We start from the raw sequence: 57,671 nt of genomic DNA on the forward strand, positions 1-57,671 counted from the left end.
CTTGGGTGCCGGCGCCTCGGGTGCGTTGTGGGGCGGGGCCGCGGGGGTATGTGCGTACTCGCTATCCCTGCGTCGCGCCTCAAGTCCAAAGACGCCACAGTGCGCTCGGTGCTCCGTTCGCACATACCCCCACGTCCCCTCCGGCGCGCTCGCGGCTGTCCGGCCGGTGGGGGCTTGGCTCCTGTGTCCGGGCGCTCGCGGTCGGTCCTGGAAGGGGGAGGGTAGGTTTTCCGTATGGGGAAGTCGGTGCGCGGGGCGCATATCGTGTGGGACTGGAACGGGACGTTGCTGCATGACATCCATGCGGTGATCGAGGCGACGAACGCGTCCTTCGCCGAGCTCGGGCTCGAAGCGATCACGCTGGAGCGGTACCGCGACCTGTACTGCGTGCCGATTCCTCGGTTCTACGAGCGGCTGATGGGGCGGCTCCCCACCGATGCCGAGTGGCGGGTCATGGACGCCGTCTTCCACAAGCACTACTGGGCGCGGGCCGAGGCCTGCGGGCTGGCCGAAGGGGCCGCCGAGCTGCTCGCCGCGCGGCGGGACGAGGGGCGTACGCAGTCCTTGTTGTCGCTCGCCCCGCACGAGCGGCTGATCCCTTTCGTGCGCCGGCACGGGATTCACGAGTACTTCGTGCGCATCGACGGGCGGACCGACGAGTCGCACGACGGCAAGGCCGAGCGGATGGTGCGGCATCTCGATGCTCTTGAGCAGCGACTCGAAGTGGGTCGGGTCGTCGTCATCGGGGATGCCGTCGATGACGCCGTCGCCGCGGCCCATGTGGGGGCGCGGGCCGTGCTCTACACCGGTGGCTCGCACAGCCGGGCGAGTCTGGAGCTCGCCGGGGTGCCCGTCGTCGACAGTCTTGCGGAGGCTGTCGAGGAGGCGGAGCGGCTCGTCGCCTGAGGGCTGTTGCGGGGATTCCGTTCACGCTCCGCGTTGATCTGCGTACGCTGAGGTCCTCGGGACGACGTGGCGGGGGCGGTAACGCGATGGGTTTCGGCTTCGGGCAGCGGCGGGGCGGGCAACTGCCCGCCGAGTTGACCTCGTTCGTCGGGCGGGTGGACGAACTGGCGCAGGTGCGTGCGGCGTTCGCGTACGCGCGGCTCGTCACGCTGGTCGGGCCGGGGGGCGTCGGCAAGAGCCGCACCGCGCTGCGGGCCGCCGCCGGGCTCGGGGAGCGGTTTCCTGACGGGGTGTGGCTGGCCGAGCTCTCCGCCCTGCGGGACCCGGAGTTGATCCCCGCCACGTTGGCGGCGGTCCTCGAACTGCCGGAGCAGTCCGGGATGGAGCCGCTCGACGCGATCGTGGCGCATCTGCAGGGGCGGCGGCTGCTCATCGTCCTCGACACCTGCGAGCACCTCGTCGACGCGTGTGCGATGCTCTGCGACATTCTGCTGCGCGAGGCCGCGGACGTGTGTGTGCTCGCGACCAGCCGGCAGCCGCTGGACGTGCCGGGGGAGCACTGCTGTCCGGTGTCGCCGCTCGCGCCGGACGACGCGGTGGAGCTCTTCGCGCAGCGGGCCGCCGGGGTGGTGCCAGGGTTCCGGGTGAGCGACGCCGACCGGGAGCGGCTGGTGGCCCTGGTGCGCCGGCTCGACTGCATGCCGCTCGCTCTGGAGCTCGCGGCGGTGCGGTTGCGGGCCGTCTCGGTCGAGGAGCTCGTGGCGCGGCTCGACGACCGGTTCCACGTGCTCACCGGGGGGCGGCGCACCGCGCTGTCGCGGCACCAGACGTTGCGTACCGCCATCGACTGGTCCCATGAGCTGTGCACGTCCGACGAGCGGTTGCTGTGGGCGCGGCTGTCGGTCTTCGCCGGGTCCTTCGAGCTGGCGGCGGCCGAGCAGGTGTGCGGGGACGAGGCGCTGCCCGCCGGGGAGGTTCTCGGGCAGTTGATCGGGCTCGTCGACAAGTCGGTGGTGCAGCGGATCGGGGAGTCAGGGAACCGCTACCGGCTGCTCGACACCCTCCGGGAGTACGGGGCCGAGCGGCTCGGCGCGGTGGAGGGCGACGGGGGCGCGGCGCTGCGGGCGCGGCACTTCGCGTACTACCGGGACCTGGGGCGGCGCTTCGAGGAGGGGTTCCTGAGCGCCGCGCAGCCGGAGCTGCACCGGGCCGTCCGCGCCGAGTCCGCCGGGCTGCGGGCCGCCCTGGAGTACGCGTACGGGACGGCGGGGCGGGAGCGGGAGGGGCTGCGCCTCGCGGCGCGGCTGTGGCCGCACTGGCGGGCCTCCGGGACGCTCTCCGAAGGCGCGTACTGGATCGAGAAGGGGCTGGAGCGCGTCCCCGAGGACTGTTCGGCGCGGGCGTGGGGGCTGCTGGCGACCGGTGCCTTCGGCGTCTGGACCGCGGATCTCGCGACGGCCGTCGAGCGCATGGCGCTCGCGCGGGAGTGCGCGGAGCGGGCGGGCGACGAGGAGGTCGCGCAGTTCGCCGAGGCGTACGCCCACGGGCTCGCCGCGCTGTGCGGGGACGAGCCGGGCCTTGCGAGGCTCGCGGACGTGCGGCGGCGGATGTCCGAGAGCGGCAACCGGCTGGGTCTCGTCGTGATGAGTTACGAGGCCGGGCTGCTGCGGGCCGTCCTCGGGGACACGGAGGGCGCCCTGGAGCTCTGCGCGCAGGGCCTCGATCTGCTGGAGGGGGTCGGTGAGCGGCAGGTCTACGGGTCCACGCTGGCGGTGCAGGGGCTGGTGCGGTGGCTCGCCGGGGAGTGGGAGGCGGGGGTCTCCTCGATGTGCCGGGGGATGGAGGCGGCGGGCGAGGTCGACGAGGTCCTCGTCGCCGCGATGTGCTGTCACGGCCTCGCGTGGGCGGCGGCGCGGGAGGGGCGGCAGGTGCGGGCCGCCTGGCTGTTCGGATACGCGGAGAACGCGCGGCGGCTCGGGGGCGATCCGATCGCCATGCTGCCGTCGCTGCTGGAGCGGCAGGAGGCCGCGCGGAAGTCCGTGCGGGAGGCGTTGGGCGGCAAGCAGTTCGACCGGTGGCACGCGGTGGGGGCGCGGCTGTCCGGGCAGCAGGTCCTTGAGGCGGTGCGGGGTGACGCGGACGTGCCGGGGCGGGCGCCGGCTCCGCGGGAGGCCGGGCGGCGCGTGGGGGGCGACGTGCTGACGCGGCGGGAGCGGGAGGTCGCCGCGCTGGTCGCCCAGGGGCTGTCGAACCGGGAGATCGCCGAGCGGCTGGTCATCTCGAAGCGGACCGCGGACGCACACGTGGAGCACATTCTCGCGAAGTTGGGGGTGGGGTCCCGTACGGAGATCGCGGGGGCGGCCGAAGTCGGATAGTCCGGGGCGCCGCGCGTCCCTGGGGGGACGTCTGCCCTCGCCGACAAGGGCAGACGTCCGGCGGCCGGGCACGGGGCGTGGCGGTGCGGGTGATGCCTCGCCACGACAGCCGTGAGGGAGTTGACCAGGCACTGTCGGCATCCCCGCCCCGCGCGGCCCCGTGAGCGGCGCAGAAGTGAGTCTGTCGGGTGGGTGCGTCTCCCGGCATCGGTATGTCTGAGGATCCGCATACCGATGTACGGGGTTCCGTATACCTAGTGCGGGGTGTCGCTGTCCTGTGTCAGGTGACCGGTGCCTTCGCCCGGAGGACCGTGAGGAACTCCCGCATCCAGCCCGAGTGGTCCGGCCAGGCGCGGGACGAGACCAGCGTGCCGTCCACCACCACCTCCGAGTCCTGGTAGGTCGCCCCCGCCGCCTGCATGTCCAGCTCCAGCGCCGGGTACGCCGTGACCCTGCGGCCGCTCAGGCCGTCGATCGCGGCGGTGAGGAGCGGGCCGTGGCAGATCTGGGCCACCGGCTTGTCCGCGTCGAAGAAGGACTTGAGGATCTTGCGGAGCTCCGGGTCGTTGCGCAGGTACTCCGGGGCCCGGCCGCCCGGGATCACCAGGGCGGCGTACTGGCCGGGATCCACCTCGGAGAAGGCGAGGTCCGCGGGCCAGGTGTAGCCCGGCTTCTCCGTGTACGTGTCGAAGCCCGGCTCGAAATCGTGGACCACGAAGCGTAGCTTTTTGCGCGCGGGGGCGGCTATGTGGACGTCGTAGCCTTCCTCACGCAGCCGCTGGTAGGGGTAGAGGACTTCGAGTGACTCCGCCGCGTCACCGGTCACTATCAGGATCTTCGCTGCCATCTTGCCGCGCTCCCCTCGGACGGGCGCGGCCGTGGTCGGCCGGCCCCTCCCGCCAACGTGCCCGCACGGTGGCTGTTTGCCAAGAGGGGGTGGCAGCCGGGGTCACTGTGCAGAGTGTCAAAGTTCGCCCCCTGCTTTTGTACACATACGGCTCATGACGGGTTCCGGGTGGGGAGCGATAGCCTTGACCCGTGATCAGCGCGATATCCCGCGGGGGCATGGACGCCCCCGCCCTGCGCCCGGGTTACACGGTGGACAACCGTGCCCGGGGCCTCGCTGACGCTTCTTCGCGGTGCGGCCGGACCGGCCGGGCATGCCATCCGTCAGTGGAACCGCTGAAAATGGCGGAAAGCCGACCGCTCTTCCCGCACCGCGGCATAACGTCGATTCCGGCCGGAGACCCCGGGCCGCGGCGTCACGGCACATCACTTCCTTCTACGTCACGCAATGGCGCGCGACAGGAGTCAGAGGACAATGCAGACCAAGCTGGACGAAGCCAAGGCCGAGCTGCTCGCGAGGGCCGCCCGGGTCGCTGAGAACAGCCCGGTCGGAGGGCGCCTGCCGAGCGGTGCACCGACCGGGACGACGAGCGAGGCCACGCCGGACCAGGACACGGCTCTCGCGTTCCTCCAGCGCTATTACCTGCACACCGCCCCCGAGGACCTGGCCGACCGCGACCCGGTCGACGTCTTCGGTGCGGCCTTCTCCCACTACCGGCTCGCCGAGAACCGCCCCCAGGGGACGGCCAACGTGCGGGTCCACACCCCGACGGTCGAGGAGAACGGCTGGACCTGCAGCCACTCCGTCGTCGAGGTGGTCACCGACGACATGCCCTTCCTCGTCGACTCCGTCACCAACGAGCTGTCCCGGCAGGGGCGCGGCATCCACGTCGTGATCCACCCGCAGGTCGTCGTGCGGCGTGACGTGACCGGAAAGCTCCTTGAGGTGCTGACCGAGGGGGCCGGGAGCGAGCGGCCGCACGACGCGCTCGTCGAGTCGTGGATCCACGTCGAGATGGACCGCGAGACGGACCGTGCCGACCTGAAGCAGATCACCGCCGACCTGCTGCGGATCCTCAGCGACGTACGGGAGACCGTCGAGGACTGGGAGAAGATGCGCGACGCCGCGCTGCGCATCGCCGACGAGCTGCCCACCGAGCCGACCGCCGGGGACCTGCCCGACCAGGAGGTCGAGGAGGCCCGCGAGCTGCTGCGCTGGCTCGCCGACAACCACTTCACGTTCCTGGGCTTCCGTGAGTACGACCTCACGGACGACGACTCCCTCGCCGCCGTCCCCGGCACCGGCCTCGGCATCCTGCGCGCCGACCCGAAGCACGACAGCGACGACCACCACCCGGTGAGCCCGTCCTTCAACCGGCTGCCCGCCGACGCGCGCGCCAAGGCCCGCGAGCACCGGCTCCTCGTGCTGACGAAGGCCAACAGCCGCGCCACCGTCCACCGCCCGTCCTACCTCGACTACGTCGGCGTGAAGAAGTTCGACGCCGAGGGCAACGTCGTGGGGGAGCGGCGCTTCCTCGGACTCTTCTCGTCCGCTGCGTACACCGAGTCCGTGCGCCGCGTGCCGGTCATCCGCCGCAAGGTCGCCGAGGTGCTGAAGGGCGCCGGGTTCTCGGCCAACAGCCACGACGGGCGCGACCTGCTCCAGATCCTGGAGACGTACCCGCGCGACGAGCTCTTCCAGACCCCGGCGGACGAGCTGCGCTCCATCGTCACCAGCGTCCTCTACCTCCAGGAGCGGCGCCGGCTGCGGCTCTACCTGCGCAAGGACGAGTACGGGCGCTACTACTCCGCCCTCGTCTACCTGCCGCGCGACCGCTACACCACCGGCGTCCGGCTGCGGATCATCGACATCCTCAAGGAGGAGCTGAACGGCGCCAGCGTCGACTTCACCGCCTGGAACACCGAGTCGATCCTCTCCCGCATCCACTTCGTGGTCAGGGTGCCCAAGGGCGGTGAGGTCCCCGACCTCTCCGACGCCGACGTCGAGCGCATCGAGGCGCGGCTCGTCGACGCCGCCCGCTCCTGGGCCGACGGCTTCGCCGAGGCGCTGACCGCCGAGTGCGGCGAGGAGCGCGCCGCCGAGCTGCTCCGCCGGTACGGGAGCGCCTTCCCCGAGGGCTACAAGGCCGACCACACGCCGCGCGCCGCCGTCGCCGACCTCCAGCACCTGGAGCAGCTCGGCCACGACGACAAGGACTTCGCCCTCTCCCTGTACGAGCCGGTGGGCGCCGCCCCCGGCGAGCGCCGGTTCAAGATCTACCGCACCGGTGAGCAGGTCTCCCTCTCCGCCGTGCTGCCCGTGCTGCAGCGCCTCGGCGTCGAGGTCACCGACGAGCGTCCGTACGAGCTGCGCTGCGCGGACCGTACGCACGCGTGGATCTACGACTTCGGGCTCCGCATGCCCAAGTCCCCGAACGGCCAGGGCGACTACCTCGGCGACGACGGCCGCGAGCGCTTCCAGGAGGCCTTCGCCGCCGCCTGGACCGGTGCCGCCGAGGTCGACGGGTTCAACTCGCTGGTGCTTCGGGCCGGGCTCAACTGGCGTCAGGCGATGGTTCTCCGGGCCTACGCGAAGTACCTGCGCCAGGCCGGTTCGACGTTCAGCCAGGACTACATGGAGGACACCCTCCGCAACAACGTCCACACGACCCGGCTGCTCGTCTCGCTCTTCGAGGCGCGCATGTCGCCGGACCGCCAGCGCGCCGGGACCGAGCTGACCGACGGGCTCCTGGAGGAGCTGGACGGGGCGCTCGACCAGGTCGCCTCGCTGGACGAGGACCGGATCCTGCGGTCCTTCCTCACCGTCATCAAGGCGACGCTGCGGACCAACTTCTTCCAGGAGAGCGAGGGCGGGAAGCCGCACAACTACGTCTCCATGAAGTTCGACCCGCAGGCCATCCCCGACCTGCCGGCGCCCCGTCCCGCGTACGAGATCTGGGTGTACTCGCCCCGCGTCGAGGGCGTCCACCTGCGGTTCGGCAAGGTGGCGCGCGGCGGTCTGCGCTGGTCCGACCGGAAGGAAGACTTCCGGACCGAGATCCTGGGTCTCGTCAAGGCGCAGATGGTGAAGAACACCGTCATCGTGCCCGTCGGCGCCAAGGGCGGCTTCGTCGCCAAGCAGCTGCCCGACCCCTCGGTGGACCGGGACGCGTGGCTGGCGGAGGGCGTCGCCTGCTACAAGACGTTCATCTCGGCGCTGCTCGACATCACCGACAACCTGGTCGCGGGCGAAGTCGTGCCTCCGGCGGACGTCGTCCGGCACGACGAGGACGACACCTATCTGGTGGTCGCCGCCGACAAGGGCACCGCGACGTTCTCGGACATCGCCAACCAGGTCGCCGAGTCGTACAACTTCTGGCTGGGCGACGCCTTCGCCTCCGGCGGCAGCGCGGGCTACGACCACAAGGGCATGGGCATCACCGCCCGCGGCGCCTGGGAGTCCGTCAAGCGGCACTTCCGGGAGCTGGGCTGCGACACCCAGTCCGAGGACTTCACGGTCGTGGGCGTCGGCGACATGTCCGGTGACGTGTTCGGCAACGGCATGCTGCTCTCCGAGCACATCCGGCTCGTCGCCGCATTCGACCACCGGCACATCTTCATCGACCCGAAGCCGGACGCCGCGACCTCGTACGCCGAGCGCCGCCGCCTCTTCGAGCTGCCGCGCTCGTCCTGGGCGGACTACAGCAAGGACCTGCTCTCCGCGGGCGGCGGCATCTTCCCGCGCAGCGCCAAGGCGATCCAGCTCAACGCCCACATCCGCGAGGCCCTCGGCATCGAGGGCAAGATCGCCAAGATGACCCCGGCCGACCTGATGAAGGCCATCCTCCAGGCGCCGGTCGACCTGCTGTGGAACGGCGGCATCGGTACGTACGTGAAGTCGTCGGCCGAGTCCAACGCCGACGTCGGCGACAAGGCCAACGACGCGATCCGCGTGGACGGCCAGGACCTGCGCGTCAAGGTCGTCGGCGAGGGCGGCAACCTCGGGCTCACCCAGCTGGGCCGCATCGAGTTCGCGCGCGCCGGCGGACGCATCAACACCGACGCCATCGACAACAGCGCGGGCGTGGACACCTCCGACCACGAGGTGAACATCAAGATCCTGCTCAACGCGGTGGTGGCCAACGGCGACATGACGGTCAAGCAGCGCAACAAGCTGCTCGCCGAAATGACCGACGAGGTCGGTCAGTTGGTGCTCCGCAACAACTACGCGCAGAACACCGCGCTGGCCAACGCCGTCGCCCAGTCGTCGTCCCTGCTCCACGCCCACCAGCGCTTCATGCGCAGGCTCGGCAAGCAGGGCCACCTCGACCGGGGCCTGGAGTTCCTGCCCAACGACCGGCAGATCCGCGAGCTGCTCAACTCCGGCCGGGGCCTCTCCCAGCCCGAGCTCGCCGTGCTCCTCGCCTACACGAAGATCACGGCCGCGGACGAGCTGATCCAGACGACGCTGCCCGACGACGACTACCTGCGGCGGCTGCTGCACGCGTACTTCCCGAAGGCCCTGCACGAGAAGTTCCCCGAGCAGGTCGACGGGCACGCGCTGCGCCGCGAGATCATCACGACCGTGCTGGTCAACGACACGGTGAACACCGGTGGTTCGACCTTCCTGCACCGGCTGCGGGAGGAGACGGGCGCCTCACTGGAGGAGATCGTGCGGGCGCAGCTCGCCGCCCGCGAGATCTTCGGCCTGAGCGAGGTGTGGGACGCGGTCGAGGCGCTCGACAACGTCGTGGCCGCCGACGTCCAGACCCGGATCCGGCTGCACTCGCGGCGCCTCGTCGAGCGCGGCTCGCGCTGGCTGCTCAACAACCGGCCGCAGCCGCTGCAGCTCGCCGAGACGATCGACTTCTTCAGCAAGGGCGTCGCCGAGGTCTGGGCCGATCTTCCGCAGCTCCTGCGCGGCTCCGACCTGGAGTGGTACCAGGGCATCCGCGACGAGCTGACCGCCGCGGGCGTCCCCGCCGAACTCGCCCGGCGCGTCGCCGGTTTCTCGTCCGCCTTCCCGGCGCTCGACATCGTCGCCGTCGCCGAGCGGACGGGCAAGGAGCCGATGGCCGTCGCCGAGGTCTACTACGACCTCGCCGACCGGCTCCGCATCACCCAGCTCATGGACCGCATCATCGAGCTGCCGCGGGCCGACCGCTGGCAGTCCATGGCGCGCGCCTCCATCCGCGAGGACCTGTACGCCGCGCACGCCGCGCTGACGTCGGACGTCCTCGCCGTGGGCAACGGCACGTCGACGCCGGAGGAGCGCTTCAAGGCGTGGGAGGAGAAGAACGCCCCGATCCTGAGCCGGGCGCGGACGACGCTGGAGGAGATCCAGAGCTCGGACGCGTTCGACCTGGCGAACCTGTCGGTGGCGATGCGGACGATGCGGACGTTGCTGCGCACGCATTCGTGATCTCTGGTAGGTGACGAAGGGGGGCGCCCCGGGCCTTGCGGCTCGGGGCGCCCCCCTTTGCGTACCCCCTGCGTACCGCGGAGTGCGGTGGGGGCGGCTTGGTTGCTTCCGTGGCGCGGAATGGGTGATGAGATTCGCCATACCCATTCAATTCAGACATTTGGTCTAAGGTGGGTGAGATTGTCTGATGGCCGCCCCTTGGCCATCCCTTGGCCGTCCGACGGCATCTCCGACCATGGAAGGGCTTGAGCAGTGACTGTGAACCTCCCCCGGGACATGTCGGAGAGCCTCTCCGAAAGCCTCGCCGCCCGGCTGCCCGAGGCGTGGGCCGCGACACCGCTGACCGTCGTCATGCCGACGTACAACGAAGCGGGGAACCTGCCCGGCATGGCCGAGGCCCTGATGGCGCTCCCGCTGCCCGGCCTGCGCCTCCTCGTCGTCGACGACTCCAGCCCGGACGGCACCGGCGACATCGCCGAACGCTTCGCCGAGCGGTACGGCAGCGCCCGCATGAGCGTCCTGCACCGCACCGAGAAGGACGGCCTCGGCCGCGCCTACGCGGCGGGCATGGCGCGGGCCGTCGCCGAGGGCGCCCACTACGTCCTCCAGATGGACGCCGACGGCAGCCACCCCGTGGACAAGGCCGCCGAACTGCTCGGCGTCGCCCTCGCCACGGACGCGGGCGTCGTCATCGGCAGCCGGTACGTCCAGGGCGGCACGCTCTCCGACGCGTGGGGCGCCCACCGCAAGCTGCTCTCCCGCTGGGCCAACGCGTACGCGGGCACCATCCTCGGCACCCGCGTCCGCGACATCACCGGCGGCTTCAACCTGTGGCGCGCCGACGCCCTGCGCGCCATCGACCTCGCCTCCGTGAACAGCGCGGGCTACAGCTTCCAGGTCGAGATGAAGTACCGGGCGCTGCGCCGCGGCTTCGGCGTCATGGAGGTGCCGATCCACTTCGAGGACCGCACGGTCGGCGAGTCGAAGATGAACCTGATGGTGCAGCTGGAGTCGGTCGTCATGCCGTGGAGGCTGCGGCTGGACGGGAGAGCGGGGGCGCGGGGCGCGGGGGTACGGAACCCGGAGGTACGGGGATGAGTGTGCCCACCCTGCACGAGGCGCCGGCGCCCGCGGTGCCCGCGCGGAGTCCCGCGCCGCCTGCCCCGGCCCCCGCCCCTCGGCTCTCCCTCGCCCGGCTGCGCAGGCTGTTCCTGGAGCTCGTGAAGTTCGGCCTGGTCGGCGGCAGCGGTGTCGCCGTGAACCTCGTCGTCTTCAACCTGCTTCTGCACGGCTTCGCCGCCTCGGGCCCGATGACGGCGACGGTGCTGGCCAGCTGCGTCGCCATGGGCACGAACTACCTCGGCTTCCGCTTCTTCGCCTACCGCGACCGTGCCTCGCGCACCAAGCGGCAGATCGCGCTCTTCTTCGCGTTCAGCGGGATCGGCGTGGCGATGGAGAGCGTCCTGTTCTACGCGGCGTACCACGGGGCGGGGATGAGCGGGCCGCTCGGCTCGAACATCGCCAAGGCCCTGTCGATCGTCCTCGCCTCGGCGTTCCGCTTCCTGGTCTACCGGACGTGGGTCTTCCAGCACGATGCGCGTCGCGACTAAAGGAGTCATACGGCGGGTCGTCCGGATGCCGGCGGCCCTCCTCCTCGCCCTGATCCTCCTCGCCCTGCTCCTCCTCGTGATCGTGCGCCTGCCCTGGGCGGGCGATCTGGGCATCCACGCGGCGACCGTCGAACGCCTGCGCCACGACCTGACCGACCCCGGCAACCCCCTGGTCGACGCCGACACCCCGAGCCCGTACTACTCGCCCTGGATGCTGCTGCTCGGCTGCCTGGCCAAGGCGACGGGACTCGGCACGTTCGTGGTGCTGCGGGTGGCCGCGCTGGTGGGCCTGGGCCTGCTGGCCACGGGGATCCGGCACTTCGTCCGCACACTGAGCACCCGGCGCGCCGCGCCGCCGCTGGCCCTGCTCTGCCTGCTCCTGCTCTGGGGCCCCGGACTCTTCAACTGGAGCGGGTTCCTCGGCCTCAACTCCCTGGCCCTGACGGTCTCTTACCCGAGCACGTTCGCGCTCGGGCTCTCCTTCCACTTGTGGGCGCTGCTGCGGAAGGCCTTGCGCGGGGACGGGGCGGGGTGGTCGGCTTTTCTGAGCCTCGGGGTGCTGTGGGCGGTGACGTTGCTGAGTCACCAGTTCACGGGTGTGGTCGCGTCGTTCGGGGCGCTGGCGATGGTGCTCGGCGCGCGGCCGTGGCCGACGCGGGCGGTGCTGACGCGGCTGGCGGGTGGCCTGGGCGTGGGGCTCGTGGTCCTCGCGGCCTGGCCCTACTACTCCTTCTTCGACCTCTTCACAGTGGGCGGCCTGGAGGAGATCCACCGCTCGCTCTACCGGGAGCTGCTGCCGCACTTCGGTCTTGCCCTGCCGGGCGTGGCGGCGCTGGCGCTGCGTTGGCGGCGGGACCACCGTGACCCGCTGGTCCTGTTCTTCCTCCTCGGCGCCGCGATGTTCACGGTGGGCGGCCTGACCGGCCACTACTCGTGGGGCAGGGTGCTGCCGGCGGCCCTGATCCCGGCGCAGGTGGCGGCGGCGCTGGAGGTCTTCGAGGCGGGCGGGATGGTTGTGCGGCGCGTTTTTACGGGTGTGCTGGGCGCGGCGCTCCTCCTGGGCGCGTGGACGCAGGCGGGGACGCTGGGATACGTGGTGCCGAAGGGCGCCCTGCCCGGCCCGGTGGCCGCCAAGTACAAGGCTCCGTGGACGGGTTACGACTGGCTGGCGCCACAGGTGAAGTACGGCGACGTGGTCCTGGCCAAGACCTTCCCGTCCCGCCAGATCCCGGCGTACGGCCCCTACACGGTCGCGCCCGGCTACCCGGACTTCTTCCTGCCGGACCAGAAGGAGCGGGTGGACGCGGTGCGGGACTATTTCGCACCGGGGACGACGCGGGCGGAGCGGCTGGAGGTCCTGCGGCGGTATGGGGTGCGATGGGTCGTGGAGTATCCGGGGGATGGGGGGCTGGGGGCGGGTGATCCCGTGCTGCGGCGGGCGGGGACTGGTCCTAAGGGGCAGGTGCTGTACGAAGTGCGGGGAGCGCGGGGCGCGTCACGGGTCAGCTCGGGGTGAACTCGTACCGCAGCTCGTAGAGGTGGCCCGCCTTCACCATGACGGTGGCTTCGATGGGGCGGTCGGCGTCGCTGTGGACGACGCGCAGGGTGCGGAGGACGGGCAGGTCGCTGGGGAGGCGCAGGGCTTGGTACTGCTCCTGGGTGGGCACTCTGGCGGAGACGCGGTCCACGCTCAGGCGTGGCGGGAAGCCGAGTTCGGCCAGCAGGGCCGGGGTGCCGCCCTTGATCTTTCTCCTGCTCGTGATGGCGGTGCCTTCGGCGATCTCCAACGGGTAGTACGACTTGACCAGTTCGACCGGCTCGTCGTCGATGGTGAGAAGCTGTTGGCGGAGTACCGCTGTTCCGCCCTCGGGGAGGTTCAGGGCGGCTGAGACATCGGCGGGAGGCTGGACCTCTCCGACGTCCAGCAGGACGCTGTGGGCCGTCGTGCCGTGCTTCGTCGCCTCGGTGAGCCAGCGGTAAGGCTTCCCCGGCGGGGCCGGGGCCATGTAGGAGGCGGGGCGCATGGTCCGCTGGCGATGCTCGCGGACCGTGACCGAGGCTCCCGCCCGCCCGACGACGAGACGTTCGTCCTTGAGTACCTGGAGCGCCTTCTGGATGGTCGCGTTGGAGGCGTCGAAACGGGTCTTGAGCTGAGCGGTCGATGGCAGGGCGGCGCCTGGGGGCAGGTCGCCGCTCATGATTTCGTCGCGGAGATCGGCGGCGATGCGCTCGTGCAGGGAACGCCGGTCTGCGGAGCTGTCGTCGGTGTGGGCCACTGTCATCCGATCCTGATCTCGTAGCGCAACTGCTGCCGGTGTGCGGGCATGAGCATCGTGTCGGCCTGGATCGGGCTGCCTTCGGCGTCCAGCGTCACCCTGTTCAGCCGGAGGACCGGTTCGTCCGGGCCCAGGCGCAGGGCTTCCCGTTCGTCGGCGTCGGGCATCCGGGCTGTCACGTCTTCACGGACGCGTACGCCGGTGTGGCCGAGGCCGGCGAGGAGCGTCACGGCCCCGCCGCGGATCTTGCCCGTCTCGGCGAGGGGCGTGCCGCGGGCGATGGCGACGGGGTAGTAGGTGTCCGTCAGTTCGCAGGGTTCGCCGTCGAGTTCGATGACGCGGCGACGGACGACGACCGGGTCTCCGGGGGCGAGGTCGAGCAGGGCTGCGACGTCGTCCGGTGCCGGGACCTCGCCTGCGTGTGCGATGCGCTGGGTGCCCTTGCCTCCGCGGGCGGCGGCCTCCGCTCCCCAGGCGTCGGGCTGCCCCTCCCCGCGGGGCTTCAGGTATGGCATCGAGGTACTGACCCACGTGCTTTCGCAGTCGCTCACATTGTCCTCCTGCGTGGCCGGTGAGAGGTGACCTTGCCGCCTTACACGTTAAGCGAAGCACACGCCGCGGCAGCCATGGCCCTACCTTGCTGCTTTTTGCGAATAGCGGTACGTTTCGCGCGATCGTAGCAGCCTAGGATCAAGGCGGTGGTTCACCGTGCACCTGTCACGGCAACGACGATTTCCCCGCGCCCACGAATCGGTGCGTGCCGCGCGGGCCTTCGCCGTCGAGACCCTCACGGAGTGGGGAATCGCTGATCGGCTGGACGACATACGGGTCTGCGTTTCGGAACTCGCCACGAATGCTGTGCTGCACGGCGTTCCGCCGGGACGGGAATTCAGTCTGCGGATGGTCCGCGATGGCGCTCTCGTCCGGATCGAGGTTCGTGACAGTGGCAGTGGATGCCCGGAGATGTCGTGTCCTGATGCCGATGCCGATGCGGAGGGCGGTCGGGGGCTGCTCCTCGCTAGGGCTTTGGGGGACGACTTCGGTGTCGTCCCGCACGTTCCCGGCAAGACGGTGTGGCTGGTCTTCAAGACGGGCTGCGGGATCGAAGGGGTGGGGTAGGCAGGCGACGGGATGGGGGTGATGGGGTGGGGTGCCTGGCGCGGCGAGGGGGTCCCGCCCCGCTACAGGGTGGCGGGGAGGTGGGGAGGGGGCGGTGTCTGGACGGGTGGCGGGGAGGTGGCTCGGTGAGGGGGGAGCCGGGCCATCCCCCCCGGGGCCCGGGGCTCAGCGGGTCAGGGTGGAGGCCAGGTGGGCTGCCTTGCGGAGGCGGGGGCCTGCCTTTGTGCCCGCCTTGCGGGCCAGGGGGCGTATGACCCGGGAGGTGAGGCCCACCGGGGTCCAGCGGAGTTGGAGGCGGCCCGAGGCGCGGCCTTCCGGTTCCACCGTGACCTCGTGGGGGAGCGCGCCGCCCCGGTAGTCCACGCGGGCCCTGAGGGTGGGGAAGGTGAGGGGGGCCAGGAGGAGGGAGGTGTTGCGGAGTGGGCCGGAGGTGAGCTGCAGGACCGGGTGGCGTGTGCCCTCGAAGCCGTTGAGGGGGAGCGGGGCCGCCGCCAGGTCAAGACGCACCGTGCCCTCGAAGACGCCGGGGCGGACCGGGTCCAGGCGGAACGGCGTCTTCATGCGGCGGCGGCCGGGGGCCAGGAGGAGCGTCGCCACCTGGGGGCCGACCGGGAGGCGCAGGCCCGGGTCGTAGGTGCGGACGGCGAGGGTGACGGTGGCGGCCGGACCGCGCTCCACCCGCGTGATCTCGTGGCGGAACTGCGCGCTCGGGAAGGGCCGGGAGTCCAGGCCCTGGTCCGTCAGGTCGAGTTCGGTGCGGGAGCGCTCCGACTCGGGGATGTACGGGCCCCAGTAGACGCGGCCCGAGGAGTCGACGGCCGTCTCGCGGGGTGCGACGCCGTGGCCCAGGCCGCGCGCCGCCAGCTGGGCCTCCGCGAGATGGTTGTCGCGGACCAGTTGGAGTACGACGCGTTCGGCGCGGGGGAGGCGGGCGTACGCGCCCGGAGACAGTTCCGCCAGGTACGGGTTCACGATGTCCGCGAAGCCCGTCAGCCACTCCTCGTCGCGGAACGGCAGGTCACCCGCGTACATCCGGAAGTCGTGCTTGAGGAACTTGTAGTCCTTGGCCTCGCGGAGGGTACCCGTGCGGCCGCCCATGTGGCCGCTCGTCTCCATGAAGTCGTCGATGAGGCGCTGGACGTGCACGCGGTCGCGTACGTTCGTCAGCTTGTGGCGCTGGTTGGAGATCGACGCGGACTCCGCCGCCTCGTAGGGCGCTATGTACCAGCGGTAGACGGGGTCCGGGATGACCGTGAAGGACTTCGCGAGGCAGTACGCCTGCGCCGAGAACAGCTGGTCCTCGTAGTGGATGCCCTCCGGGAAGCGCAGCCCGTTCCGGTCCAGGAACTCGCGGCGGTACATCTTGCTCGTGGACAAGTGCTCGAAGAAGAGGGCCGGTTCCGCCTCGATGCCCTCCACCGTGCGGCGCTCCGCCACCAGATGCGCCATCCATGTGGAGGTGCGGCCCGTGTCGACACGGACCCGCTCCACCGCCCCCATCACGAAGTCCACTTCCCGGTCGCGGTGCGCCGCCAGCAGCAACTCGACCGCCCGCTCCGGTAGTTCGTCGTCGCTGTCCAGGAACATCAGGAACGGGGCGCGCGCGATGTCGAGGGCGCGGTTGCGTGGTGCGCTGCAGCCACCGCTGTTCTCGGGCAGGCGGAGGTACGTGATCCTGTCGTCCTCCGCCGCCAGCCGGCGGGCGACCTCCGGCGTGTCGTCCGTCGAGTGGTCGTCGCTGATGACGATCTCGATGTTCGCGTGCGTCTGGCGGCGCAGCGAGGCGACCGCGCGCGGGAGGCGTTCCGCGTCGTTGTAAACGATCACTGTGACCGTCACATCGGGAGTGTGCGTCATCGCTGCGTCGCCTCCTCGGGCGTCGGGGCGGGGGTGCGCTCGTCGACCGGGGTGACGGGCGGCAGGGAGTCCTCGCTCTCGCCGAGGAAGACGCGGCGTACGACGCGTTCGGCCGCGCGCCCGTCGTCGTACTCGCAGAAGCGGAGGCGGAAGGCGCGCCGCGCCTTGGTGGCCTCCTCGTCGCGCCAGGCGTCGGAGGTGAGGAGCGCCGTCAGCTCCTCCTGGGTGCGTGCCACCTTGCCGGGGGCCTCCGCCATCAGGTCGAAGTAGACGCCGCGCGTCGTCGCGTACGTTTCCCAGTCGTCGGCGTAGATGACGATGGGGCGGTCGAGGTTGGCGTAGTCGAACATGATCGACGAGTAGTCCGTGATCAGCGCGTCCGCCGCGAGCGCCAGCTCCTCCACCGGGTCGTACGACGACACGTCGATGACCCGGCCGCTCTTGCGCAGGCCCGCCAGCGGGGACGCCGCGCCGCCGTAGAAGTAGTGGCCGCGGACCAGGAGGACCGTGTCCTCGCCGAGGTGGTCGGCGAGGGTGGCCAGGTCGAGGCGGGGGGTCCAGGCCGCCTCGTAGTCGCGGTGGGTGGGCGCGTAGAGGATCGCCCGCTTGCCGGGGGCGATGCCGAGCCGCTCCCTGATCGCGCGGACGTCGGCGGCCGTCGCGCTGTAGAAGACGTCGTTGCGCGGGTAACCGTAGTCCAGCGACGTGTAGTTGGAGGGGTAGGCGCGCTCCCACATCTCGGTGGAGTGGCCGTTCGCGGAGACGCTGTAGTCCCACTTGTCGACGCGGGCGAGCAGGCTGTGGAAGTTGAGGCCCTTGGACGCCGCCGGATAGTCGAGCTGGTCCAGGCCCATGCGCTTGAGGGGCGTGCCGTGGTGGGTCTGGAGGTGGATGGCGTCGGGGCGCTTCACGATCGCGTTGGGGAAGTTGACGTTGTTCACCAGGTACTTGGCGCGCGCCATCACCTCCCAGTAGCGGGGCGTGCCGGGCACGATGTGGTCGGTGCCGGGCGGCAGCAGCGGCACGTTGGCCGCCGAGACGACCCACACCGGGTGGATGTGCGGGGCGAGTTCGGCGAGCTTCGCGGCGATCGCGGCCGGGTTGCAGGCCACGCCGCGGTCCCAGTAGGCCGTGAAGACGGCGAGGTCGGGGTCGACGGGGCGGTCGAGGGCCCTGCGGTAGCGCAGGTCGCGGACCTTGAGGCCCACCTTGTGCTTGCGCGAGACGACCGCGGACCTGAGCTTGCGCCGCTGCTGGTTCGCCGTCTGGAACGTGCGGTATTTGGTGTACGCGTCCTCTTCGAGGAGGCGGCGCCGCACCCCCTCCAGGCCGCCCGGGTGCTGATGGCCCGCGGGCCGCCCGGCGACCGCTGCCTTCGCCGCGCGGTGGAAGAACTCCCTGCGCACCGGGTCGGGCAGGTTCTCGCGGGCGATGATCCGCAGGCAGTCGCCGACCATCACGTCGTAGAGCGCGGCGCGGGGGGCGGCCGGCAGGCCGAGGCCGGCGGCGAGCCGCAGCAGCGCCTCGTAGCGGTCGATGACGCCGTAGCGCTCCTCGGGCCGACCCTTGGGCAGGCTCTCCGTGCGCAACTCCCGTACGTTGAGCGCCACTTGGTCGAGCGCCGCGACCCGCCCTGCGAGGAGCAGCGCGGCGTACGCGGCGAACGTCTCGTCGTCGACGGCCAGTTGGTCGACGTGCGCCCGCCAGAAGCCGGCCCGCAGCACGCGGGTGCCGAGCAGCGGCGTGACCTTCAGGAGGTTCGGGCAGTCGCGGAGCTGCAGATCGCGGCGGCCCAGCTTGGCGAGATGCTTGCCGTCGGGGCTCGGCATGCCCTGGTGGCGCCACGTCGAGCGGACGTGGTCGACGACCAGGACGTCCACGCCGTCCGCGCCGTCCGCGCCGTCCGGCAGGTCGGCCGTGCGGTCGGCGACCGCACGTGGGGCGCCCGTCGGCACGCTGTCCTTGCTGTGCACGAAGTGCAGCCACCGGCCCGCCGCCCGCTCGGCGCCCGCGGCGCGGGCCGCGCCGTCGCCCGTGCCCTCGGGCAGCGGTACGACGGTGACGCCGGCCCGGCCCGCCGCGGCGGCCTGCGCGGAGGCGCCCACCGCGGCGACGATCACCTCGACGCCGGGCGACACCTGCGCGGTCAGACCGTCGAGGCAGGCGCCGAGGTGGCCCTGTACGTTGCGGCCGTGGACGATGACGCTCAGCTGCGGCGAGTCCGGCATCGCGGGGTCCTCCTCCTGTGTGCTCATGCGGTGGCCGTCCCTCGGTGGGCGAGCATCCGGTCGACGACGCGGCGCGCGGCCCCGCCGTCGTCCAGGTCGCAGAACTCGGCACGGAAGTCGTCGTACGCCTTCTCGTGACGGCTGCTCGTCGCGTCGAGGTCCCGCAGCGCGGCGATCAGCTCGTCGGAGGTGGGCAGCAGCGGTCCCGGCGCGCGCTTCTCGAAATCGAAGTAGAAGCCGCGCAGCCGGTCGCGGTAATGCTCCAGGTCGTACGTGAAGAACAGCATCGGACGGCCCGTCACGGCGAAGTCGAACATCACCGAGGAGTAGTCGGTGACGAGGACGTCCGCGATCAGGAGCAGGTCCATGATGTCCGGGTAGCTCGCGACGTCCCACACGAAGCCGTCGCCCGCGCCCGGCACCGGCTCCACGATGTGCGCGTGCGGGCGGACGAGCAGGACGTGGTCGTCGCCCAGCTCGCGCCGCGCCTTCGCCAGGTCGATGCGCAGGTCGAGCAGGAAGCCGCCGCGGTGGCGCTGCTTGTCCTCGCGCCACGTCGGCGCGTACAGGACGACCTTCTTGCCCTCGGGCAGGCCGAGGACGCGGCGCACCTTCTCGGCGCGCTCGGCGCGGTCGGGGGCGAGCAGCACGTCGTTGCGCGGGTAGCCCGTCTCCAGGAGCTCGCCGTCGACGTCGCCGCCGAACCGGAAGGCGCTGCGCATGATCGGGGTGCTGAACCGGTTGGGGGAGAGCAGCATCGTCCACTGGTGGCGCTCGCGGTCCAGGTCCGTGAGGTACTGGGTGCTCGCGAAGTGGTCGTTGTCGAAGTCGAAGCCGATCCGCTTCAGCGGGGTGCCGTGCCAGGTCTGGACGATCTGCTGGCCCTCGCGGCGCTCCAGCCAGCGCGGGAAGTGCGTGTTGCCGACGAGGTAGCGGGAGCGGGCCATCGCCTCGTAGTACTCGGGGCTGTGCACGCGGACCGCCTTCGCGGTGGCCGGGACCTCGCACTGGCCGTCCTTGACGACCCACAGGTGCTCGACCGGCAGGCCGCGGCGGACCATCTCCTCGTGGATGGCGCGCGGCGAGTCGCCGTACATGCGGCCGCCGAACACGTCGTACAGGACGGCCTCGCGCAGCGGCTCGTGGCGGGCGGCCGGGTAGGCCTCGGTGCGCAGCCGGGTCTGGCGGTGGCGGCTGCGCTCGTCGGGGCGCAGCTCGGAGTGGGCCATCAGGGCGAGCTGGTCGTACTGGCGGGCCTGGAGCTCGACGCGCTTGCCGTGCGCCGTCACCTCCAGGGGGAGGTCCGCGTGGACGGGCGGGGCGAGCTGGACGGCGGTGCGGGAGCCGTCCGGCTTCTGCACGGACGGCCACCAGAAGCCCGCTCGGAGCGGGGTCTCTCCTGCGTAGCGGTGGGTGGGGGCCGGTACGAAGTGGGCCTCGAACCGGCCGTCCGTCGCCTTCGCCGGGAAGGTGTACTCGTGGCCCGACCAGGTCTGGCGGAGGACGAGGGTGAGGTCGTGGGTGCCGTGGGCGGGGTAGCTGCCGGTGAGGGTGACGGTGCCGTCGGGCTGTACGGAGACTCGGTCGACCAGGGGCTGGACGGGCTGGTCGCAGAGCTGGAGGTAGCCTCCCGGGCTGCGCCTCGCGTAGACCGTTCTACCGGTGTCCCCCTGCGCGAACTGGGCGCCCGAGAAGCCCTCGCGGTCGTCCAGAATCAGCGCCAGCCGGGTGGACTTGGTGGGTGCCTCGGTTTCCTTGCCCGGCACCGTGGGCTGTGCCCACCCGTCCCGCCGTGCGGGACGCCTGCCCACAGCAGCAGCGGTCTGGCCGTCCGCGGCGGGAGCGGTCTGGCCACCCACAGCGGGAGTGGCGTGGCTGCTCGCAGCGGAAGCGGCTGCCGACGGGTCGCCCGCCGCAGGCGTGACGATCTCCACCGACATGTCCCAGCGGGCGATCGAGCGTTCTGCCTGGGTGGGGCGGAGGCGTTCGTGGTTCTCGCGGACGTCCGTGAGGGAGGCCGTGTTCACGCGGGCCGTGAACGGGACGCGGCCGTCGCGCGGGGCGTCGAGGTCCAGCGGGGCGGTCAGGATCGTGCCGGACTCGCGGTGGCGCATGCGGAGGCGGGGCTCGCCGGCGGGGGCGGTGCGCAGGATGCCGCGTACGACGAGGTCGGCGCCCTCGGCGCGGACTTCGAGGGCGCGGGCGTGCGCTGTCTCCACCCGGATGGCGAGCTCGCCGTCCTGGATCTGCGGGGCGACGCGGACGTCCTCGGTGACCCAGTGCGCGGGCGGCGTCTGGCCGGACCCCGTGCCCGCGCCGTAGAGAGGACCGCGCCGCGGTGTCGAGCCCGTGCCGGCCACGGCGATCCGCACGTACCAGAGCCCGTCGACCCACTTGCCGCGGTGCCGCAGCCGCGCCGGGTTCACGAGCGCGCCGAAGCCCGCCCAGTCGGCGTGCCGGAACTCGGCGCCGGACGCCACCGTCGCCTCCGGGTCGAGGTGGCTGCGCGCGGGCACGAGCACCGTGCGGCGGCTGCCCTTCTCCTTCAGGATGAGGGACTTGAGCGCCTTGCCGCGCGACTCGGCGCCGAGCTGGCGCGGGAACGCCCAGCCGGACAGCCACAGCTTGCCGTCGTGCCAGGCGGCCTCGTCGAGACGGCTGCGCAGCCGCAGCTCCGGGTCGAGGCGCAGGACGGCGTCCGGGACGGGGGAGGCCGGGTCGAGGAAGGGGTAGTCGGCCTTCGGGTGCAGCGTCCCGGTGACGGGGATCGAGCCGGGGTGCTCCTTCTCGAACTCCAGCTGCGCGATCAGCTCGTCGAGGCGCCGGTGCACGGTCAGGTACAGCTTCAGCTTGTGCGGGACGTGCAGCGCGCGCACCGCGTCCTGGCCGATCTCGCGGACCAGGCGGCCCACGTGCTCCAGGAACGCCTCCTGGTAGGCGGCGTCGGAGCCGGGGAGTACCCGCCAGAAGAGGGGGATCTCCTCGGCGAGCGCGTTGTTGTCGTAGACCCGCAGGTGCTCCGCGTACATCGGGTCCTCGCCGACGCGCGCGAGCATGAACTCGCGGACCATGCGGATCGACTTCACGCGGTCGACGAGGCCCTGCGGGTTGGTGCGGTTCTGCGTGATGGAGCGCTCGCCGATCTCGCGCTCGCGCCAGTTGTAGATCGGCTCGCTGAGCACGTCCACGGATTCGGCGAGGTAGTGCGCGGGGACGCTTACGGGCGCGTCCTCGTAGAGCATGGCCTCCGGGTACGCGAGCCCGTGCCGCTCCCAGAAGGAGCGGCGGTAGACCTTGTTCCACGCGGTGCGGTCGGTGAGCAGCGGGCGGAACTTCGACACGTGCGTGCGCAGCCGGGTCGCCGCGAAGGGCACACGGTGCACGGGCGACTGGACGTGTCCGGCGGAGCGGAAGCGGGTCACGTTGCCCGCGGCGAAGTCGGAGCCGGTCTCGTCGAGCGTCTCGATCATCAGTGCGTACGCCGTGGGGGGCAGGGTGTCGTCACTGTCCACGAACGCGAGGTACTCGCTGTGGGGGGACATCTCCCGCACACCCGTGTTGCGCGCCGCGCCCAGGCCCTTGTTCTCCTGGGATATCAGCCGGAACCGCGGATCGGCCGCCGCGAAGGCCTTCGCGATCACCGCGCTGTCGTCCGTCGATCCGTCGTCGACCATGATCACTTCGAAGTCCGTGAACGTCTGTGCGGCCAGGGACTCCAGGCACTCGTCGAGGTAGAGCTCGACGTTGTAGACGGGGACGACAACACTCAGCCGTGGCTGCACGCGCACTCCTTCTGTTGCTAAACGCTCCCTAAGTGTAAGGATGGGCGTATTGATGCGACAAAAGGGATACGGCCCAGGGCTCGCCCAGGGCCCCGGAGGTCACCCCTTGCCGGAGCCCTTGCCGCCGCCCGTGAACCGCTCGTACTCCTTCATCACGTCCTCCGTGGGACCGTCCATCCGCAGCTCGCCGCGCTCCAGCCACAGCACGCGGTCGCAGGTGTCGCGGATCGACTTGTTGTTGTGGCTGACCAGGAAGACCGTGCCCGCGCGCTTGCGCAGCTCGCGGATGCGGGCCTCGGAGCGCTTCTGGAAGGAGCGGTCACCGGTGGCGAGGGCCTCGTCGATCAGGAGAACGTCATGGTCCTTGGCGGAGCCGATGGAGAACCGCAGCCGGGCGGCCATGCCTGACGAATACGTCCGCATGGGCAGGGTGATGAAGTCGCCCTTCTCGTTGATCCCGGAGAAGTCGACGATCTCCTGGTAGCGCTCCTTGACCTGCTCGCGGGACATGCCCATCGCGAGGCCCCCGAGGTGGACGTTGCGCTCGCCGGTCAGGTCGTTCATCAGGGCGGCGTTGACGCCGAGCAGCGAGGGCTGGCCGTCGGTGAAGATGCGCCCGCGCTCGACGGGAAGCAGCCCCGCGACGGCCTTGAGCAGCGTGGACTTGCCCGACCCGTTCGTGCCGATGAGGCCGATGGCCTCGCCCTTGTACGCGGTGAACGACACGTTCCTGACGGCGTGCACCGTGCGTACGCCGCCGGAGCCGCCCCGCTTCAGGATGCGCCCGAGCGCGGCGGTCGCGGCCCCGCGCCCGGCCGTGCCACCCGCGCCGTGCACGCGGTAGACGATGTCGACGGCGTCGACGATCACGGTGGGGGCGCCGGCGCCCCCGGTTCCTGTCTCAGCCACGGCCGTACGTCTCCTCTGCCTTCCAGAAGTAGATGAACCCGCCGACCCCGGCGAGCAGCGCCCACCCCAGGGCCCACGCCCAGACGTGGTGCGGGAGCTGGTCCGCGTGGAAGGAGTCGATGAGCGCGAACCGCATCAGGTCGATGTAGACGGCGGCCGGATTGGCCTCCAGGACGGTCTGCACGACGCGCGGCAGGTCCCGGTCCTTGAGGACGGCGTCGATGCTCCACATCACCCCGGACGCGTACATCCAGGTGCGCAGCACGAACGGCATCAGCTGCGCGATGTCCGGCGTCCTGCTGCCGAGCCGCGCCATGACGAGCGCCAGGCCGGTGTTGAACGTGAACTGCAGTGCGAGCACCGGCACCACGAGCAGCCAGGACGCGGTGGGCGGGACGCCGAAGCAGAGCAGGATCACGAGCAGCGCGCCCATGGAGAACAGCAACTGCTGGAGCTGTTGCAGGCAGTACGAGATGGGCAGCGAGGCGCGCGGGAAGTGCAGGGCGCGGACGAGGCCGAGGCTGCCGGAGATCGCGCGGGTGCCCGCCATCACCGACGCCTGCGTGAAGGTGAACACGAAGACCCCGGTGACGAGGAACGGCACGTAGTCCTCGACGTCGCGCTTGGTGTTCATCAGCACGCCGAAGATGAAGTAGTAGACCGCCGCGTTCAGGAGCGGGGTCATCACCTGCCAGAGCTGGCCGAGCTTGGCCTGGCTGTACTGGGCCGTCAGCTTGGCGGTCGCGAAGGCGGTGATGAAGTGCCGGCGCTGCCACAGCTGCCGGACGTAGGCGGGCAGGGAGGGCCGGGCGCCGCTGACGCTCAGGCCGTACCGGTCGGCCAGTTCGGCCGGGGAGAGGGGGGCCGCCGTGGCGGCCGGCGGGGGTGCGTCGAGGACCTGGCTCACGTCCGTCGCTTTCGCTCGGGGGAGGCTGGGGCGCGCGTCGGGTACGTCGGGACGGACCCGTATCGTCGCAACGTCGAGAGTAGGGCGGCGGGACGTCGGAACGCAACCGTATCGTCGTAACGCTCTATGCTTGCCGCATGACCACGAGCAGGCCACAGGGTGAACAGCCGCGCCGCAGGGCGCCCGCCGGGGCGGCCGTGCTCCGCGAGGACGTGACCGAGGCCATCCGGACGGCCGTCTTCGAGGAACTGGCCTCCGTCGGCTACGCCCGCATGTCGATCGAGGGCATCGCGCGCCGGGCGGGCGTCGGCAAGACCGCCGTCTACCGCCGCTGGCGCTCCAAGCTGCACCTGGTCCTCGACCTGGTGTCGGCCATAGCGGTACAGGGCCTGCCCGCCCCCGACACGGGCTCCCTGGAAGGCGACCTGCGACTCCTCTACGAGGTGACCTCGCGAGCCCTGCGCCACCCCGTCGCCTCGCAGATCATCCCCGACCTCCAGGCCGAGGCGGCCCGCAACCCGGACATCGCCGAGGCCTTGCAGAAGGCACTGCGAGAGGGTCAGCACGGCGTGGCGAGCGGCATCGTGCGGGCAGCCGTGGCCCGTGGCGAAATCCGCGGGACCGCCGACGAGGACCTGGCACTGGACCTGATCTCCGGCCCGCTCTACTGGCGTTCGGTGGTGGTCCGGGCAGACCTCCCCAAGGGCTACCTGGCGACCCTGGCGTCGGCTACGGCGGCGGGGCTGCGGGCGCTCTGAGGGTGCCCGCGAGGGGGACGGCCCCCGCCGGGGTGACTAGTTCCGCCCGGCCCCCGGATGCAGCCGTACCCACCCCTCCCAAGCCGACGCGACCATCTCGCGGACGTCGCGCTTCGCCGACCAGCCGAGTTCCGTGGCGATGCGGTGTGCGGAGGCGACCACCCGGGCCGGGTCGCCGGGGCGGCGGGAGGTCACCACAGCCGGGGTGTCGTACCCCGTGACCTCGTTGATCAGGTCCGTCATCTCGCGGACCGAGACACCCTCGCCGCGCCCGACATTCAGAACGAGGTCCGTGCCGGGCGCGGACGACGCGACCCTGCGAGCAGCCGCGACATGGGCCTCGGCGATGTCGACGACGTGGATGTAGTCGCGTACGCACGTGCCGTCGGGGGTGGGGTAGTCCGCCCCGAAGACGCGGGGCGCCTCGCCGTCGGTGAGCTTCTCGAAGACCATCGGGACGAGGTTGAAGACGCCGGTGTCGGCGAGCTCGGGAGCCGCCGCGCCCGCCACGTTGAAGTAGCGCAGGGACGCCGTCGCCAGGCCGTGCGCGCGACCCGCCGCGCGGACCAGCCACTCGCCCGCCAGCTTCGTCTCGCCGTACGGGCTCATCGGCAGGCACGGCGTCTCCTCGGTGACGAGGTCGACGTCGGGCATGCCGTACACCGAGGCGGAGGAGGAGAAGACGAAGTGGGCGACGCCCGACGCAACCGCCGCGTCCAGGAGGGCGCGCAGGCCCTCCACGTTCTCGCGGTAGTAGTGCAGCGGGCGCTCGACGGACTCGCCGACCTGCTTCTTGCCCGCCAGGTGCACAATGCCGGTGACCCCGTGCTCCGCGAAGGCGCGGGTGAGCAGCTCGCCGTCGAGGACCGAGCCGACCACCAGCGGCACCCCGTCGGGGACGCGCTCGGCGATGCCGGTGGACAGGTCGTCGTAGACCACGGCCCGCTCGCCCGCCTCCGTCATGGCGCGGACGACGTGCGCCCCGATGTATCCGGCGCCGCCGGTGATCAGCCAGGTCATGGTCGTCTTGTCCCGTCTTGTCGCGAGTGTGATGCGTGGAGGTGCAGTGTCGCAGAGGCGGTGTACGAGGCGTGTCAGCGGCCTCCGGAGCCCCTCAAGGAGCGCGCCAGCCGCCCCAGGCGCCGCTTCGCCACCCCCGCGACGCCCCGCACCCCGGGCGCGAGCCGCACCGACAGGTTCCCCGCCTGCGTGGCGTACGGCTGGACGAGCAGCACCCCGCGCCGCCGGCTCGGCACCACCGTGCGGCGCAGCAGTCCGGGCCCGGCGACGGCGTGCGCGGTCGTGTCGCGCGTCGTCCCGTCGTCGAAGTGGAGCCGCAGGCGCACGTCCCACACACCGTCGTCCAGCGAGCCGAGGTCCAGCAGGACCGTGGCGTCCCACGTCCCGTCGGGCCGCTCCTGACCGAACGCCGCCGTCCGGCGCAGCCCGGGCCGCCCGTCGTGCCGGTGGACCAGCTCGACGTCGACCGTGGCGGGACCCGCGCCGGCCACGCGCCCGTACAGCTCGTGCAGCCGCAGCGTGAGCCGTGACCCGCCCGCGCCGGGCCGCAGCTCGCCGTCGACCGCGACGGGCAGCAGGCGCAGGGGGCGTACGAGCAGGTGTTCCAGGGTGACCTGGGGCAGATCGGCCGCCCAGACCGGCGTGCCGTCGGCCGCCCTCGGGTACGGCGGCGCGAGCCGCGCCGGGCGCGCCGCCACCTGCTTGAGGCGGGTCAGGTCGCGCGGCTGTTCGGAGGCGAGGAGCACGCGGGCGATGACGCGGCCCGGCGCGGGCGCCGCTTCGAGGTCGGCGGCGTCGAACGTCGCCAGGTAGGCGCGCGTGAGGGTCCACCACTCGCGCTGGTACTCCGTGCCGCGCGCGGTGAGTTCACGCGTGTACATGCGCAGGCCGTGGTCGACGAACTTGGCGCGGGCCGCCCGCGCGAGCCGCTTGCCGCCGGTGCCGCGCGCGTCCCGCAGGATCTCCACGGACTGGCGGTGCGCCTCCATGCGGGCCTGCCAGTTGGCGATCCCGGAGCGGTCCAGGGAGATCGACAGCTTGGCGGCGGCGCGCCGCACGTGCCACACGTAGACCGTGTCGGGGACGAGCGCGATGCGCGGCGCGGCGGCGAGCATCCGTGCGGTGAAGACGAAGTCCTCGTAGATGAAGCGGCCTTCGGGGAAGCGGATGCCGTGCTCGCGCAGGAACGCGGTGCGGTAGAGCTTGTTGACGCAGAGCGTGTCGTGGACCAGGCGGGTGCGCAGCTCGGGGCGGGCGACGAGCCGGGCCCGGGTGTAGAGCTCGGGCTGCCAGGGGACCTCGCGCCCGGAGGGCAGCTCGCGGCGCACGCACAGCCCCGACGCGACCTCCGCGCCGTGCTTCAGCGAGGCGGCGAGCAGCGCGTCGGCCGCGCCGGGCGGCAGCACGTCGTCGCTGTCGAGGAACATCACGTAGGGCGCGGCGGCGGCGTCGATCCCGTCGTTGCGGGGGGTGCCGCAGCCGCCGCTGTTGGTCTCGCGGCGGACGACCCGCACGCGCCCGTCGGCGGCGGCGAGCGCGGCAAGGACCTCACCGCTGCCGTCCGTCGAGCAGTCGTCGACCGCGATCACCTCGCGGACGACGGGGCCCTGGGCCAGCGCGGAGCGCACCGCGTCCGCGACGTGGGCCGCGTCGTTGTAGCCGATCACGACGACCGAGACGAGGGAGGCGGAGGGGTTAGTGGCAGGGGTGTTCTGGGCAGTCGGGTGAGGCAGGATGCGGTCCACAGGGGAAATGTTAGGCGTTTCTCGTAATTATCCGATTAGGGGGCTATTCGCGGGTGCCGCGCCGCCCCGGGGTGATTGCCCCGCCCCGCCGACCCGCGCGAGCACCTCACCGGTGCGCGGACCCCAGCTGACCACCACCGCCTCGGGCGGCACGCGTTGGCCGGGCGAGAGCAGCAGCCACCGCACCTGGTAGCGGCGGACGATCGCGGTGCGCTCGGCGCGCGTGGACTCCGGGGACAGATAGGCGCGCACGGCCGCCAGGCGCCGGTTGCGCACGTCCTCGTCGAGTGAGGCGTCCGGCCAGGCGGGGGCGACGAGGTTGGCGCCGTAGCCGGGCACGGAGCGGGTGGGGCGGTAGCCGTCGGTCAGGACGACGTCGCCCTTGCGCAGGTGGCCGACCGCCCACCCGTAGCCGGGCCAGCGCGGCGGCTGGTCGAAGCCGACCGGGTCCAGGGCGCGCGGCACGACGGCGCCCGCCTGGATCTGGAAGAAGCCGACGCAGGCGCCGAGGGCCGCGGCCCCGACGAGCGCGCCGCGCCGCCACCCCCAGGGGCGGGGTGCCACGAGCTCGATGGCCAGGGCGAACTGGAGGGGCACCAGGGTCAGACCGAGGATGCGGCCGTACGTGTAGTGGCCGCTGATCCAGCCGTACGCGACGACCGCGCAGTCCAGGGCGAACATGAGGACCAGGGGGTCCCTGCGGTCCCTGCGGAAGCGGAGCCACAGGGCGGGCAGGCCGAGCAGCGCCAGCCAGAAGCGCTGGGGCATCTCCGTGTAGAGCTGGCGGTGGATCCAGTCGACGGACGCGTCGCCGACGAGGGAGAAGACGCTGTAGTACGGCCAGACCGCCGCGACGGCCGCCGCGGTCACGGCGGTCGCCGCCCAGCGCGACGCCCGGTGCCACACCGTGCGGCCCGACGCGGCGAACGCGGCGACGCCGATCACCGCCGCCACCGACGAGATGGGGTGGATGAGCAGGATCAGCCCGCACAGGACGCCGAGCCCCGCGTACGGCCACCAGGAGCGCCCCGCGCGGTGGACGAGGGTGCCCGCCCAGGCCCACGCCCAGAACGCCAGGCCGATCGCGAACGTCGACGGGTAGCCGAGGTTCCCCGTCATCGACATCAGGCCCAGATAGCCGCTCCACCACGCCATCCGCGTGCCCCACAGCAGCACCATCGCGAACAGCGCGAGAACCGGCGCCCACGGGCGGGGCGTCAGGACGCGGACGAAGCGGCCGATGCCGGTGAGCAGGACGAGGAGGTTCAGCGGGCCCGCGAGCTTGACGACCTCCCAGCCCGCGAGCCCGGTGGCCCTGGCGAACGCGCCCTGCGCGACGGCGTACGGCGAGTAGTACGCGCTGCCGCGGCCCGGCAGGTCCGCCATCGGGTGCGCCGGGTGCAGCAGGTTGTCCTTCAGGCGCTCGACGACGGCCGCGTGCTGCCCGAAGTCGCAGCACATCGGGACCCGCCAGAACGCCAGCGACATCACCAGCCAGAACAGCCCGCCGACGACGACATAGGGGCTGGGGCGACGGCGCCGGCCGCCGCCGAGCGCCGTCGCGCCGTGGCAGGCCCTGCGGGTCAGCAGCGCCCCGCTCACCGCATGAGCCTCTCCGCGACACGGGCCGCGGCCCGCCCGTCGTCCAGGTCGCAGTAGGCCTCGCGGAACGCCGCGTACGCCTCCGCGTGCCGGGCCGAGATCGCGTCCAGGTCGCGCAGCGCCTCGACGACCTCACCGGTGGAGGCGAGCAGCGGGCCCGGGGCGCTGGTCTCGAAGTCGAGGTAGAAGCCGCGCACCGTGTCGCGGTAGTGCTCCAGGTCGTACGCGTGGAACAGCATCGGGCGGCCGGTGTGCGCGAAGTCGAACATCAGTGAGGAGTAGTCCGTCACCAGCACGTCGGCGAGCAGCAGGAGTTCGGCGGCCCGCGGGTGCGCGGACACGTCGCGTACGAAGGGGGCGCGGGCGCCCGGCAGCCGGCCCGCCGTCAGCGGGTGCTTGCGGACGAGCAGGACGTGGTCGTCGCCGAGCACGGACTCGGCGGCGCGGAAGTCCAGGGCGGGCTCGTAGCGGAACCGGCCCGGGGAGTACGCGAGATGGTCCCGGTACGTCGGCGCGTACAGCACGACCCGCTTGTCCGGGGCGATGCCGAGCTCCCGGCGGACCCGCTCGGCGACCTTCCGCCGGTCGTCGTCGAACAGCACGTCGTTGCGGGGCGAGCCCGCCTCCAGGATCTCGCCGTCGTAGGCCAGGGCGCGGCCCAGGTGCGGGGTGGAGAACCGGTTCGGCGAGACGAGCACGTCCCACTGGCGGGACAGCTTCGGCAGGGCGTCGAGATGGCCGTGGTCGGCGTAGAGGGTGTCGGTCAGGTCGGTGCCGATGCGCTTGAGCGGGGCGCCGTTCCAGGTCTGGACGACGGTCTGGCCCTGCCGCCGCTCGAAGAAGTCCGGCAGGTGGCCCGCGGTGACGATGCGGCGGCAGCGGGCCAGCGCCTCGTACCAGTCGGCGCTGTGCTCCTCGACGCCCTTGGCGCCGGCCGGGACGCGGGTCTGCTGGTCGTGCGTGACCCACAGGTGCTCGACGTCGGCGCCGCGCCGCACCAGCTCCTCGTGGACGGCGCGCGGCGAGTCCCCGTCGAAGTACAGGACGGCGTCGGTGAGCGGCAGCCTGCGGCGGCTCGGGTAGTGGACGGTGCGGAGCCTGTGCCGCCGGTACGCGCCGCGTTCGGACCGTGAGAGGACCGAGCCCGCCTCGATGAGCAGCCGGTCGCCGAACCGCCGGTCGACGGTGAACTCCCGCCCCTGGGCGGTGTGGTGGAGGGGCAGCGTGACGCCCGCGGACGCGAGCAGCCGCACCGGCACCCCGTCCTCGGCCCCGGTGCCGGTTTCTGTGCCGTCGCGCAGGAACGCGTACCACCGGCCCTCGCGCAGCACCCCGCCGCCCGGCGCGACCACCGCACGGAAGCGGTCGCCGTCCAGCTCGGCCGGGACCGTCAGCTCCTCGTCGCGGCCGCTGTGCCGCAGGACCAGCTCGGGCTCGTGCCGGCCGCCCCCGGCCAGGGAGCCCTCCACGGTCAGCGTGTCGTCCGGGCCCCATGCGACGCGGTCGGCGATCGGCCGGCGCGTCAGTTCGACGACGAGGCGGCCCTGGTCGTTGGCGGTGGCGCACAGCTCGCGGCCCGCGGGGGAGGCGTACCGGCCGGGGGGCAGGTCGAGGGCGGCGGCCACGGGCTTCAGGGTGCCGTCGGGCAGGACGAGGCCCGCCTGCCAGCGCTCGCCGTGCGGCGGCTCGACCTCCTTGGGCGCCAGGTGCGGGGTGGGCGGCACGCCGTCCAGGTCGGCGAGCCGGACGCGCACTTCGAAGCGGTCGCCGGTGACGCGCACCGGACAGTCGAACTCCGTCTGCGTGTGCGCGTGGGTGAGGCGGAGCGAGGCGGGCCGCGCACCTTCCGGCAGGGTGCCCGTCAGGACCACGTCGTCCCCGTCGCGGCGGTGGGCGTCCACGCGCGCCGCGTACTCCTGGATCCGCAGCACGAGCCGGCCCTTGCTGAAGCCGAGGACGAGCCGCAGCCCGTCGCCGAGATCCCGCGCCAGGGACTGCGCGGACGCCCCGTCCGAGGACCGCACGGCCGCCCGCCGTACCGTGCCGTGGCCCGCGACGACCACGCCGAACAGCCAGTTCCCCGGCCGCCAGCGACCGCCGGTCCGCAGCTGTTCGGGGTCGACGGTCATCTCGAAGCCGGACAGGTCGTAGCAGTGCAGCCGCTGCCGGGACTTCTCGGTGGCCTCCGGCGCGGTGACCGTCCGCGTCGGCACGCGGCGGACCTGGCGCCTGCTGTGCGCGGACTTGAGCAGGCCCGCCTTCACGGAGTGCCCGGGACGGGTCGCCTCCAGGTTGCGGACGTACGCGTAGCCGCTGATCCGCAGCTTCCCCTCGGCGTCCCACCGCGCCTCGCTCACCCGGGCCACGACGGGGAGTTCGCCCCGGCCGAGGCGCGCCACCTTGTCGGGCAGCGGGCCGACCCCGGGGTACACGGCGCTGCGCCGCACCTTCCCGCGCACGTGGAAGGCCGAGCCGTTGGCCCGCTCGAAGGCGAGCAGCTCGATGAGCTCGGCGGTGCGCGCCTCGCGGACGAGCTGCCACTTGACGCGCAGGTCGACGGGGAGCCCGGCGAGCACGTCCGGGTCGGCGCGGCGCAGGAACGCGGCCGTGTCCGTGAGGAACGCCGAGCGGTACTCGGGGCCGCCCATCGGCAGCCCCTCCAGGAAGTACACGAAGTCGTCGCGCAGGCAGGACGCGTCGTACGTCTTCTTCATCTCCGGCGCGTGCCGGGCCAGGAACGCGCTGACGTGCGCGCACGCCGCGATCCGGTCGCGGACGCCCTTGACGTCGGTGCGGCGCCGGGTGATGGAGCCCTCGCGGACCCGCCAGTAGTAGACGTGGTCGCTGAGCACGTCCACGGATCCGGCGAGGAAGTGCGCCGGGATCATCACGGGGGTGTCCTCGTAGAGCTTGCCCTCGGGGAAGGTGAAGCGGTGCCGGTCCCAGAAAGCGCGGCGGAACACCTTGTTCCAGGCCACGCGGTCGGAGAGCAGGTCCAGGTCCTCGGAGATGTGGGTGCTCGCGCGCGCCTCGGTCAGCCACTTGTACTGCCAGGCCTGCGAGCGGCCGCGCTCGGTGAGCCGCCAGACGTTGCCGCTCGCGAAGTCGGAGCCGGTGGCGTCGAGGCTCGCGATCATCCGTCCGTACGCGTCGTGCGGCACGACGTCGTCACTGTCGACGAAGGTGAGGAACTCGGCCGTGGGGGACGCCTTGCGCACCCCGGTGTTGCGGGCGGCGCTCAGTCCCGCGTTGCGCTGGCGGACGTAGACGAAGCGGGGGTCCTTCGCGGCGAACTCGCGGGCGATGCGGGGGCTGCCGTCCGTCGAACCGTCGTCGACGAGGATGCACTCCAGACCGCCGCGCGCCTCGGGACCGCCCAGCAGGCCGGGGCCGTCCATGGTCTGCCCGGCGATCGACTCCAGGCACTCCTCCAGAAACTCCTCGACGTTGTAGATGGGTACGACGACGCTGAGACGGGGCTGCACGCGAACCGGCCTTTCGGTGGGGATAACGGCATATTCGTCCCCTTTGCCCGCTCGCGTCTCACGACGGTCAAGGTCTTTGCACTCGACCACCCCAACGAGTGACGCGCGGTCTTCGACAGGCGGTGCCCGGCTGACTACGGTCGGTGCCCATGACGCGCTTCTCGGTAGTCGTCCCCGTCCACCGCGTCCAGGGCTACCTGCGCGCGTGCCTGGAGTCGGTGCTCACCCAGTCCTTCGGCGACCTCGAACTGATCGTCGTCGACGACGCGTCCCCCGACGCCTCGGCCGCGATCGCCGCGGAGTACGCGGAGCGCGACCCGCGCACGCACGTCGTCCGCGTCCCCGACCGGACGGGCACGGGACCCGCCCGCAACACCGGCGCCGACCACGCCACCGGCGACCACCTCCTCTTCCTCGACGGCGACGACCTGCTGCTCTCCGGCGCCCTCGCGGCCGTCGACGCGGCACTCACCGCGGCCGGCGACCCCGACGTCCTGCTCTGCGCCCACGACCGCGTCGACTGGTGGGAGAACGTCCGCCCCGGCGGCGACGACCTCACGGGCGACCCCCTCGCCGTCACCCCCGCCGCCTGGAACCGTGTCTTCCGGCGCGACTTCTGGCGGGGACAGGAGCTCGCCTTCTCTTCCGGCGCGTACGAGGACGTGGTGCCGGTCCACACCGCGACCCTCCGCGCGGGCGACCGCGTCGCCGTGCTCGACCGGCCCTGCGTGCGCTGGCGCGAGCGGCGGGCGGGCAGCTTCACCAAGACGCCGGGCCGCGCGCACTTCGCCGTCGTCGGACGGTACGAGCAGCTGCTCGCGGCCGCCGGACCCGAGGAGCGCGCCCGGCTCCTGCCGCACGCCGCCGCACACCTGCTCGCCGTCCTCGACGACCCCGGCCGGATCCGGCAGGCCGACCGGCGCGACTTCTTCCGCGAGGCGTCCCGCGTCCACCGGACGTACGCGCCCGCGGGCACCGCACCCGGGACTCCCGAGGGCAAGGCCCTCGCCACCGCCTCCTTCGCCGCCTACGAAGGCCTGCGCAAGGCCGAGACGCGGCGGCTGCGCGTCACCCGCAGGCTGACGCGGCAGAAGAAGAAGCTGCGGGCCCGCGCCCTGCGCGCCGCCTACCGCGCCGATCTGCGCCGCCCCCTCGACCCGCACCTCGCGGTCTACGGCGCCTACTGGAACCGCGGCGTCTCCTGCAACCCGGCCGCGATCCACGCCAAGGCGCGTGAACTCGCCCCGCACGTCCGGGGCGTGTGGGTGGTGTCCAGCCGCAACAAGCACCGGGTGCCCCCGGGCGTCGAGTACGTCATCGAGGGCTCCCGGCGCTACTGGCAGGCGATGGCCACCGCGACGTACCTCGTCAACAACTCCAGCTTCCCCGGCGGCTTCACCAAACGCCCCGGCCAGGTCTACCTCCAGACCCACCACGGCACCCCGCTGAAGACGATGGGCCTCGACCAGCGCCGCTACCCGGCGGGCACGCACGGCATCAGCTTCCAGAAGGTCCTCGACCACACCGACCAGTGGGACTTCAGCCTCTCTTCGAACCCGCACTCCACGGAGGTCTGGGAGCGCGTCTACCCGTCCGTCGCCTACCAGCCCCTGGAGGCGGGCTATCCGCGCAACGACATCTACTTCACCGCGGGAGAAGACGAAGTGGGGCGCATCCGGGCGCAGTTGGGCGTCGACGACGGACGGACCGTGCTGCTGTACGCGCCCACCCACCGCGACTACCAGAAGGGCTTCCTGCCCCGCCTCGACCTGCGCCGCTTCGCCGAGACGCTCGGCCCGTCGTACGTCGTGCTCGTGCGCGCCCACTACTTCTACGGCGCCGACGCAGGCCTGGAGAGCCACCCGCAGCTCGGCGGCGTCGTCGATGTAACCGGGCACCCGCACGTCGAGGAGCTCTGCCTGGCCGCCGACGCCCTCGTCACCGACTACTCGTCGCTGATGTTCGACTACGCCTGCCTGGACCGCCCCATCGTCACCTACGCCCCCGACTGGCAGGCCTACCGCCTCGCCCGCGGCACCTACTTCGACCTGCTCTCCGGACGCCCCGGCGAGACACCGGGCGCCGTCGCCACCACCGAGGACGAGCTGGCCGGGCTGTTCCGGTACGGGGGCTGGGACACGGCGGAGACGACGGCCCTGCGGACGGCGTTCCGGGAACGCTTCTGCCCCTACGACGACGGAAAGGCCGCCGAACGCGTCGTCCGGCGGCTCTTCCTCGCCGCGCCTCAGAGCTCGTAGGGCGAGCGCACCGGGAAGTACGCCGTGAGGAACGACCGGATGGCGAGCGCCATCTCCTCGTCCGTCACCCCGCCGTCGGGGGACTCCCCGATGCAGAACGCGGTCCTGTCGCGGTTCTGGAGCAGCCGCCCCAGCCGCGCGTGGTCGGCACGGTCGCCGATGTCGACGAAGTCGTACGAGATGCCGCCGGGCACCGCACGCCCGGTGAGGTACGCGTAGTGGTGGTGCAGCGACGAGACGAGCGAGAAGTCGTCGCGGCAGCGGAACCGGCTGCGGGCCGTGGCCGCGAGCTGGTCCGGGAAGCGCTCGGTGATCTCCCGCAGCACGCTGCGGCGCAGCGCGTACGGCACGTGGAAGAAGGTGTGCGTCGTCGTCCTGCCGAACGCGCGGCGCAGCAGCTCGCGGTTGTTCTTCGCCGCCGCCAGATAGCCCTCGTCGGCCTCCGTGACCGGCAGTGCGGGCACCGACGCCGACGACCAGAAGAAGCGGGCGAGGCCGTTGCTGAGGAAGAAGGTGTCCGGGTTGGTGGGGCGGCCCAGGAACATGTCGTCGTTGAAGTAGAGGAAGTGCTCCGACAGGCCCTCGATGCGGTGCAGCTGTGACTCGATGGAGTGCGAGTTGAAGGTCGGCAGGCACGCCTCGGGGTCGGCGAACAGGTCGCGGTGGTCGACGACCGTCAGGCCCGGGTGGTCCCGGTCGAGCCACGGCGGGACCTGCCCGGCCGTGACGAGGTACACGTGCCGGATCCACGGCGCGTACATCGCGAGGGAGCGCAGGCTGAAGCGGAGCTCGTCGCGGTTGCGGAAGCGCACCGCGCCGTTGTCGGCCGACGTGCCGCCGCCGCCGAGCGTCGCGTCGCGCAGGGCACGCCACTCCGGATCCGAGTCGTCGACCCAGGTGTAGACCGCGTCGACGGGGAAGTCGACGTCCTTGACGAGGAGTTCGGTGAACACGTCCAGGGTCGGATACGCCCGGTCGGCCACGCGCAGCGTCGCCGTCGGCGTGAGCGAGGGCAGCTCGGCGCCCGCCAGCGTCGCACCGAAGGGGGCCCGGAAGAACCCTTCCGGCGTCCGCCTCCAGAAGCCCACCGTGCAGGCGAGGCCCGCGCCGTGGCGCAGCGACAGCGTGGTCGTGGTGACCGGCTTGAACAGCTTGACGCCCGCCAAGTCGCCGATGGTGTCGAGGCGTTCGGCGAGCACGGTGCCGGGCGCCGCGTCGCGCGGGTTGACCAGCTCGGCGTAGACGGGCTGCCCGCGCAGCGCCCCGGCGAGTGCCTTCAGCGCGCGGCCCCGGTCGTCCTCCGCCACGGCCAGGGTGTGGGCGGTGCCGTTGGTGGTGCGGACGACGACGTAGGGGACGTCCTGCGCCGCCAGGGCGTCCGCGGCGAGCTCCAGGTTCCAGTCGGCCATGCGGGGCGCGAGCACGTCGTCGCGCCGCTCGGCGAGGCGGCCCACCGAGCGGATGACGCGGCCCGTGCCGTCGGCGGCGCGGATCTCCTCCTCGCGGGCGTGCTCGTCGGCGGCGGCCGCGGCGTCGAAGGTGTGCGGGGCGGTGGGCCGGAAACCGCTGCCGCCGGACGCCACGCCGAGCGCCACCCGGTCCGCGCGCGTCCGCAGCCGCTCCGGCCGGTCGCGCCCCGCGACGAGCCGCGTGTACAGCTCCTCCCAGCGCGCGGTGACGTCCGCGGAGGAGAAGCGCGCGTAGACGCCTTCGCGGGCCGCCCGGGCGTACGCGCGCCTGGTCGCGTCGTCCACCATCAACTCGCCCATGGCGATGGCGAGTTCGTCGACCCGGCCGGGGGGCACGAGCAGCCCGTCGACACGGTGCCGCACGATCTCGGCGGGCCCCGTCAGCACGTCGTACGCGACCACGGGAACCCCGGCGGCCAGCGCTTCGAGGAGCACGAGCGGAAACGCCTCGTTGTGCCCCGCCGTCATCAGGCTCAGCCCCGCCTTGGCCCACTCGGCCGCCATGTCCCGGCTGGGCCCGAGCAGCTCCACCCGGTCCTGAAGCCCGAACCCGTCGACCAGCCGGCGCAGCTGCCGCTCGCGGTGGCCGCTGCCGAAGATCCGCAGCGTCCACTCCGGATGCGCGTCGGCGACCTGCGCGAACGCCCGGACGGCGTGGTCGACGCGCTTCTCGCCGGTCAGCCGCGCCGCCATCACGATGACCTTGCCCTCGCCGTCCGCGCGCGGCCGGAAGCCGTCGGGCACGGCGTTCGGGATGACGGCAAGCTCGGGAGCGGTGGCACCCAGGGACTCCGCGATCCAGTCGCGGGTGCGCCCGGTGAGCGTGACCAGGGCGTCCAGGCGCGGCGCGTGCAGCAGCAGCGGTTCGCCGGACGGGCCGCGGCGCTGGGTGGGGCGGTGCTCCTGGTGCACGGTGACGACCCGCGCGGGCACGAGCGCCACGGCGGCGGCGAGGAGCGCGGGCGTCGTGGTGACCAGCACATCCGTGTCGATCGCGCCGAGCGCCGCGGTCATCTCGACGTCGGACAGCCGGTCGAAGGCGCCCTCCCAGGCGGGCCTGATCAGCTCACTGGGCAGCGCGGCGAGCGTCCGGCACGCGGCATCGTCCAACTCGCTCTCCCGCAACGGGCGTTCGGGCGTCACGGTGCGGTCCACGAGGTGCCGCACGGGCAGCCCGCGCGCCTCGGCGAAGAACGGCTCGGCGCGGGTCCGGAAGACGGAGACGACCTCGACCTCGATGCCGGGACGCTCCGCGAGGTGCCGCGCCTGGGTGTACGTGGCGAGCTCGGTACCGCCCATCTCGTCTCCCCAGCCGAGCAGGTACGTGATCTTCATGAGGTCTCCTCCGCGAACGCGCGTGTGACGTCGGGCTCCGGTACGGCGGACTCCGTCGCGGCGATGGGCTCCGGTGCCCTGTCGGGCTTCCGGGTGGCCTCGGTGGTGATGTCCCAGCACGTCACCGCGAAGGCGCCGGTCCTGGTGAAGTGGGCGTGCGCCCGGACGAGCGCGCCGTCCGGCAGCGCGAAGACGCGGAAGGGGGTGGGGTAGGCGGTGGACGGGTCGCGCACGTCGGTCAGCCACCGGCCGAGGGGCAGCGGCCCCACCCGGAAGTCCCACACCCACTGCCCGCCGCCCGCCCCGGCCATCGCCCCGAACGGCACCCGCAGCGTGAAGGCGTCCCCGTGCCAGGCGACGTCGGCCGGCACGACGACACCGTCGCGCCGCCGCACAGCCACGGCTGCCATCTTCTCGGGCCGCCCGGGTCGCCTCCCCGAGACGAGCCTCCCGTGCACCGTGATCCCGTCCCCGGCCGGCACGAACCGCACCAACTCCGCCCGCGCCCGCGACCGCGTCGCCTGCAACACGGCCCGCCCACTCCGCGCCCTGACAATCCGAACGAGCGTGCCGGTCAGGGGGTCGGGGGCGTGGGGGGTGGTGGGTGTCGCGGGTGGTGGGGGCAGCGGTGGCGTGGGGGTGACCGGGGCGACGGGGGCGACGGGGGCGAGGCCGTGGTGTCGTACGCGGCCGTCGGCGTTCCGTGTCTCGACGGTGACCCGCCACACGCCGTCCCCCATCCCGCGAAGCGTCACCGTGGCCGTCAGCAGAGGAACGCCACCGAGCCGCGCCTCCCTGGCGAGCGGCACGACGACCCTGCGCGGTCCCCGCGCCAGCACAAGGCGCGCGCCGCCCGGCCCGCCGAGGACGCCCTCCGCGCGGAGCGCGAGGTTGAGGGTCCGGCTGTCCCGCAGGGAGAAATGCACAGGCACCAGCAGCGGCGCCCCGCCCCCACGACGGCCCGCACCCACCGCGGGGCCACGCTGCCGCCCCGCCGCGGCCCGCTCCAGGCGGAAGCGTGCGGTCCGTGCGGTGGCGCGCAGGCGTCGTACGACAGGAGGGAGCGGTCCGGGACGGAGGCGTCGGGGCGGCAGGCTCAAGTGGTACATCTGTCCACTCTGACCGCATATGTCCCGAAGCTCTCGCGCAGCTACGCCATTCTCGCGGAGGCCGGACGGGTCATGGTCATGCCCGGACGGGTCATGGTCGTACCCACGCCCGGGCCCGGCCCTCGCCCCCCTACTTCACCGCCCCCGCCATCACCCCGGAAACGAACTGCCGCTGGAACGCGAAGAAGACGGCCAGCGGAATCACCATCGAGATGAACGCGCCCGGCGCCAGGATCTGCACGTTGTCCCCGAAGAACCGCACCTGCTGCTGGAGCGCGACCGTGATCGGCGGGTTCTGCGAGTCCGCGAAGATCAACGCGATCAGCATGTCGTTCCAGACCCAGAGGAACTGGAAGATGCCGAGCGAGGCGATCGCGGGCGCCCCCAGCGGCATCACGACCCGCAGGAACAGCCGCATCTCACCCGCGCCGTCGAGCCGGGCCGCCTCCAAAAGTTCACGCGGGATCTCCGCGAAGAAGTTCCGCAGCAGGAAGATCGCGAACGGCAGGCCGAACGCGACGTGGAAGAGGATCACGCCGACCGTCGTCTCGAAGATGCCGATCTCACCGAACAGCTTGGACACCGGCAACAGCGCCACCTGCACCGGGACGACGAGCAGCCCCACCACGCCGATGAACCACCAGTCGCGGCCCGGGAAGTCCATCCACGCGAAGGCGTACCCGGCGAGCGCCCCGAGCACCACGACGAGCAGCGTCGCCGGCACGGTGATCATGACGCTGGCCAGGATCGAATCGGTGATCGTGTCGTCTTCGAGGAGGTTGGAGTAGTTGTCCAGCGTCATCTGCGACGGCGCGCCGAAGACCTTCCACCAGCCGCTCTCGCTCATGTCGGCGGGCGTCCGCAGCGAGCCGATCAGCAGCCCGACCGCCGGCACCAGCCAGAACAGGCCCACCAGTACGAGAAAGACGCGCAGCGCGGTGCCGCCCAGCGCCGAGGCGATGCGCGAACCCAGGGACTGCTTGGCCTTGACGGTCTCTATCTGCGTCACCGTTGCGCCTCCCGCCTCATCCGCCGGATGTTGAACAGCATCACCGGAATCACCAGCAGGAAGAGCAGGACGGCGATCGCGCTCGCCACGCCCGCGTCCCGGTCGCCGAAGGCCGAGTTGTACAGCTGGACCGCCAGCACGTTCGCCTCGTCCTTCGACGAGCCCGGCGGGATCACGAAGACCAGGTCGAAGATCTTCAGTACGTTGATCATGAGCGTGACCAGCACCACCGCGAGGACCGGGGCGAGCAGCGGCACCGTCACCCGGCGGAACACCTGCCACTCGTTGGCGCCGTCCACGCGCGCCGCCTCCAGGAGCTCGCGCGGCACGCTCGCCAGGCCCGCCGCGATCAGGACCATCGCGAAGCCCGCCCACATCCAGAGGTAGGAGCCGATGATCGCGGGCGTGATCAGACTCGGGCCGAGCCAGTCCACGCCGTTGTACGCCTCGCGGAAGTTCGACGCGGGATAGCGGAGTTGGGCCCCGTCGGCCTCCTTGGGGAGGGCGAAGGTGCCGTCCGCCGCCGCCTCCGTGGACGCCACGACCTTGCCGTCCTTGACGGCCTCGATCTTGATGCCCGCGTAGCCGAACTCCGAGGAGTCGGGGGCGTTCGGCTCGCCCCGGCCCTTGCCGCGCGTGAAGTCCTGCCAGGCCGTACCGGTGACCCGGCCCGGGTCGGCCCGCGCAGGCTCCGCGGCCTTCGCGTCGTCCGGCATCTCGTTCGGCGGCACGCCCGTCAGCGGCAGGGCCACCGGCTTGCCCGCCTCGACCGGCTCCTTCGTGACGAAGGCGCCGCCGCCCGCCGACTTGAGGGGCGAGTTCATGCTCGGATGCGCCTGCGGGAACGCCGACGCCTCCGCGAACGTGTCGTGCACGCTCACCGCCACCGCGTTGGCCACGCCCCGGTCGGGATCGGACTCGTACACCAGCCGGAAGATGATGCCCGCGGCCAGCATGGAGATCGCCATCGGCATGAAGATGACGAGCTTGAACGCCGTGCCCCAGCGGACCCGTTCGGTCAGCACGGCGAAGATCAGACCGAGCGCGGTCGCCACGGTCGGCGCCACCACCAGCCAGATCGCGTTGTTCTTGATGGCGGTCACGATGCTGTCGTCGGTGAACAGCGTCTCGTAGTTGCCGAACGCCGTGAAGTCGCCCGACTTGTCGAAGAAGCTGCGGAACAGCGAGTACCCGATGGGGTAGAGGACGAGCGCGCCGAGCAGCACCAGGGCGGGCAGCAGGAACAGCACCACCACGGTCCTGCGGGTGCCGGTCACGCTCTTGCGCGAGGTCGGGGCCGGGGCCGGGGGCACCACCTGCGGGGCGCCCCCGGCGTTCGCGGACGTCACCGCGTCAGTCCTTGTAGGCCTTGGCGGCGGCCGTCTCCAGGACCTTCTGCGTGCCGGCGACGTCCTTCGGGTTCTTCAGGAAGTCCTGCAGCGCCTTCCACTCGCCCTTGCCCGGCGTGCCGCCGAAGGACTGCGGGGCCTGGTCGGACATGTCGAAGCGGATGTCGTCACCGGCCTCGATCAGCGCCTCGGCGATGCCCCGCTGCACGTCGTTCGGATACGCCGACATGTCGAGGTTCTTGTTCGGCGAGATGAAGCCGCCCGCCTCCGCCCAGATCTTCGCCGCGTCGGGCGAGCCCAGGAACGTCAGCAACGCCTGCGCGCCCTTGCTGTCCTTCAGCGCGACCGCGGCGTCGCCGCCGACCACGGCGGGGGACTCGTCACCGACCGCGGGGAAGGGGAACACCTTGGCGTCCGTCCCCACCTTCGCCTTCGTCTCCGAGATGGCGAGGGACACCATGTCGCCCTCGAAGACCATGCCCGCCTTGGGCTGGTCGCCGCCCCGGAAGGTCTGCTTCACGGACGCCGGGAACTCGGTCTGCAGCGCGCCGTCCGCGCCGCCCGCCACGAAGCCCTTCTTCCCGAACAGCTCACCGAGCGTGGTCAGCGCGTCCTTGACGGACGGGTCCGTCCACTTGATCTCGTGCTGGGCGAGCTGGTCGTACTTCTCCGGACCCGCCTGCGAGAGGTAGATGTTCTCGAACCAGTCGGTGAGCGTCCACGCCTCGGCGCCCGCCACCGACACCGGCGGCACACCGGAGTCGTAGACGGTCTGGGAGACCTCCATGAACTCGTCCCAGGTCTTGGGCGCCTTGACGCCCGCGTTCTCGAAGACGAGCGTGTTGTACCAGATCAGCGACTTGTTGGCCGCCTTGAAGTACACGCCGTACTGCTTGCCGTCGACGGCTCCGAGATCCTGCCAGCCCTTGGCGTAGTTCTTGTCGAGCTGCTTCTGGGCCTCGGGCCCGACCGGCTTCGCCCACTTGTTCGCCACGGCCTGCTCGATCGCGCCGACCTGCGGCAGCATCGCGACGTCCGGCGGCGCCCCGCCCGCCACCTTCGACTCCAGGAAGCTGATGATGGGGTCCTGCGCCGGCACGAAGGAGACCTTGGCGCCCGTCCGCTTCTCGAACTCGTCCAGGACCTTCAGGAACACCTTGCGCTCCGCGCCGCCCCACACGGCGGCCACGGAGACGTTCTCCCCGTCCAGCTTCGGCAGTCGGAGCGCGCTCCCGGTGTCCTTGGCGCCGGGGTCCTTCTCACCGTCATCGCTGTCGTCACCGCCGCACGCGGTGACGGTGAGAGCGAGCGCGCTCGCGACGACGGCTGAGGCGATCTTGGCGGTGGTACGCCGATGTAGCGGTGCCCTGCGTGTACGAAGAGTGCTGCGCATCACTGCCCCGTTCTCTTCCCTGGCGAGTCCCGTGCGGTCTGGTCTACGCCCGCGCGGGGAGGGGCGGCAAGATGGCCTGCGCTGTCAACTCGTTGATCGTAATGGCCTTGTGACGTGGCGTCATGAGGTTTAGGAGGCGTCCAGGCTTCCCGCGTGCGCAGACGGGCCCGTCCCGTTGTGGGGTCTCACAGCAACGACGGCACCTGGTCCGCCGAGACGGACCGCGCGGCCCGCTCCAGCGCACTGGCCAGCAGGGCCAGATCCGTCGGCCCGTTCCCCAGCTCCCGCACGGGCCGCCGGGCCGGCGGGTCCCCCATCCGCTCCCACTCCAGCGGAACCACCGTGGGCCGCAACGTCGCCGTACGGGGAATCCGTCCCGTCACCCGACCCGCCTGGAAGGCCGTGGCCCGCCCGTCCGGGGAGCGCAGCTCACCCCGCCCCGGCGCGGGCTCCTCCGGGCCCGAGGCGACCGCGTCGAGGACCACCCGCAGCGACGCCCGCTGCCCCAGCTCCGTCTCCGGCATCCGCTCGCTGCGTCCCGTGGTCGCCACGAGATGCACCCCGAGCCGCTCCCCGTCCCGCGCCACGGCCTCCAGCGCGCGGACGACCGAACCGGCGGCGGGCCGCCCGGGGGAGCCGAGCGCGGGGGAGAGCAGCGCGTCGAAGTCGTCGACGAGGACCACGAGCCGGGGCAGCGGCGGCCCAGGCTCCACCCGCTGCCGCGCCGCGGCGGGCCGCAGCCGCATCGTGGCACTGGGCGGCGGATCGAGGTCGCCGTCGAGCCCCTGCGCCACTCCGGAAGCCGCCGCGGAGGCCGCGGAAGAGGTGGCGGAAGAGCCCACGGACGACGCGGCTGCGGTCTTGGACGACTGCGAGCGCTGCGTGACCATCCGCCCCGACACCTCCCGCTGCGTGTGCCACTCGGTGAACCCGAGCCTCCCGAGCAGCTCGGCCCTGCGCTTCAGCTCGGCGGCCAGGGACTGGGCGAACTCCCGCATGCGGACCGGGTCGTTGGCCACCAAATGCGTGGTGACGTGCGGCAGGTCCGTACAGACACCGAGCCCCGCCCCCTGCCGTCCCGCGGCACCGGCCGCGCCGACCGCGCCGACACCGTTCCGCCCGTCGACCAGCACGATGCCGAGCCGGTCGGGGCGCTCGGCGGCGGCCAGCGAGGCGGCGACGGAGCGCAGCAGCTCCGTACGCCCGCTGCCCGCGGGGCCCTCCACGAGCAGATGCGGCCCGTCGGCGGCGAGGTCCGCGACGACGGGCCCGCGCGGCCCCGCGCCGAGCACCGCCACGGCGCGCCCGCCGAGCGCCTCGGGGTCGTCGGCCGCCGCCGCCCACCGCGCCATCAGAGAGGCGGGGGTGGCCCTGGCGAGCCCCAGCTCGTCGAGCAGCCGGGCCGCCTGAGGCAGCGGCGCGGACACGCGCGCGTGGCCCGCGCCGGCCGTGCCGTCCGTCCGCAGCGGGGCGAGCGCCCGCGCGAACCGCTCGGCCCAGGCCGCCGACACGGCGTCCACGGCGGCGACGGTGCCGTGCCCCGCGGGGCGTCCGCCCGCCGTCCGCATCAGCCGCAGCGCCGTCGCCACGTCACCGCTGAGCAGCGCGGCGGCACCGCACGCGCGGAAGGCCGGCGACACCGCGCAGGCCGCTTCGTACGTATCGAGGACCGGGGACGCCGGTGAGGCCGCCACCGTCTCGGCGAGGCACACGATGTGGATCCCGGCGCGCGCCCCCTCGTCGGCGAGGCGGACGGTGGCCTCGCGCAGGGCGGCGGACCCGGGGTCGCCGTCGACGACGACGACCGTGCGGGCACCGGTCTCCACGCCGTCTGTGCCGTACGCGCCGCCGTCGGCGATGCGGTCGTCGAGGCGCCGGACCAGCTCGTCCGTGCGGGCCGTCGCCTGGTCGCGGTCGTAGGCGAGGAGGAGGCGGCAGTCCTGGCCGTGGGTGGGCCGCAGGTGGGGCAGCCAGCCGAGCCAGGCCCACTCGGCGGTGCGCTCGGCCGTGGGGCGCGCCCGGTCCGTGCTGATCAGCACGATCTCCAGGGAGTCGGGCGAGTGCAGCGCGGCGAGCTGGGCGACGACCGCCCTCGCCAGGCCGGTCAGCCGGTCCCTGGGCCCGGCGAGGCCCAGCGAGCCGGCCTCCCGCAGGCCGACCGTGACGGGCACGGCGGGCAGCAGCTCGTCGCGCCCGTCGGCGCCCGGCAGGGTCCTGTCGACCGTGCCGAGCCGCACCGCGAGCGCCTCGGGGTGGTCCGGACCGCGCTCCCAGAGGCGGGGCCCTGGACCGAGCGCGGTGAGCAGCAGGGTGGCGGGATCCGGCCACGACTCGGGCGTACGGGCGGCGGCGGTTATGGCGAGGTCCTCCGGGGAGAGCTCCAGCGGTCCGCCGCCGGGCCCGCTCCGGCCGCCGTGGCCGCCGTCGGCATACGCCTCGTGCCGCCCGTCGTGGCCCTCGTACTCCCCGGGGCCGTCCGTGCCGTCCGTGCCGTCGTACACGTCGTACTCGTCGGGTCCCTCGGGTGTCCGGCCGCCGGTCAGTTTGCGGGCCCAGGCGGAGAGGCCGCCGCGCTTGCGCAGGCCGCGCGGCACGGTCGTCCCGCGCGCGGGTGTGCCGGGTGTGCCGGGTGTCCCGGGTGTCCCAGTGGTGCCGGTGGTGCCGGCCGTCCCGGTGCGGGTCCGCTCGGCGTCGGGCATGCCGCCCTGCTGCGGCACGACGGGCGTGCCGGGGCACGCAGGGCCGGGGGGCCCGCTGTGCGTCCCGTGCGCGCCGTACCCGGGCGTCGGCCGGTTCTCGTACGCCGGCTGGTTCCCGTACGTCGGCCGGCTCCCGTACGCCGGACCGTTCTCGTACGCCGACTGGTTCTCGTAGGTCGGCCGGTTCTCGTACGTCCCCTGCGTGCCGTACGCCCCCGTGCCGCCCGCGGCGCCCCAGCCCGCCGAGCCGTACGCGTGGTGGGTGGCGGCGGCGGCGGGGGCCGGCCCGCCGAGCGTGGGCGGCGGGGCCGCGGCGGGGCGCACGCGCACGTGGCCCTCGCCGTCCGGGGCCGTCGTGAGCGTGGTGCCCGCGCCGGGCACCGGGCCGCCCCTGCCGTCCGTCAGGCGGAGCGCGGACTCGCCGATGCGCAGCAGGGAGCCGGGGGAGAGCCGGACCGGGCGGTCGGTGATCTCCCTGCCGTCCACCGCCGTGCCGTTCGTCGAGCGGAGGTCCGCGACCGTGACGCGGCCGTCCGGGTCGAGCGTGACCGCGCAGTGCAGCCGGGAGACGTCCGGGTCGTCCAGCGGCACGTCCGCCTCCGCGGAGCGGCCCACCCGGATCTGGCCGCCGTGCAGCAGGTGGACGCCGCCCGCGTCCGGTCCCGCCACCACGTGCAACTGGGCGGCTGCGCCGGTCAGTTCGGGACCCGGCTCGGCGGGGGCGCCCAGCGAGAGCACCGCGCCGTCGATCAAAGGGGGCTCGCCGAGCGTGCAGCGCTGGGCGTCGAGGCGGTCCGGGCCCGCGAACAGCACGAGGGGGGCCTCGCTGCCCGCCACGGTCGTGGCGAGACCCGAGACCACCGCGGCGAGCGCGGTCCCCGCGGGGGCGGTGACCAGGACGTCACACGCGCCGTGCGCCCCGGTCGCCGCCGGGGGGCGGCCTTGCTGCTCGGGCTGGCCGCTGCGCGGCCCGAGGACGGTCAGCCGGATCTGCATCGCCGTCAGCGGTCCCTTCTGCGCTGGGCGCCCGGCACGGGGACACGCGCTGTGATTCCCCCCACCGCACACGGGCACGTCGGCCAGTACTGGAGGCATCCTCGCACCTGCCACTGACAACACGCCCGGCGGCCACCTGTAAGTGATCTTGATTGGTCGGCTCTGCTCGGAAAAGTGCCTGCTTGGACCGTTGCGCACAACCGCGGAGGTTCCTCGGAGGTTCCTCGAAGAAGGTCGATCCGGAACCACTCGGCAACCAATGGCCACGGGCGAGCGTCTTTCCACCGAACAGCGATCCGGAAAGCCCCGGAAGGAAAAGGCCGAGAGGAATCCGACCGGCCGGTGCCCTGTTCGGCGGCACTACAGTGGGTCGGAACATCTCGGAACACCTTCGTGTCACCTTCGGACAGACCCCCGGGCAGGACCACCGTCCGGACGGGACCAGCGAGACCAGCAGGGAGCGCATGACGTGCGGCCGGTAGGCAGCAAGTACCTGCTCGAGGAGCCGCTCGGGCGCGGCGCCACGGGCACCGTCTGGCGAGCCCGCCAGCGGGAGACCGCGGGCGCCGAGGCGGCCGTTCCCGGCCAGCCCGGCGAGACCGTCGCGATCAAGGTCCTCAAGGAAGAGCTCGCCAACGACGCGGACGTCGTGATGCGCTTCCTCAGGGAGCGGTCCGTCCTGCTCAGGCTCACGCACGAGAACATCGTCCGCACGCGTGACCTGGTCGTCGAGGGTGACCTCCTCGCCCTGGTCATGGACCTGGTGGACGGCCCCGACCTGCACCGCTACCTCCGCGAGAACGGCCCGTTCACGCCGGTCGCGGCGGCCCTGCTGACCGCCCAGATCGCCGACGCGCTGGCCGCGAGCCACGCCGACGGCGTCGTGCACCGCGACCTGAAGCCGGCGAACGTCCTGCTCAAGCAGGACGCCCAGGGCATGCACCCGATGCTCACCGACTTCGGCATCGCACGCCTCGCGGACTCCCCGGGCCTGACCCGCACCCACGAATTCGTCGGCACGCCCGCGTACGTCGCGCCGGAGTCCGCCGAGGGCCGCCCGCAGACCAGCGCCGTGGACATCTACGGCGCGGGCATCCTGCTGTACGAGCTCGTCACCGGCCGCCCGCCGTTCTCCGGCGGCTCCGCCCTCGAAGTCCTGCACCAGCACCTCAGCGCCGAGCCGCGCCGCCCCTCGACCGTCCCCGACCCGCTGTGGACGGTCATCGAGCGCTGCCTCGACAAGAACCCGGACCGCCGCCCCAGCGCCGAGAACCTCGCCCGCGGCCTGCGCGCCGTCGCCGAGGGTGTCGGCGTGCACTCCACCCCGGCGCAGATCGCCGCCGCGGAGGGTGTGGGCGCGCTCCTCATGCCGGACCCGTCGCCGGCGCACGTGCCGGGGACCCCGGGCGCGGCCGACCCCACACAGGTGCTGCCGAGCAACGCGGGTTCGTACGATCCGAATGCCGCGACCAGCGTCATGCAGAGCACCGGCGGCCACACCCCCGGCTCCCCGGACGCCGACCCGACCTCCGTGCTGCCGAACAACCGCGGCGGCAACGCCGACCCGACCGCGGTCATGCCGCCCGTCCCGCCGAACGGCCCGGGGACGGACCCGAACGACCCGCACCCCTGGCAGAGCCAGATGGCCGCGGCCCGCGACCGCAACGAACAGACCCAGTACCAGGCCTACCTGGACCCCGAGCAGGACCCGCTGCGCCGCCGCCCCCAGCGCCAGGTCGCCCGGCCCCAGCAGCAGCCGCAGCAGCACCCCCAGCAGTACGCGCCGCAGCAGCCGCGCGGGCAGCGCCAGCAGCGCCCGCAGCAGTACGCGCCCGCGCCGCACCAGCCCCAGCACCAGCCTCAGCAGTACGCCGCGCCCCCGCAGGCGCCGCAGCCCCAGCAGCCCGCCCCGCGTCCCGCCCGGGAGCCGCGCGAACCGCGTCAGCCCAGGCAGCGCAGCGCCAACCCGATGAAGATCCCGGGCCTCGGCTGCCTCAAGGGCTGCCTGTTCACGATCGTCATCCTCTTCGTGGCGAGCTGGCTGGTCTGGGAGTTCAGCCCTCTCCAGGACTGGATCGGTACGACGAAGGGGTACTGGGAGCAGCTGACGGACTGGTACAACACGGTCAGCGACTGGATGGGCAAGATCGGCGGCAAGTAGCGCGCGCTCGGGCGGCTCTGTGGATTTGTCGACATCTGCAGGGTGAAATCCGCTCCCGGAGTGAAGGTTGGCGGCAAGGCCGCGTAGTTTTGTCGCCAACACGCATCCGTAGGAGCAGTCTTGACGCGCAAGATCGGCAGCCGGTACACCGCCCACCAGATCCTGGGCCGTGGCAGCGCCGGCACGGTGTGGCTGGGCGAGGGCCCCGAGGGCCCCGTCGCCATCAAGCTGCTGCGCGAGGACCTGGCGTCCGACCAGGAACTCGTCGGCCGCTTCGTCCAGGAGCGCACGGCGCTGCTCAGCCTCGACCACGCGCGCGTGGTGGGCGTCCACGACCTGGTCGTCGACGGCAACGACCTCGCCCTCGTCATGGACCTCGTCCGCGGCACGGACCTGCGCACCCGCCTGGAGCGTGAGCGGCGCATGGCCCCCGAGGCCGCCGTCGCCATCGTCGCGGACGTCGCCGACGGCCTTGCCGCCGCGCACGCCGCGGGCATCGTCCACCGCGACGTCAAGCCCGAGAACGTCCTCCTGGACATGCAGGGCCCCCTCGGCCCCGGCGGCGCGCACCCCGCCCTCCTCACGGACTTCGGCGTCGCCAAGCTGATCGACTCCCCGCGCAGGACCCGCGCGACGAAGATCATCGGTACGCCGGACTACCTCGCCCCCGAGATCGTCGAGGGCCTGCCCCCGCGCGCGGCCGTCGACATCTACGCCCTCGCCACGGTCCTCTACGAACTTCTCGCCGGCTTCACCCCCTTCGGCGGCGGCCACCCCGGCGCGGTGCTGCGCCGCCACGTCACCGAGACGGTGGTCCCGCTCCCCGGCATCCCCGAGGAGCTCTGGCAGCTCCTCGTCCAGTGCCTGGCCAAGGCGCCCGCGTCCCGGCTGCGCGCCTCCGAGCTGGCGACGCGCCTGCGGGAGCTGCTTCCGCTGGTCGCGGGCATGCCGCCGCTGGACGTCGACGAACCGGACACGGAGTCGGAGCAGGCCGAGGAGGCCTACGAGAACTCCGCCTCCGCCTCCCCGTCCACCCCCGAGCCCCGTGAGACGGCTCCCCGGCGGGGCGCCGTCCCCCTCGTCCCCGGCTCGGCCTCCGCCGACTCCAACCGCGACACCCACACGTCCATGCGGGTGCCCGGCCCCGACGAGCTGGCCGGCGGCGCCCGCGGCACGGCCCGCGCCCCCCGCGCCGCAGGCGCCGCCCGCCCCGGCTCCGCCAAGCACCGCTCCTCGACCCGCCGCCGCAGGATCACCCTGGGCGTGGCAGGAGCGGTCCTGATCGCCGCAGCAGGCATCGGCACCTGGGCGGCCACCAACAGCGACGCCGCCGACACACCCCCCACGGACAGCGGAAACTCAGCACCTCCGGCCCCGTAGAGCCCCCAAGCCCCTACGGCACCGTGCGGTGCGGGGTAAACGGGTGGGTGGGAAGCATCCGCCGCGAAGCGGCGGTCCAGGCACCGCCCCACAGGCGGCAGGCCGACAAGAGACCTCACCGCCACAGAGCCTCGCGAGCCCCGCCCCGGACCGGGGCGCTTGCCGCAGCCGTTACGCTGGAGTCGTGGCAGTCGTCGATGTATCCGAAGAGCTCAAGTCCCTCTCCTCGACCATGGAGTCGATCGAGGCCGTCCTGGACCTCGACAGCATGAGGGCCGATATCGCCGTGCTTGAGGAGCAGGCGGCCGCGCCGTCCCTGTGGGACGACCCGGATGCGGCGCAGAAGATCACCAGCAAGCTGAGCCACCTCCAGGCGGAGGTGCGGAAGGCCGAGGCGCTCCGTGGGCGCATCGACGACCTCAGCGTGCTCTTCGAGATGGCCGAGGAGGAGGACGACTCGGACACCCGTGCCGAGGCCGAGTCCGAGCTCACCGCCGTCAAGAAGGCGCTGGACGAGATGGAGGTCAGGACCCTCCTCTCCGGGGAGTACGACGCCCGTGAGGCCGTCGTCACCATCCGCGCGGAGGCCGGCGGCGTCGACGCCTCCGACTTCGCCGAGAAGCTCCAGCGCATGTACCTGCGCTGGGCCGAGCGCCACGGCTACAAGACAGAGCTCTACGAGACGTCGTACGCGGAAGAGGCCGGCATCAAGTCGACCACCTTCGCCGTCAACGTCCCGTACGCGTACGGGACGCTCTCCGTCGAGCAGGGCACCCACCGCCTCGTGCGCATCTCGCCCTTCGACAACCAGGGCCGCCGCCAGACCTCCTTCGCCGGCGTCGAGATCCTCCCGGTCGTCGAGCAGACCGACCACATCGAGATCGACGAGAGCGAGCTGCGCGTCGACGTGTACCGCTCCTCGGGCCCCGGCGGCCAGGGCGTCAACACCACCGACTCCGCGGTCCGGCTGACCCACCTGCCGACCGGCATCGTCGTCTCCTGCCAGAACGAGCGCTCGCAGATCCAGAACAAGGCGACCGCGATGAACGTCCTCCAGGCGAAGCTCCTGGAGCGCCGCCGCCAGGAGGAGCAGGCGAAGATGAACGCCCTCAAGGGCGACGGCGGCAACTCGTGGGGCAACCAGATGCGTTCGTACGTCCTGCACCCGTACCAGATGGTGAAGGACCTGCGGACGGAGTTCGAGGTCGGCAACCCCGAGTCCGTTTTCAACGGCGAGATCGACGGTTTCCTGGAGGCCGGAATTCGCTGGCGCAAGCAGCAGGAGAAGTAAAAGCCACCGGAAACGGCTTTATCGACAAGGCAACTGCTGCCTCAGAGGCGGCAGTTGCCTTTTGCGTCACAGTCAGATGTCCGTACGACGGTCAACTCCCCCAATTTCGGACATCGCGCCCGCAACGACCTTGACGCTGCTGTGAAAAGTGGAAAGGCTAGCGCGCGGCGTGCGTATTTCTGGGGCGCGTGGGATCCGTGGGGGCCGAAGGCCGATGCTGATGGCTGATCGAACGCCCCCGGCGAACGCAGCCCCGGACGCTGCCTCACTGACGATTCAGCTACTGGGGGTAGCAACCAGATGACGAAGAAGACGCGGATCCGTGTCGCGCGAATAGCTGCCGGCGCGGTGATCGCCGCCGGTGCCTCGCTGACCGCCGCGGGTGCCGCCTCGGCCCTCGACGTCGGTGTCGAGCTCGGCGGGGTGGGCGCCGGCGCTCACGCCGACGAGAGCGGCGTGGGCGTGGACGTGGACCTGGACCCGGCCGACGACCCGGCCCCGGGCGACCCCGAGGACCCCTCGGACCCGCCGGAGCCCACCGAGGAGCCCACGGAGCCGACCGAGGAGCCGACGGACCCGGAGATCCCGACCGAGGAGCCCACGGACCCCGAGATCCCGACCGAGGACCCCACCACCGACCCCACCGACCCGGGTGACGGGAACGGCAACGGCAACGGTGGCAACAACGGCCACGGCAACGGCGGTGGCGGCGACAACGGCGGCAACGACGCCGGCCCCGACGGCGGCGGCTCCGTCCCCGTCGAGCAGGGCAAGGGCAAGGACAGCCTGACCGACACCGGCTCCCAGCCGGTCGAGCAGGGCGGCAACAACGCCCAGCCGGCGGCCGACAAGGGCGAGCTGGCCGAGACCGGCGCCGCCGAGACCACGTTCCTGCTGATCGGCGCCGCGACGATGATCGCCGGCGGCATCGGCTTCCGCGTCCTGCCGCGCCTCGTCGGCAACCGCGGCGCGGCTGCCTGATCCACGCCGAGCCGTACGGCACGTACGGACACGTACGCGTGAATGACACGTACGCGTGAAAGAAGGGCCCGGAGCTCAGTGAAGCTCCGGGCCCTTCTTCATGCGTACGTGTCGTGACGCTCCGTACTCGACCGACTCGCCCTACTCGACGTACTCGCCCTGTGCCTTGTGCCGCCCCCACAGGGGCTGACGCTCTACGCGGTCTGCTGCGCCAGCAGCACGACCGCCGCGATCAACACGACGAGCAGCGCTATCAGTGCCGCGGGATTGAGCCCGGCGAAGGGCCCTTCCTGCTGCAGACGCTCGCGATTGGCCCGGCACACGGGGCAGCGGCCTTCATTCACGGGCGCTGCGCAGTTCGCGCATACCAACCGATCCAGGGTCATGCGCTTCTCCTCCCGCACAGTCTCAGCCTGCCCAACGCTACGGGGAACTCAATCGTTCCCCCTACCACTGTGCCAGCTTCCGCGGATTTCGGCGCGGCCCGCCCCTTCGCCACGATTTCCGCCCCGTACTTCCGTGACAATCCGCGCAACTCAGGACGCCGACTGCGCGCGCGTACCGGCTTCGCGTATGGTCACGCTCACCTACCCCCGGCAACCCGTGGTGCATCCGTGATCCGATTCGACAACGTCTCCAAGGCCTATCCGAAGCAGACCCGCCCAGCGCTCAGGGACGTATCCCTGGAGATCGAGAAGGGCGAGTTCGTCTTCCTGGTGGGATCCTCCGGCTCCGGAAAGTCCACTTTCCTGCGGCTCGTCCTGCGCGAGGAGCGCACCAGCCACGGCCAGGTGCACGTCCTCGGCAAGGACCTCGCGCGCCTGTCCAACTGGAAGGTGCCGCACATGCGGCGCCAGCTGGGCACCGTCTTCCAGGACTTCCGCTTGCTGCCCAACAAGACCGTCGGCGAGAACGTCGCCTTCGCGCAGGAGGTCATCGGCAAGTCCCGCGGCGAGATCCGCAAGTCCGTGCCCCAGGTCCTCGATCTCGTGGGCCTCGGCGGCAAGGAGGACCGGATGCCGGGCGAGCTCTCCGGTGGTGAGCAGCAACGCGTCGCGATCGCGCGCGCGTTCGTCAACCGCCCCAAGCTCCTCATCGCCGACGAGCCGACCGGCAACCTCGACCCGCAGACGTCCGTCGGCATCATGAAGCTGCTCGACCGGATCAACCGGACCGGCACGACCGTCGTGATGGCCACCCACGACCAGCAGATCGTGGACCAGATGCGCAAGCGGGTCATCGAGCTGGAGAAGGGCCGTCTCGTGCGCGACCAGTCGCGCGGCGTCTACGGCTACCAGCACTGACACCGTCTCGCCCGACCGCTGTCTGTTCCACCTGATCCACTGAAAGGCCGCCATGCGCGCCCAGTTCGTCCTGTCGGAGATCGGCGTCGGTCTCCGCCGGAATCTCACGATGACCTTCGCGGTCATCGTCTCCGTAGCGCTTTCGCTCGCCCTCTTCGGCGGTTCGCTGCTCATGCGTGACCAGGTGAGCACGATGAAGGGCTACTGGTACGACAAGGTCAACGTCTCGATCTTCCTCTGCAACAAGGCCGACGCCGAGCAGGACCCCAAGTGCGCCAAGGGCGCCGTCACGAACGAGCAGAAGGACCAGATCCTCGGCGATCTGAAGAAGATGCCCGTCGTGGACAAGGTCACGCACGAGTCGGCGGACGAGGCGTACAAGCACTACAAGGAACAGTTCGGCGACTCCCCGCTGTCCAGCTCCCTGACGCCGGACCAGATGCAGGAGTCGTACCGCATCAAGCTGAAGGACCCGGAGAAGTACCAGGTGGTCGCGACCGCCTTCTCCGGGCGTGACGGCGTGCAGTCCGTGCAGGACCAGAAGGGCTATCTCGACAACCTCTTCGGGCTGTTGAACGGCATGAACTGGGCGGCCGTGGCGGTGATGGCGCTGATGCTCGTCGTCGCGCTGATGCTGATCGTCAACACGGTGCGCGTCTCGGCGTTCAGCCGCAGACGCGAGACCGGCATCATGCGGCTGGTCGGCGCGTCCAGCTTCTACATCCAGATGCCGTTCATCATGGAGGCCGCCGTCGCGGGACTCATCGGCGGAGCCGTCGCCTGCGGAATGCTGCTGGTCGGGCGGTACTTCATGATCGACCACGGTCTTGAGCTGTCCGAGAAGATCAACCTGATCAACTTCATCGGCTGGGACGCGGTCCTGGCCAAGTTGCCGCTGGTGCTCGCAATCGGCCTTCTGATGCCCGCGCTTGCCGCGTTCTTCGCGTTGCGCAAGTACCTGAAGGTGTGACAAGAGCCGCCAGGGCGTGAGGGCGTCGTACGGTTCAACCAACCGTACGGCGCCCTTCGTTGTCCTAGACTCACCGTCATGTCAGGCCTCGTCCGGTTCGCCGACCGGTTGTCCCGGCCCCGCCGCATCCGCCGCGGGGCGACCCTGACATTGGTCTTCGCGAGCGTCCTCGTCACGGGCGCCGCCACCGGCTCCTGGAGCGACACCGCGGACGACGGCCGAAATCCCCCTCCTCCTTCGGCACGTCCGGGCGTGCTCGCCTCTTCGGAGCGCGCCGACGGCCCCGGCGACCCCGCAGACACCGCCGAGGAAGCCGCCGACGCCGCCGCGGAGGCCATGGCCGACGGGAAGTCCGCCACGAAGGCCGCCGAGGAGGCCGTCAGCCGCAGCGGGGACCGCTGGGGGTCGGTGTACTCGCCGGGGGAGTACCAGGAGTTCGAGAAGGCCCTCGGCGGCGGGTACACGGGCGTCGGGCTGTGGGCCCGGCGCGCGGCCGACGGGCGCATCGAGGTCTCCCGGGTCCAGCGGGACGGGCCGGCGGACCGGGCCGGGCTCCGCGAGGGCGACCGGCTGCGCACCGTCGACGGCAAGCGCGTGACGGGCCGGCCCGTCACGGAGGTCCTCGCCCTGCTGCGCGGCGACCGCGCGGGCACCCCGGTGACCCTCGGCGTGGAGCGCGGCACGCGCGCGTGGCGCGAGACGGTGCGCAGGGCCCACCTCTCCACGGACCCCGTCACGGTCAGCGAGCTGCCCAGCGGCGCCGTCCTGATCAAGGTCGCGGCGTTCACCAAGGACTCCGGAGAGGCCGTGCGGACCGCCGTGCGCGAGGCCCCCGAGGACGCGGGGATCATGCTCGACCTGCGTGGCAACTCCGGAGGCCTCGTGTCGGAGGCGGTCACCGCCGCGTCCGCGCTGGTCGACGGCGGCCTCGTCGCGACGTATGACGTACGGGGTGAGGAGAAGGCGCTCCACGCCGAGCGGGGCGGCGACACGGACAGACCCGTGGTCGCGCTCGTCGACGGCGGCACGATGAGCGCGGCCGAGCTCCTCACGGGCGCACTCCAGGACCGCGGCCGCGCGGTCGTGGTGGGGTCGAGGACCTTCGGCAAGGGCGCGGTCCAGATGCCGAGCCGCCTGCCCGACGGCTCCGTCGCCGAGCTGACCGTCGGCCACTACCGCACCCCTTCGGGGCGGGCCGTCGACGGCCGGGGCATCACCCCGGACCTGGAGGCCGACGAGCGGGCCGAGGAGCGGGCCGAGACAGTATTGACTGGCCTCGGACCCCCCTCGTAGTGCGAAAATGGCCGGACTATGGCGAAGGAAAAGGTAAAGCGCAAGGCCGCGAAGGCCAATGAGAAGGCCCCCGCCCGGAAGATGGTCGCGCAGAACAAGAAGGCGCGGCACGACTACCACATCCTGGACACCTACGAGTGCGGCCTGGTGCTGATGGGCACCGAGGTCAAGTCGCTGCGTCTCGGCCGGGCCTCCCTGGTGGACGGCTTCGTGCACATCGACCACGGCGAGGCCTGGCTGCACAACATCCACGTCCCGGAGTACGTGCAGGGCACCTGGACCAACCACTCCGCCACGCGGAAGCGGAAGCTCCTGCTGCACCGGGCCGAGATCGACAAGCTGGAGTCCAAGTCCAAGGAGACGGGTCACACGATCGTGCCCCTCGCCCTGTACTTCAAGGACAGCCGGGTCAAGGTCGAGATCGCGCTGGCCAAGGGCAAGAAGGAGTTCGACAAGCGGCAGACGCTCCGCGAGAAGCAGGACACCCGTGAGACCAACCGCGCGATCTCGGCGGTGCGGCGGCGCCAGGGGATCGGCTAGCCCCCGGTCGCGAGGTCCGCGGAATAGGCTGGCACCGTCGTGCGTTGGTCACGTACGATGGGTCTTGCTCCGCCGGTGACGGGGCAGGACGGACCGAAGATCCACTGTGAGGTGGTTCGGATGGTCCATTTGAAAAATCAACATGGGGATGATCGGTTTCGACAGCGGATGTCGAAGCAGGGGAAGCGTGTCGAGGAAGCGGCAATGATCTCGTAAACCATATGTCGCAAAAAATAATCGCCAACACCAAGCGCGATTCCTTCGCCCTCGCTGCCTAAGTAGCGACTTGCGAAGTGTCAGCCCGGGGCTGTTCCCGACCCGGATCCTGGCATCAGCTAGGGAACTAAACTTCTAGGCCCGGTCACGGGACCTAGGAGGAAATCAAACAGTGACTGGGCCCGTCGGCGACTTGTTCGCGTGATCGCCGGGGCCGAGAAAATCGCAGCGAACTGCACACGGAGAAGCCCTGATTCTGCACCGTTGGACGCGGGTTCGATTCCCGCCATCTCCACAATTCCCATGTGAGGCTGAAGCCCTCTGGCCCTCCGGCCAGGGGGCTTCTGTCATGCCCCGGGGGCTGTCATGCTCCGGGGTCATGAGTAGACCCGTGAGACGCGTCACCATCCGTATGCGCCACTGGATCTGGCCCGCCGTGCTCGCCGTCGCGGCGGCCGGGCTCGCCGTCGGCTCACCGGCCGGGGCGGACGCCGACCGGTCGGGGCTCCCCGAGGCCATCGACACCATCCTGGGCGACCCGCGCATGGAGGGCGGCGTCGCCAGTGTCGTCGTCGCCGACTCCGCGTCCGGCGACGTCCTGTACCAGCACCGCTCCAGCGGGCGCCTGATGCCCGCCTCCAACACCAAGCTGCTCACCTCGGCCGCGGCCATGGAACTCCTCGGCCCCGGCCACCGGTTCACCACCGACGTCCTCTCCACGGCAACGCGGCGCGGCCCCGTGCTCCAAGGAGACCTGTACCTGCGCGGCACAGGCGACCCCACGACGCTCGCCAAGGACTACGACCGACTCGCCGCGAAGATCGCCGACTCGGGGATCCGGCGGGTCTCGGGACGGCTGGTCGCCGACGACACCCGCTTCGACAGCAAGCGCATCGGCGATGCGTGGAGCGGCGACGACGAGTCCGCGTACTACGCCGCGCAGATCAGCGCCCTGAGCGTCGCCCCCGACACCGACTACGACACCGGCACGGTGATCGTCGAGGTCGCGCCCGGGGCGCGGGCCGGGGACAAGCCGCGCGTCAGCGTGGTGCCGAAGACCGACTACGTAGA

At 72.0% G+C, this 57,671-nt stretch carries 37 protein-coding genes and 1 other RNA gene (1 of these 38 running past the window's edge); 19 read left to right on the forward strand and 19 right to left on the reverse strand.

Annotation, left to right across the window (positions count from 1 at the left end; genetic code table 11):
* Positions 1–234: 234 nt before the first annotated feature.
* Together AB0H82_RS00005 and AB0H82_RS00010 are read left to right on the forward strand one after the other, a co-directional pair.
* Complete coding sequence (locus tag AB0H82_RS00005) at positions 235–906, forward strand: HAD family hydrolase (protein WP_362987035.1); 672 nt, start codon at positions 235–237, stop codon at positions 904–906.
* Positions 907–992: 86 nt separating this feature from the next.
* Positions 993–3,281 carry a LuxR C-terminal-related transcriptional regulator gene (locus AB0H82_RS00010; protein WP_362987037.1) on the forward strand — a complete coding sequence of 763 codons (2,289 nt, stop codon included), beginning with the start codon at positions 993–995 and terminating at the stop codon, positions 3,279–3,281.
* 280 nt (positions 3,282–3,561) lie between these two features.
* Here the strand turns inward: AB0H82_RS00010 and AB0H82_RS00015 are convergent, their stop codons facing one another.
* Complete coding sequence (locus tag AB0H82_RS00015) at positions 3,562–4,128, reverse strand: DJ-1/PfpI family protein (RefSeq protein WP_362987039.1); 567 nt, start codon at positions 4,126–4,128, stop codon at positions 3,562–3,564.
* 474 nt (positions 4,129–4,602) lie between these two features.
* On the opposite strand from AB0H82_RS00015, the gene AB0H82_RS00020 reads away from it, so the two are divergent.
* The 4 genes from AB0H82_RS00020 to AB0H82_RS00035 all read left to right on the forward strand — a co-directional run bounded on the left by AB0H82_RS00020 (position 4,603) and on the right by AB0H82_RS00035 (position 12,675).
* Complete coding sequence (locus AB0H82_RS00020) at positions 4,603–9,549, forward strand: NAD-glutamate dehydrogenase (protein WP_362987041.1); 4,947 nt, start codon at positions 4,603–4,605, stop codon at positions 9,547–9,549.
* Between the two features lie 276 nt (positions 9,550–9,825).
* Positions 9,826–10,647 (forward strand): polyprenol monophosphomannose synthase, encoded by an 822-nt coding sequence (locus AB0H82_RS00025; protein WP_362987681.1) that lies wholly within the window; start codon positions 9,826–9,828, stop codon positions 10,645–10,647.
* Positions 10,644–11,159 (forward strand): GtrA family protein, encoded by a 516-nt coding sequence (locus AB0H82_RS00030; protein WP_362987043.1) that lies wholly within the window; start codon positions 10,644–10,646, stop codon positions 11,157–11,159. The genes AB0H82_RS00025 and AB0H82_RS00030 overlap by 4 nt, the downstream gene beginning before the upstream one ends.
* A 25-nt stretch (positions 11,160–11,184) precedes the next feature.
* A complete protein-coding gene (locus tag AB0H82_RS00035) occupies positions 11,185–12,675 on the forward strand; it encodes a hypothetical protein (RefSeq protein WP_362987044.1) in 1,491 nt (496 codons plus the stop codon).
* Here AB0H82_RS00035 and AB0H82_RS00040 read toward each other — a convergent pair.
* Both AB0H82_RS00040 and AB0H82_RS00045 read right to left on the reverse strand, forming a co-directional pair.
* Complete coding sequence (locus AB0H82_RS00040) at positions 12,662–13,441, reverse strand: GntR family transcriptional regulator (protein WP_362987046.1); 780 nt, start codon at positions 13,439–13,441, stop codon at positions 12,662–12,664. The two genes, AB0H82_RS00035 and AB0H82_RS00040, sit on opposite strands and share 14 nt — an antisense overlap.
* Positions 13,438–13,950: a UTRA domain-containing protein gene (locus tag AB0H82_RS00045; RefSeq protein WP_362987048.1), complete on the reverse strand. Its 513-nt coding sequence runs from the start codon at positions 13,948–13,950 to the stop codon at positions 13,438–13,440. The genes AB0H82_RS00040 and AB0H82_RS00045 overlap by 4 nt, the downstream gene beginning before the upstream one ends.
* A 193-nt stretch (positions 13,951–14,143) precedes the next feature.
* Between AB0H82_RS00045 and AB0H82_RS00050 the strand changes: the two genes are divergently transcribed.
* Positions 14,144–14,554 (forward strand): ATP-binding protein, encoded by a 411-nt coding sequence (locus AB0H82_RS00050; protein ID WP_362987050.1) that lies wholly within the window; start codon positions 14,144–14,146, stop codon positions 14,552–14,554.
* 165 nt (positions 14,555–14,719) lie between these two features.
* On the opposite strand, the gene AB0H82_RS00055 is transcribed toward AB0H82_RS00050, so the two are convergent.
* From AB0H82_RS00055 to AB0H82_RS00075, 5 genes are all read right to left on the reverse strand, one after another.
* Positions 14,720–16,411, reverse strand: coding sequence for a glycosyltransferase family 2 protein (locus AB0H82_RS00055; RefSeq protein ID WP_362987051.1), 1,692 nt, complete (start codon positions 16,409–16,411; stop codon positions 14,720–14,722).
* Positions 16,408–18,666 (reverse strand): CDP-glycerol glycerophosphotransferase family protein, encoded by a 2,259-nt coding sequence (locus AB0H82_RS00060; RefSeq protein WP_362987053.1) that lies wholly within the window; start codon positions 18,664–18,666, stop codon positions 16,408–16,410. The genes AB0H82_RS00055 and AB0H82_RS00060 overlap by 4 nt, the downstream gene beginning before the upstream one ends.
* Complete coding sequence (locus AB0H82_RS00065) at positions 18,663–22,421, reverse strand: bifunctional glycosyltransferase family 2 protein/CDP-glycerol:glycerophosphate glycerophosphotransferase (RefSeq protein WP_362987055.1); 3,759 nt, start codon at positions 22,419–22,421, stop codon at positions 18,663–18,665. Before AB0H82_RS00065 ends, AB0H82_RS00060 begins: the two co-directional genes overlap by 4 nt.
* A gap of 99 nt (positions 22,422–22,520) precedes the next feature.
* Complete coding sequence (locus AB0H82_RS00070) at positions 22,521–23,330, reverse strand: ABC transporter ATP-binding protein (protein WP_362987057.1); 810 nt, start codon at positions 23,328–23,330, stop codon at positions 22,521–22,523.
* Positions 23,323–24,237: an ABC transporter permease gene (locus AB0H82_RS00075; RefSeq protein WP_362987059.1), complete on the reverse strand. Its 915-nt coding sequence runs from the start codon at positions 24,235–24,237 to the stop codon at positions 23,323–23,325. Before AB0H82_RS00075 ends, AB0H82_RS00070 begins: the two co-directional genes overlap by 8 nt.
* 137 nt (positions 24,238–24,374) lie before the next feature.
* Here AB0H82_RS00075 and AB0H82_RS00080 point away from each other — a divergent pair, with 137 nt between their 5' ends.
* On the forward strand, positions 24,375–24,995 hold the full coding sequence (locus tag AB0H82_RS00080) for a TetR/AcrR family transcriptional regulator (RefSeq protein WP_362987061.1): 621 nt from the start codon (positions 24,375–24,377) through the stop codon (positions 24,993–24,995).
* A gap of 36 nt (positions 24,996–25,031) precedes the next feature.
* Here AB0H82_RS00080 and galE read toward each other — a convergent pair whose 3' ends face one another.
* The 4 genes from galE to AB0H82_RS00100 form a co-directional block, all read right to left on the reverse strand.
* Positions 25,032–26,015: a UDP-glucose 4-epimerase GalE gene (galE, locus tag AB0H82_RS00085; protein WP_362987063.1), complete on the reverse strand. Its 984-nt coding sequence runs from the start codon at positions 26,013–26,015 to the stop codon at positions 25,032–25,034.
* Between the two features lie 74 nt (positions 26,016–26,089).
* A complete protein-coding gene (locus tag AB0H82_RS00090) occupies positions 26,090–27,751 on the reverse strand; it encodes a glycosyltransferase family A protein (protein ID WP_362987683.1) in 1,662 nt (553 codons plus the stop codon).
* Positions 27,752–27,787: 36 nt separating this feature from the next.
* Positions 27,788–29,362, reverse strand: coding sequence for a hypothetical protein (locus AB0H82_RS00095; RefSeq protein WP_362987066.1), 1,575 nt, complete (start codon positions 29,360–29,362; stop codon positions 27,788–27,790).
* Positions 29,359–32,847: a CDP-glycerol glycerophosphotransferase family protein gene (locus AB0H82_RS00100; RefSeq protein WP_362987068.1), complete on the reverse strand. Its 3,489-nt coding sequence runs from the start codon at positions 32,845–32,847 to the stop codon at positions 29,359–29,361. Before AB0H82_RS00100 ends, AB0H82_RS00095 begins: the two co-directional genes overlap by 4 nt.
* A 149-nt stretch (positions 32,848–32,996) precedes the next feature.
* Here AB0H82_RS00100 and AB0H82_RS00105 point away from each other — a divergent pair, with 149 nt between their 5' ends.
* Positions 32,997–35,105, forward strand: coding sequence for a bifunctional glycosyltransferase family 2 protein/CDP-glycerol:glycerophosphate glycerophosphotransferase (locus AB0H82_RS00105; protein ID WP_362987070.1), 2,109 nt, complete (start codon positions 32,997–32,999; stop codon positions 35,103–35,105).
* Here AB0H82_RS00105 and AB0H82_RS00110 read toward each other — a convergent pair.
* From AB0H82_RS00110 to AB0H82_RS00135, 6 genes are all read right to left on the reverse strand, one after another.
* On the reverse strand, positions 35,093–37,909 hold the full coding sequence (locus AB0H82_RS00110; protein ID WP_362987072.1) for a stealth conserved region 3 domain-containing protein: 2,817 nt from the start codon (positions 37,907–37,909) through the stop codon (positions 35,093–35,095). The genes AB0H82_RS00105 and AB0H82_RS00110 overlap by 13 nt on opposite strands.
* Positions 37,906–39,018: a hypothetical protein gene (locus AB0H82_RS00115; RefSeq protein WP_362987074.1), complete on the reverse strand. Its 1,113-nt coding sequence runs from the start codon at positions 39,016–39,018 to the stop codon at positions 37,906–37,908. Before AB0H82_RS00115 ends, AB0H82_RS00110 begins: the two co-directional genes overlap by 4 nt.
* A gap of 130 nt (positions 39,019–39,148) precedes the next feature.
* A complete protein-coding gene (locus AB0H82_RS00120; protein WP_362987685.1) occupies positions 39,149–40,018 on the reverse strand; it encodes a carbohydrate ABC transporter permease in 870 nt (289 codons plus the stop codon).
* A 5-nt stretch (positions 40,019–40,023) separates the two neighbouring features.
* On the reverse strand, positions 40,024–41,304 hold the full coding sequence (locus AB0H82_RS00125; protein WP_362987687.1) for a sugar ABC transporter permease: 1,281 nt from the start codon (positions 41,302–41,304) through the stop codon (positions 40,024–40,026).
* 76 nt (positions 41,305–41,380) lie between these two features.
* On the reverse strand, positions 41,381–42,769 hold the full coding sequence (locus AB0H82_RS00130; RefSeq protein WP_362987076.1) for an ABC transporter substrate-binding protein: 1,389 nt from the start codon (positions 42,767–42,769) through the stop codon (positions 41,381–41,383).
* Positions 42,770–42,954: 185 nt separating this feature from the next.
* The gene (locus tag AB0H82_RS00135; protein ID WP_362987078.1) at positions 42,955–46,464 is read right to left on the reverse strand and encodes an FHA domain-containing protein; all 3,510 of its coding nucleotides are present in this window, start codon (positions 46,462–46,464) and stop codon (positions 42,955–42,957) included.
* Between the two features lie 469 nt (positions 46,465–46,933).
* Here AB0H82_RS00135 and AB0H82_RS00140 point away from each other — a divergent pair, with 469 nt between their 5' ends.
* The 4 genes from AB0H82_RS00140 to AB0H82_RS00155 all read left to right on the forward strand — a co-directional run bounded on the left by AB0H82_RS00140 (position 46,934) and on the right by AB0H82_RS00155 (position 52,277).
* Complete coding sequence (locus AB0H82_RS00140) at positions 46,934–48,625, forward strand: protein kinase (protein WP_362987080.1); 1,692 nt, start codon at positions 46,934–46,936, stop codon at positions 48,623–48,625.
* A gap of 120 nt (positions 48,626–48,745) precedes the next feature.
* Positions 48,746–50,005, forward strand: a complete 1,260-nt coding sequence (locus tag AB0H82_RS00145; protein ID WP_362987082.1) for a serine/threonine-protein kinase — start codon at positions 48,746–48,748, stop codon at positions 50,003–50,005.
* Between the two features lie 184 nt (positions 50,006–50,189).
* Positions 50,190–51,296: a peptide chain release factor 2 gene (prfB, locus tag AB0H82_RS00150; RefSeq protein WP_362987084.1), complete on the forward strand. Its 1,107-nt coding sequence runs from the start codon at positions 50,190–50,192 to the stop codon at positions 51,294–51,296.
* Positions 51,297–51,596: 300 nt separating this feature from the next.
* Positions 51,597–52,277: an LPXTG cell wall anchor domain-containing protein gene (locus AB0H82_RS00155; RefSeq protein ID WP_362987086.1), complete on the forward strand. Its 681-nt coding sequence runs from the start codon at positions 51,597–51,599 to the stop codon at positions 52,275–52,277.
* A 194-nt stretch (positions 52,278–52,471) separates the two neighbouring features.
* Here AB0H82_RS00155 and AB0H82_RS00160 read toward each other — a convergent pair whose 3' ends face one another.
* Positions 52,472–52,663, reverse strand: a complete 192-nt coding sequence (locus AB0H82_RS00160) for a hypothetical protein (RefSeq protein WP_362987089.1) — start codon at positions 52,661–52,663, stop codon at positions 52,472–52,474.
* 228 nt (positions 52,664–52,891) lie between these two features.
* Between AB0H82_RS00160 and ftsE the strand changes: the two genes are divergently transcribed.
* The 6 genes from ftsE to dacB all read left to right on the forward strand — a co-directional run.
* Complete coding sequence (gene ftsE, locus AB0H82_RS00165) at positions 52,892–53,581, forward strand: cell division ATP-binding protein FtsE (protein WP_055569411.1); 690 nt, start codon at positions 52,892–52,894, stop codon at positions 53,579–53,581.
* A gap of 52 nt (positions 53,582–53,633) precedes the next feature.
* Positions 53,634–54,551, forward strand: coding sequence for a permease-like cell division protein FtsX (gene ftsX, locus AB0H82_RS00170; protein WP_362987091.1), 918 nt, complete (start codon positions 53,634–53,636; stop codon positions 54,549–54,551).
* Positions 54,552–54,629: 78 nt separating this feature from the next.
* Positions 54,630–55,844, forward strand: coding sequence for a S41 family peptidase (locus AB0H82_RS00175; RefSeq protein ID WP_362987093.1), 1,215 nt, complete (start codon positions 54,630–54,632; stop codon positions 55,842–55,844).
* A gap of 18 nt (positions 55,845–55,862) precedes the next feature.
* Positions 55,863–56,384, forward strand: coding sequence for an SsrA-binding protein SmpB (gene smpB, locus AB0H82_RS00180; RefSeq protein ID WP_362987095.1), 522 nt, complete (start codon positions 55,863–55,865; stop codon positions 56,382–56,384).
* Positions 56,385–56,528: 144 nt separating this feature from the next.
* Positions 56,529–56,898: a transfer-messenger RNA gene (ssrA, locus tag AB0H82_RS00185) on the forward strand.
* Between the two features lie 81 nt (positions 56,899–56,979).
* On the forward strand, positions 56,980–57,671 hold the beginning of the coding sequence (gene dacB, locus AB0H82_RS00190; protein WP_362987097.1) for a D-alanyl-D-alanine carboxypeptidase/D-alanyl-D-alanine-endopeptidase. 892 nt of this gene lie beyond the right edge of the window; only the first 692 of its 1,584 coding nucleotides appear in the window; its start codon is at positions 56,980–56,982; the stop codon falls past the right edge of the window.

Source organism: Streptomyces sp. NPDC050732 (assembly GCF_040654255.1).
GTDB lineage: Bacteria > Actinomycetota > Actinomycetes > Streptomycetales > Streptomycetaceae > Streptomyces.

What these genes read in the sequence shown, in the direction of transcription:
- AB0H82_RS00005 (WP_362987035.1), top strand. Translation starts at nt 235, where the DNA reads ATGGGGAAGTCGGTGCGCGGGGCGCATATCGTGTGGGACTGGAACGGG.
- AB0H82_RS00010 (WP_362987037.1), top strand. Translation starts at nt 993, where the DNA reads ATGGGTTTCGGCTTCGGGCAGCGGCGGGGCGGGCAACTGCCCGCCGAG.
- AB0H82_RS00015 (WP_362987039.1), bottom strand. Translation starts at nt 4,128, where the DNA reads ATGGCAGCGAAGATCCTGATAGTGACCGGTGACGCGGCGGAGTCACTC.
- AB0H82_RS00020 (WP_362987041.1), top strand. Translation starts at nt 4,603, where the DNA reads ATGCAGACCAAGCTGGACGAAGCCAAGGCCGAGCTGCTCGCGAGGGCC.
- AB0H82_RS00025 (WP_362987681.1), top strand. Translation starts at nt 9,826, where the DNA reads ATGTCGGAGAGCCTCTCCGAAAGCCTCGCCGCCCGGCTGCCCGAGGCG.
- AB0H82_RS00030 (WP_362987043.1), top strand. Translation starts at nt 10,644, where the DNA reads ATGAGTGTGCCCACCCTGCACGAGGCGCCGGCGCCCGCGGTGCCCGCG.
- AB0H82_RS00035 (WP_362987044.1), top strand. Translation starts at nt 11,185, where the DNA reads ATGCCGGCGGCCCTCCTCCTCGCCCTGATCCTCCTCGCCCTGCTCCTC.
- AB0H82_RS00040 (WP_362987046.1), bottom strand. Translation starts at nt 13,441, where the DNA reads ATGACAGTGGCCCACACCGACGACAGCTCCGCAGACCGGCGTTCCCTG.
- AB0H82_RS00045 (WP_362987048.1), bottom strand. Translation starts at nt 13,950, where the DNA reads ATGCCATACCTGAAGCCCCGCGGGGAGGGGCAGCCCGACGCCTGGGGA.
- AB0H82_RS00055 (WP_362987051.1), bottom strand. Translation starts at nt 16,411, where the DNA reads ATGACGCACACTCCCGATGTGACGGTCACAGTGATCGTTTACAACGAC.
- AB0H82_RS00060 (WP_362987053.1), bottom strand. Translation starts at nt 18,666, where the DNA reads ATGAGCACACAGGAGGAGGACCCCGCGATGCCGGACTCGCCGCAGCTG.
- AB0H82_RS00080 (WP_362987061.1), top strand. Translation starts at nt 24,375, where the DNA reads ATGACCACGAGCAGGCCACAGGGTGAACAGCCGCGCCGCAGGGCGCCC.
- galE (WP_362987063.1), bottom strand. Translation starts at nt 26,015, where the DNA reads ATGACCTGGCTGATCACCGGCGGCGCCGGATACATCGGGGCGCACGTC.
- AB0H82_RS00105 (WP_362987070.1), top strand. Translation starts at nt 32,997, where the DNA reads ATGACGCGCTTCTCGGTAGTCGTCCCCGTCCACCGCGTCCAGGGCTAC.
- AB0H82_RS00110 (WP_362987072.1), bottom strand. Translation starts at nt 37,909, where the DNA reads ATGAAGATCACGTACCTGCTCGGCTGGGGAGACGAGATGGGCGGTACC.
- AB0H82_RS00115 (WP_362987074.1), bottom strand. Translation starts at nt 39,018, where the DNA reads ATGTACCACTTGAGCCTGCCGCCCCGACGCCTCCGTCCCGGACCGCTC.
- AB0H82_RS00130 (WP_362987076.1), bottom strand. Translation starts at nt 42,769, where the DNA reads ATGCGCAGCACTCTTCGTACACGCAGGGCACCGCTACATCGGCGTACC.
- AB0H82_RS00135 (WP_362987078.1), bottom strand. Translation starts at nt 46,464, where the DNA reads ATGCAGATCCGGCTGACCGTCCTCGGGCCGCGCAGCGGCCAGCCCGAG.
- AB0H82_RS00155 (WP_362987086.1), top strand. Translation starts at nt 51,597, where the DNA reads ATGACGAAGAAGACGCGGATCCGTGTCGCGCGAATAGCTGCCGGCGCG.
- AB0H82_RS00160 (WP_362987089.1), bottom strand. Translation starts at nt 52,663, where the DNA reads ATGACCCTGGATCGGTTGGTATGCGCGAACTGCGCAGCGCCCGTGAAT.
- ftsX (WP_362987091.1), top strand. Translation starts at nt 53,634, where the DNA reads ATGCGCGCCCAGTTCGTCCTGTCGGAGATCGGCGTCGGTCTCCGCCGG.
- AB0H82_RS00175 (WP_362987093.1), top strand. Translation starts at nt 54,630, where the DNA reads ATGTCAGGCCTCGTCCGGTTCGCCGACCGGTTGTCCCGGCCCCGCCGC.
- smpB (WP_362987095.1), top strand. Translation starts at nt 55,863, where the DNA reads ATGGCGAAGGAAAAGGTAAAGCGCAAGGCCGCGAAGGCCAATGAGAAG.